The sequence below is a fragment of the Pseudoalteromonas aliena SW19 genome (assembly GCF_014905615.1).
Taxonomy (GTDB): domain Bacteria; phylum Pseudomonadota; class Gammaproteobacteria; order Enterobacterales; family Alteromonadaceae; genus Pseudoalteromonas; species Pseudoalteromonas aliena.
In genome coordinates this window covers 173,014-230,684 of the sequence record NZ_AQGU01000022.1, presented here as the reverse complement: position 1 = coordinate 230,684, position 57,671 = coordinate 173,014, and the positions used below count along the sequence as shown (strand labels likewise).

Here is a 57,671-nt window from a genome sequence, read left to right as displayed (position 1 = left end):
AATTTACTGCACGAGACCAAGGATAGAAGTCAACGATAAGCTCATGCCCTTCAGCCTCAAATGCAGCTTTTGCAACGGCTACAGATGCGCCTTGTTGTTCTAATGATTTATCAGAGTAAGGTGGCCAAGCCAGTGATGTTAAATGCACTGTTTCAGCAGCGACGAAATTAGAAAAAGTAATAAAAATAAATAGTAATGTAATTTTCATGTATAAACCCTTAGAAATTAAATGTTTTTGAAACGGTTATTAGTAAAGTTGTATCGCCATATGTTTCTAAATTTGTACCTTCATAGCCTGCAGTCAAATTCAAATCACTCCATGTATAATTTGCGGTTATACCCAATGCATCTAGTTATCGTCGAAGCTTAAATAATCGGCACTTAAGCTAATTGAGAATGCATTACTAATTGGAATATTGTGCGTCCACCCTCTGTAGTAAAATCATCCCATGTGTACCAAAAATTAAGGTTAGTAGTGCAAAAATTGAATTTAGCATAAGTTTTGATGTAATCATAATGGGAACTGAGTTTATCACCCGAGTATGTCTATTGTGCAATATCAATACCTAGATTAATTAAATCGGTTAAGCTTGTGTAATAGCCAATATAAGCATCTGCTTCTATATCTGTCCCTTCTTGAGTTTGACTAACATAATTGAATAAGTAATCAGACGCTAAGGTAACGGTTGCAGAGTAGGCTAAAAGTAACGAATAATAAAAAAGTTTTCCCATAGAGTTTTAACTATAAGTAAATAACTGCATGAGAATGAGCTTAGTTCAATAATTATATTTATGAGAAACGTACAAGAAAAAAAATTAGCGAATATTAGGCGTGTTGAGCTTTCTTGACTTTGCAGCTGTATGTTTGGTTTTTAGGTAATGCAGAGCCTATGTGGTGTGGTTATTCCCCATAAATAGGCGATAACGGAGCATAAATGCCAAACATGTGCTGCCCTTTGGGTTTTTTAGAGGGACGATTAAATATTAATAGCTTCAGTTCGTAGGACGAATTGTTCTACTAATACTCATTAAAAATAGCATTGAACAACTCTTTATTGTTGGCCCAGCTTTGGGCTTAGGAAATAATAGATTGATGATTTAGCCAAGGGCTTTAATTTTTACTTATGATATGCCTTGGCTTAAATGTAATAAAGGATCTAAAGCACTATTGTGCGTTAGGAAAGCCTAATTGACGCCACGATTCATAAACAAATACAGCGACTGCATTTGATAGGTTCATGCTGCGGCTATTGGCTTGCATAGGAATGCGTACACGTTGCTCATTTGGCAGTGCTTGGATCATATCATCTGGAAGGCCACGAGTTTCAGGGCCAAATACAAGGCAATCACCCGCTTCGTAACTTGCTTGATGATGAAATTGGCTACCTTTGGTGGTGCATGCATATACTTTTTTAGGTTTACATTTTTCAAGGTAATCTTCAAATGAGGCATGACGCTGAACATGGCTAAACTCGTGATAATCAAGGCCAGCACGTTTTACACGTTTATCGTCCCACTCAAAGCCCAGCGGTTCAATTAAGTGCAGCGAATAACCTGTATTTGCGCACAAGCGAATAATATTACCTGTATTAGGCGGTATTTCAGGTTGGTATAAAACGATATCCAGCATAGTGAGCCTTTTCAATAATCTAAAGTTTAACGATGTGCAGTATACACGAAACCCTCAAAAAAAATGATATACTCAAGTTATTGAATACATCTATTTAGCGGATAAAAACGTGCATAACCGTAGTTACGAATTTTGGGTTAAAACTTCCAGTATTGTTACCATGGTCATGGTTAGTTTGATGATTGCTGCAAAAACGTGGGCATGGCTAGCATCGGGGTCTGCGTCAATGCTTGGCTCGTTAACCGACTCACTAATGGATATTACGGCCACGGCGATGAGCTTTTTGGTTTTAGGCTACGCGCTGCGCCCAGCTGATGACGACCATCGATTTGGTCATGGCAAAGCCGAAGCTATAGCGGGGCTTGGGCAAGCTGCATTTATTGCTGGCTCCGCTTGTTTACTCGCATTTCATGGTGTTGAGCGCTTGTTTAATCCCGTTGTTCTTAGTCATTCTCTTCTCGGTGTTTGGGTAAGTATTTTTGCCATTGCGTGTACTTTAGTTATCGTATTTGTACAAAATAAAGTGATTAAATATACAGACTCAATCGCAATTAAGGCCGATTCTGTGCATTACAAAGGCGACTTGATCTTAAATGCTGCAGTGTTACTCGCTATTTTATTAGCTTATTACGGGGTGTTGTATGCCGATCCACTCTTTGCAATTGGTGTGGCCGGCTACTTAATTTATAACAGTTGGGATATTGCCCGTGATAGTGCCGACCACTTAATGGATAAAGAACTACCAGATGATGAAAAACAAAGCATATTTGACATAGCCAAGGCGCATACTGATGTGCATGGTGTACATGGTATTCGTACTCGCCAAGGTGGAAAAATTAAGTTTATTCAAATGCATTTAGAGCTTGATGATAATTTAAGCTTAATTCGCGCACATAATGTAGCTGATGAAGTTGAAGCATTGATAACCAAAGAATTTGAGTCTCAGGTCGATATTTTAATCCACCTCGATCCATTGTCGGTAATTGTTAAGCCGTCACCGACTCACAAAACTGATACAAGCTTGTAAGCAGAGGTTTGCGTATTTCATCACGTTCAAAGAACAGTTCGTGCTTAGCGCCAGTAAAGCTTTCTAATACAGCGTTGTCGTGCCTGTTCGCCAATTTATAGTGTGCATTGTTGTCGACTATCTCGTCGTTTTGCGCGCTGGCAATGTACAGCGGAATGGATACGTTTAACGTATCCATCGACGATATAAATGCAAACGTAGCATTTAACCAGCCATAAGTAACACCACCAAGCTGTAGTAATGGTTCTTCATGATAGGTTTTTCTAAATAACTCGTAACGTTCAAGGCTACTGGTTAGTGTATTTAACGCAAATTCATCGGCAGTGTAATCGGTTTGTCCTAGCGCATAAGTGTTTTTAAAGCCAAGTTGTGTTGCTGTACTTGCAACGAATTTAGCTAAAGGTTTTGGTATGCCTCTAGTGTAAATGTCGAGCATAGGAGCTGAGAAAAATGCGCCACTAAAATTGTGTTCAAAATGTGCAAGATACTCAAACGCGACGGCTCCACCCATAGAATGGCTCACCAACACCTTACTCCCTTGCCAATGAGCATCTACAACCCGCTTATTAAATAAATTTAGATCAGCACTGTAATCTTTAAATTGGTTAACATGGCCTTTATGTTTATTTTTTAGCTGTCGGTAAGAGCGACCTTGCCCTTGGTGATCGGCGATAAACACCGCAAAGTTATTGTTATAAAGCTCCCACAACAACTCTTTATATTTATCTAATCCTTCAAGACGTCCTGCGCTGATAACAATCGCAGTGTGTGCATTATCGGGCAAAGCATAGGCATAAAATAGTTGCCCGCTAGGAGTCTCTAAATAAGCTTTAATGAGTGTTTTTGTATAAAAGTTATTAATCGTTAATTGATTACTTTGCAGGTCGCGCTCACTACTATAAAACATGGTTTACTCTTTAATTATCGGCAGGGTGATATTAGCACACAAGCCACCTTGATCTTTATTCGATAATACTAAACTACCGCCGTGTGCGGTAATCGCATTTTTTGCAATTGCTAAGCCTAAACCAGTACCACCACTTACACGATCCCTGGCATCTGATTGCCTAAAAAACGGCTCACAAAGTTTATTAAGTTGCTCATCTGGCACACCAGAGCCATCGTCACATATTTCTATATAAATTGCATCACAGTGCTTTAGTGTAACGCTAATGGTGCTATTTGCGTATTTAATGGCGTTACGCAGCAAATTTTCAAGAGCGCTGGCAATAAGCGCTTCATCGCAGTCAATGCTCACTTGTGCATCGCCACTTACTTGTAATTTTTTATTATTTTGTTTGGCCTCAAATTGTGCATCATTTAGCACATGGTCAACAATAATTTGAAGTGACTGGGTTTGTAATGAAAGCGCTTGGCTTTTTGCTTCTAAGCGAGAGACTTGCAGCACATCAGCAATCATTTTATCTAACTGATTAGCTTCTTTTTCTATACGTAATAAATACGACTGACTAGCTTCGTTTGCTTGCATTTGAGCAAGGCCCGTTGCCATTTTTAAGCGCGTTAATGGCGAGCGCAACTCATGGGATATATCGGCAAGTAAGCGTTTTTGAGAGCTAATAAGTAGCTCCAATTGATTTGCCATGCTGTTGAAGTCACGACCAAGTATGCCAAGTTCGTCTTTTCTGTTTATTGAAATAGCAGCTCGCGCACTTAAATCGCCATTGGAGAGTTTAATCGCGGCTTTCTTTAAGCTGTTAATTGGCGCAATTAAATTGCGACTAAATAAGAAGCTTAAAATCAGAGAAGCAAAAATAGCAATAAACACTTTCATCCAAATAGGCATTAATTTTAAACGAATAAAAAACGGCTGTTGCTGATTAATATCTATTTCGTATAAATAAAAGTCACCTTCAGGCAGGGTTATTTTTATCGGTCCAAAAGCTTGGTATTTTTCGGTAAAAATAACTTGTGGAGCCATATTTTTAGTGAAATTAAGTAAGCTTAAATCTACATCACTCGGCACTTGTTTGCTCGTCAATGAATCCTCAAGTTGATCTGAGTTTAAATATAATAATTTGCGTTTGGATAGGCGAGGATGAGAGAGCGTTTCACTAAGCGAACGCCTGTGTTTAATAACCGAGCGCTCGAGGTTTTTGGCTGTGTAAAGCAGGTTTTTCTTCATAGGCCCATGCAAAGGCTCATTACTTACCGCATTGATTGCAGTAATGTTACTTAAAAAAATGAGTGCAGTAACCGTGCCTATTATTGTTAACCAAAACCATATAAATATTTTAAAAAATAAATAATGTCTAGGGTTTTTAACACAAGTCAATAAAGCAGACTTACTCGCCTTGAATGAATACATAGCCTGTGCCTCGCATTGTTTTAATTCGCTCTGTAGGGATGTACTCAGCTATTTTTTTACGTATATTACTAACGTGCATGTCTATAGAGCGATCGAATGACGCCAAGCGGCGACCCAACACTTCTTCGCTAATCAGCTCTTTACTCACCACGTCACCAGCATTTTTGCAGAGCAACGCTAATATTTCATATTCGGTGCCTGTAAGGCACAACACATGCTCGTTTATAGAGGCTTCTCTGGCAGCATAATTAACGATTACACCATTGATTAGTACTTTGTTACTGGCTGTCATATTTAAACTATTTATATGCTCAATACGGCGCGTAATTGCTTTAACACGGGCGAGTAATTCACGGTGGTTGAAAGGTTTTGGAATATAATCATCGGCGCCTAGCTCTAAGCCAAAAATGCGATCGAAGTCTTCGCCTTTTGCAGTGAGCATAATCACCGGCGTCAATTTGCTTTGTCTTAACTGTTTAAGTACTTCAAAGCCATCGAGAGTCGGTAGCATTACATCAAGCAATATGAGTGCGTAGTCGTTCGCCTGAGCTAGCTTTAAGCCTTGCTCGCCATCGTGTACGCTTTGTATTTCAAAGCCCTGCGCCTTTAAATACTCGCTTAACAGCTCACAAAGGCCCGTATCGTCATCAATCATTAATAGTTTCATTTGCAAACCCTTAGAGTTACTTATGGCGTAATTTTACGCGCAAAATTATCTGAAAGTGAATCTTTACACAACCTTTACACTGCTTTGCGTTACTTTGCATTGCAAGATGTATAGTTAACTCAGCTGATTAAGCAGTGACAACTAACCGAACTAAACCATAAGTTAAACCCATCGTTAAGGTATGATTATGACTAAATTAAATACACTTTCTAAATTAGTACTTGTTTGTGGTCTTGCAACTGCCACTCTAGGTGCAGGTAGCGTAATCGCTAAAAGTGACGGACACAAGCAAGGCCATTCTCAAGCGCATTTTTTACTTTCCGAACGTGGTGCTAATAAGCTTGATTTAACCGATGAACAACAAACCCAATTAAAAGCAATTTTTGAAGCTCAAAAAGCCCAAATGCAAACGCTAAGAGGCACTGATAAAGAAGCCCGAAAAGCGCAGCATGAGGCTAACAGAGCAAAAAAAGAAGCATTACTTGCTTCTGCTAGCTTTGACGAAAATGCAGCAAAAGAATTATTAGCGCAACGCCATCAAAAAGGCGAAGAGGTTGGACTCATTAAATTAAAAACTCAGCATCAGGTATGGCAAGTTTTAAATGCAGAGCAACGCGAGAAATTTGAAAAAATGCAAAAGCGTATGAGTAAAAAGCACCGTAAACAAAAAAGTTAATTTTACTTTTTTGTAAATACTAGGGCGTGTTGACCTTTGTAGATTGAAATTTGTTCAATCTAGGGGCGATTTAATCGCGGCGCGAGGTTTGTAACCTAGTGGGCTAAGTAAAAACCGAGCAACAAAGAGTTAATCGTCCCTAGAAAGAACCCAAAGGGCAGCGCATGTTTGGCATTTACACTACGTTATCGCCTATTTATGGGGAATAACCACACGACATAGGCTCTGTCTTGCCTAAATACCAAACATTCTGCTGCAAAATTAATCACGAAAGGTCAGCACGCCCCAAAAAACCAGCGTAATGCTGGTTTTTTTTTTAGGGCATTATGGAGATAAATTATTTAAAAAAATCATCTTCATTTTTAGCCATCATGGCTTCAATATCTTCAATCATGTCTTGGCTAAATTCATCTGCGGAGGTGATTGGCGCAGAAATTTTATTATTTTCAAACGACCACTCACCGAGATCAATAAGCTGGCAGCGCTTTGAGCAAAACGGGCGAAATGGACTTTGCTCTGACCATTCAACTTTAGTTTTACAGGTTGGGCAGTTTACAACAGTAGGCATAAATTACTCTCTACAAATTTTTGGTGCATATTACATTACTTAACCAGAGTTCAGGTTACTTAGATATGAGTCTCTAAGTATTCTAAATTATATCTTCAGAGCTTTATAATTATTACGGTGAGTCTTTAAAAATTAGTCACACGGTTAATTTCAGCAAGTGAGGTCATACCATCAGCGGCTTTACGAATACCAGATATACGCAAATTATTAAACCCAGCTTTAAGTGATACATCTGCTATTTCTAATGAGTTGCCGCCGCGCATAATAATTTGGGCAATTTCGGGAGTGATTTGCATAACTTCGTAAATACCCACACGACCTTTATAGCCATCAGTGCAGCTATCACACCCTTTTGGTGCATAAAGTGTCATTTCACTTATTTGTTGTGGGCTAAAGCCTTGGCGAGTGAGTTCTTCGCTTGGTAGTATTTCAGGCGTTTTACATTTAGGGCATAAACGACGTGCTAGGCGTTGGGCTATAATTAAGCTGATCGAGCTTGCTACGTTATAAGCTGGCACACCCATATTTAATAAACGGGTGATTGTTTCCGGTGCTGAATTAGTATGTAGGGTTGATAATACTAAGTGGCCGGTTTGTGCTGCTTTAATAGATATTTCGGCGGTTTCTAAATCACGTATTTCACCCACCATTACCACGTCTGGATCTTGACGTAAAAAGGCGCGTAATGCATTGGCAAAGGTCATATCCGCTTTAATATTAATTTGTACTTGGTTAATACCTTCAAGGTTAATTTCAACCGGATCTTCTGCGGTGCTAATGTTGCGCTCTGGTTTATTTAGTATGTTTAAACCAGTGTAAAGTGATACCGTTTTACCAGAACCGGTTGGCCCTGTTACTAAAATCATACCTTGAGGCTGAGCAAGTGCATCCATATATAATTTTTTTTGTTCTGGTTCGTAACCTAATACATCAATGCCTAGCATAGCGCTTGAAGAATCAAGGATACGCATTACTATTTTTTCGCCCCACAGCGTTGGCATCGAACTGACACGAAAGTCGATACTTTTCCGTTCAGTTATTTTTAGTTTTATACGGCCATCTTGTGGTTTACGTTTTTCAGCAATATCGAGGCGTGCCATTACTTTTATACGCGCAGAAAGTTTAGTTGCAAGAGTATTGGGCGGACTTGCTACTTCGTGCAAAATGCCATCAATACGAAAACGGATGCGGTATTTGTGTTCATAGGGTTCAAAGTGTAGATCAGACGCGCCTTTTTTAATTGCATCCATCAAAATTTTATTGATGTAAACAATGATCGGCGCATCTTCTTTTTCATCATCTTTTGGTGCGGAGTCTTTTACACCTTCGGTGTCTAAGTCTGCAAATTCTTTAAATTCATCATCACTTAAATTTAAACTTCCCGCTGCATCGAGTAATTGCTCAATTTTATTATTGAGCTGAATATAATCAACAACAACAATCTCACACGACAAACCAGTGCTAAATTCAAAATTTTCAAATGCGCCATAGTCGGTTGGATCAGAGGCTGCGATGTAAACTTTTCTATCTTTTTTTACCAGCGGTAAAATATGATGCTTGCGAATAAGTTTTTCTTTTACCAGCTCTGCAGGAATTTTAGCAGGATCAAAATCTTTTAGATCGAAGTAGGGTACGCGAAATAAATCGATGCATTGTGCAGCTAAATCTTTACTGTCGATTTTGCCACATTTAGAAATAAGCTCAGCTGTTGAGGTAAATTCTTGTTGTTTTTCTTTGACCATATCTGCATCGATACGACCAAGGGTAATAAACTTTCTCAATAACGGTGAGTTAATATTCATTGCGCACCTGTTTAAATCTTTCAATGTTAACAATTTATCAGAAAAAAGAAGGGGATTACATCACTCTTCACAATCTAGGCTAATTTTATAAGCTGAAACAGTAATATATGACCGTTTAAGTTGTGTTTTTTGACACTAATTTTAAGTAATGATCATGAAGTAACAAAAGATCTAACTTTACGAGTGCTAAATCGCGGTCGTTATTTAAAATGTCGTCCGCTTTTTGCTGTTTATTTTCACGAGACATTTGCGTGGCAATAATACTATTTACTTGATCAAGACTCACGCCGTCGCGTTTAACGGTTCGCTCTACTTGTATGTTTTTAGGTACATCTATGAGGAGAGTACGATTGCACTGTTTATCAAGGCCATTTTCAAATAACAATGGTGCAACTAAAACGACATAAGCACTACTGGCCGCATTTAAATCGGCGAGTATTTTATTACGGATCAGAGGGTGAAGTAAGTTATTTAGCCACTCTTTATCTGTATGGTTAGTAAAAATACGGGTGCGCAAGGCACTTCTGTTTAACGTACCATCGCTTAGTAATATCTCTTCACCAAAGTGAGCAATTATTGCATTTAAACCTGTGCTGTTGGGCTCTACCACTTGGCGAGCGACTATATCGGCATCAATAATTGTTATCCCAAGCTCCTCAAACATATTACTGATAGCTGTTTTACCGCAGCCAATACCACCGGTTAAACCTAATACCCAATTTGGGCTTTTGGTATTTTTTTCACCTGTTTGCTTATTCATTTTAGTAACCAACTAAATTTAAATACATAGTTTGCAGTTGGTTGCCCCAAAGCATAGTGATCCAACCTGCGATTGCCAAGTAAGGGCCAAAAGGAATAGGGGTGGCTTTGTCTTTTCCTTGAATACTTAATAATGTAATACCAATAATGGCACCGACTACGCTTGAGAGTAATATAATCGTGAGCAGTGATTGCCAACCAAGTAGGGCACCAAACACGGCAAGTAATTTAAAATCGCCGTAGCCCATACCTTCTTTGCCGGTAAGTAACTTAAATAACCAAAATACACTCCATAAGCTTAAATAACCGCAGGCCGCACCAATAATGGCATCGCTGGGTGATATGGTATAGCCCATTACAGATGCTATTAAGGCAAGCCACACAAGCGGTAATGTAAGCTGGTCGGGTAAGAGCATGTGATCAATATCAATGAATGTTAATGCAACTAATGCCCACGTAATTAAAATATAGAGTAATGCTTGTTCATTAGCACCCACAGTATATGCAACAATTAAGCTCAATAGCGCGGTAATGGCTTCAACAAGTGGGTAGCGTGCGGCTATCGTATTTTGACAACTTGCGCATTTTCCTTTTAATGCGAGCCAACTAATAATTGGGATGTTTTGCCAAGGTTTAATGGCGCTTTTACAATGCGGGCAGGTTGAGTTGGGTTTTACTAAATTAAATGGCGTGGTATTTAAAGGCACGCTATTTTTAAGGTCATCCTCTAATAAAATACGGCATTCACTTTGCCATTCTTTTTGCATCATTAACGGTAGCCGGTAAATGACCACATTTAAAAAGCTACCTACACATAAACTAACTAAGCCAATGGCGGTTAAGTAAAACCACAATTGGCTTTGCATTACTTCTATAATACTTTGCATATAAAAAAACCAAATAATTAAATAACAGAACCAAGTTGGAAAATAGGGAGGTACATAGCAACAATTAAACCACCGACCAGCACACCGAGTACAGCCATAATTAATGGTTCTAATAAGCTAGATAAGCCATCAACTGCATCATCTACTTCTTGCTCATAAATAGTGGCTACTTTGGCCAGCATATCATCAAGTGCGCCAGACTCTTCACCAATAGCAACCATTTGGATTACCATATCGGGGAATATTTTTGAATTGCGCATAGCCCAGTTCATCTGGTTACCAGAGGCAACCTCTGCTTTTATATCTAAAATAGCATAGCGATATACCGCATTACCTGAGGCACCCGCCGCAGAATCAAGAGCCTCAATTAACGGCACACCAGCTGCAAACGTGGTAGAAAGTGTACGCGCGTAACGCGCAACGGCTGCTTTATTTAAAATCATGCCTATTACTGGTAGCTTTAATATAACCCTATCGTTGGCATCACGCAGTTTTAAGCTTTTAAGTTTGGCTTCTTTAAAAATCCACCCAGCGGCAACCATTATTATTAGTATAATCCACCAGTATTCCTGCATAAATTCAGAAATAGCAATCACAAATAAAGTAAATGGAGGCAACTCAGCGCCAAAACCAGCAAAAATGTCCTGAAATTGCGGCACTACAAATATGAGCAAAATAGAAGTAACAATCCCTGCAATAGCTAATACAGACATAGGGTAAAACATGGCTTTTTTAATTTTTGATTTAAGCGCTTCAGATTTTTCTTTATAAATTGCAACACGATCAAATATTTTATCAAGGGCACCCGATTGCTCGCCCGACTCAACTAAATCACAGTATAAGTCATCAAAATAACGTGGGTATTTTCTAAGTGCAGTAGACAGAGGTTGGCCGGCTTTTACGTCACCTGCAATCGCTTCCATTAGCTTGCCAACGCTTTTATTAGTTGCGCCTGAACCAATCATTTCTATCGATTGTATAAGGGGGACGCCTGCCATGAGCATAGTAGCAATTTGTCGGGTCACTAATGCGATGTCTTTTGGCGTTATTTTTTGCGTGTGTACGCCGAATAAAGGTTTTGGTTTACGTTTAACTTTTGATGGGGTGACCCCTTGCTTGCGAAGCTGTGCTTTAACAAGTGCTATACTTGTACCTGTAAGCTCTCCTTCAAGGCGTTTACCTCGAGCGCTAACACCAACCCATTTAAAAGTATCGAGCCCCTTATTTTCTTGTTTTTTCGCCATAATCAGGCTTCCAAATGACAATTTAGGTTTGGGAAAAGTAATTGTATTAATAAAATGGTAAAAACGCTCAAAAATGAGCGTTTTTATGTTCTACCAAGCTATAACTTATGGCGTAGTTGTAGTAGCAGCTTGAGGGCAGCTTTTTGGTGCAAGAGATGCGTCACCAGTTATACCCGCAGTTGCACATTCCCACAGACCTGTAGCATCAGTTCGAGTCCAAGTAATAGTTGCGCCAATAACTTGTGAAGGTGCTTTAACAATAGTACAGACGATAGTTGTTCCAGTTGCTGTGATATTACAATTTTGAGTTGATGTGTCTTTAATGCTTTTAAGATCACTAATTCCTGTGATTGCTTCACCATTATTTCTTTTTATTTCAAATTCTGTTTTAGCACCTGTAATTTCAGCTAAACCAGCAGTTAATTTCGAAGTTGCTTGGTAGTCAGAGTATGCAGGCAGTGCAATAGCAGCCAAAATGCCGATGATTGCTACTACAATCATTAATTCTATTAGGGTGAAACCCTGTTGTTTTTGAGTCATTGTTTTCATGTTTCCTCTCCTAAAGGATAGATTTTTGTATGTTCAATCATGTAAGTGGCAAGCCGCTTAACTTAATTGATTTATTTACCGTTTTATTTAAAGTAAATTTTACTGCATTTTTAGCTTAGGTTTAAACACAAAAGCTAAATACGAATTCATTATATACAAGCTATTAAACGATTAACTAAACACTCATTCCTTTATATGCTAGTAATACCAAACTGCATAAATCTTTGATCAATTTAACGAATTAAATTGCACTATAACGTCGTTAAAAATCTTTTATTTAGAACAACTAGATACAAAATTTTTGCCTAGTTCTAGCGTAATTTTCTTAACGTTAAATAGACCCCATATATAAGCAGATTGGTATAACAACTAACAGCTCAGAGTATAGACATAAAATAAACAGTTTAGTGACTTTCGTTTTTACAACGTTAATAACAAGCTGTTTTACTTTGTGCACCTCTGTTACTTAGTATTGCTTTTAAAGTATAAGTAATACACAGGTGTAATTCTATCACTGTTTTTTACTATTTAGCATTGTTGTAAAGCTAAAAAAGGATACTTTATTTAACAAATTGTTACAAAGTAATCCTTTTGGGTTATTAAATGCTTTTTTTCATATTCTGTCAATGAATTAGCGAGGTTTAAGTTTTATTTTTGTATTATTTTCAGTCGAAACGCATAGACAAATCGATTGATTGTAAATTTTTTGTTAGTGCTCCGCTTGATATAAAATCAACACCCGCTTGTGAGTAGGTTTTAAGCGTTTGTAGAGTCATATTGCCTGAAACTTCAAGCTTTGCGCGTTTATTAGTTAAAACAACGGCTTGCTTAATTTGTTCAACACTAAAGTTATCCAGCATTATAATATCAGCGCCAGCATTAATGGCTTGATCTAGCTCATTAAGTGATTCAACTTCTACTTCAATTGGTTTATTTGGGTGATTTAATTTTGCTTGAGTAACGGCTTTGTCAATTGTGCCACAGGCTGCGATGTGGTTTTCTTTAATTAAGAATGCATCAAATAAGCCAATGCGATGATTTGCTCCGCCGCCACATTTTACTGCGTATTTTTGTAATGTACGCAGGCCCGGTATGGTTTTACGGGTATCGAGTAATTGTGTTGTGGTGCCACTTAACTCTTTTACGTAATGGGCCGTTGTTGTGGCTGTGCCAGATAATGTTTGTACAAAGTTAAGCGCGGTACGCTCGGCGGTTAATATTGAGCGGGCTGAACCGGAGGCCGTAAATAAAGTGCTATTAGCTTTCACGGTATCACCATCATTTATAAGCACAGTTACGTTAACTGTTGGATCTACTTGTTTAAATACTTCAAGGATAATGTCTTTACCGCAAAATATGCAGTCTTCACGTGTTATTACTTTAGCGCTTGCTTGCTCGTTTTGTGGGATCAGTTGCGCGGTAATATCACCCTCTTGCGCAGTTTGATAATTTAAATCTTCGTCGAGAGCCAAAGTGACTAGTTGAGTGATGAGAGTGTGCGAAATAGACATAGTAAAGCTCATAAGCGTTAATAAATTAAGCAAATTTTACTATGTTTGTCGATGAAAGAGAAGCGCTTAGCTTTTAATGCTCGACTACAAACAAGATCAGTTTAGAGATGGTTTTTCCTTATTTAACCTGAATTCTGGTTAAGAGATTTACTAACGTAGTTAGCGCTGAGAATAGCAGTTTGAGATAGATTTATTAGTTAGAGTTCAGGTTATTGAGCATTGATACCAAAAAACTTAGCATTGGACGTTACTCGCTATCATTTTTTTTATAAATCCTTTAGCATCAGTGCTATATATTTTTGGTATTAATACAATAAACGTGTCATGAAAATAGATTTAAATGGTGTGATGAGTAACACGCTCCAGCGTAGTTGTACGCATTTTGATGAGCGCCTAGATAATACCGATATTTCATTGTTGGTTATCCATAATATATCGCTACCCGCAGGGCAGTTTGGTACGCCTTTTGTGGATGATTTATTTATGGGATCACTTAACTGTAATGCTCATAACAGCTTTGCTGATTTAGAGGGAGTTAGGGTATCAGCACATTGTTTTATTAAGCGTACTGGCGAAATTTTACAATATGTACCTTTTTCTAAGCGAGCGTGGCATGCTGGTTTATCTGAATTTGCAGGGCAAACAGCGTGTAATAATTTTAGTATTGGCATTGAGCTAGAAGGCACGGATACCACGGCTTATACTTTAGCGCAGTACAAAGTGTTAACGAGTGTGGTGCAATCTATAATGCAACGTTATCCTAAAATAACACCTTCACGTATTGTGGGGCACTGCGATATAGCACCGGGCCGCAAAACCGACCCTGGCGATAGCTTTGATTGGCGATTGTTTTTTAATATGCTTGAGCAATCAAGCTAAGAGAGTAACTACAATGATTTTGGTTTCTATAATAATTGCATTAATACTTGAGCGTTTAGGGGCTCGCTCAAGTTATTGGCAGATAAGTTATTACGCGAATGGTTATTTAAAACGCTCGACTAAATTACTCGCAGCGAAAGGTTTATTTGCCTCAGGTATTGGATTTTTAATTTGGCTTGGGCTTCCTGTTATTGCGATGGCGTTTATTTATTGCTTATCTGACTTTGTGTTGTGGCACTTGGGTATTAATGTTGCCGTACTTTTAGTGTGTTTTGGTTGTGCAAAACAACGTGCGTTATATAAATCATACTTAAATGCTTTAACGCGAGATGATGGCACAGCAGCATCGTTATATGCGTTGCAAATTGGGCAAAAGCGTACTGAAGATCAAGATAACGGCGAAACCTTTGGACAAACATTAGCGTGGGTTAATTTTAGATTTTACTGCGCGGTTATTTTTTGGTTTGTTATTTTAGGTGCGCCAGGCGCTGTTTTGTATGCGTTAGTACGTACTTTTGCAGATCTTGTCAGAGAAGATCATAAGGTAATTTTTGCCAAACACTTTAAGTTAGTACATAAATTGTTATTTTGGCTTGATTGGTTACCAGCGCGTATAACGAGTTTTGGTTATTTGGTGATAGGAAACTTTAATAAGGGTACAAGTTGTTGGCTGCGTTATGCGCTTGATTTTTCCAGCCCTAATCGCAAGGTCGTCACTTGCACAGCATTAGCCGCTGAACAAGTAGAAAAACGCTATTACGGCTGTACCTACGAAGCCACTTGTATGATTAAGCTTGTTAAGCGCAATGTATTATTTTATTTAGTCCTTATAGCGTTGCTTACATTATTTGGTGGGCTGTCTTAAGTTAATACCTTCTTAATAAAGCACCTTATGCAATGTGAGGTGCTTTATCTTTTTATAATTTTCAAACACAATAAAATAGAGTGAAAACTCTAAATTCATCTGGTCAGACCAATTGCTTTTCATCTTGTTAACGTTCTCTTTTTGTATCAAATTGTGTATTGTTTGACCTTCGTTCAAAATGCGTTACGCTACTGCTATTACTCAAATGTTGTGTAAATTGACAGCTATTAGGCTTTTTGATACCTTATTGTCAAATTTTGGTATGACCAATTTACCTTCTGGGTAAGTCATACCTCTTAAAGCCTTATTTTATGGGCTCTTGGTATTAATACAACGCGGACGTTGATTCATGTCTTTAAAGATTAAAGCAGCAAAATTATCTGATGTTATTTTACAGCAACTAGAGAACATGATTCTTGAAGGCTCATTAGCACCAGGTGAAAAGTTGCCACCAGAGCGTGAACTAGCAAAGCAGTTTGAAGTGTCTCGCCCATCGCTGCGTGAGGCGATTCAAAAATTAGAAGCAAAAGGTTTAGTGACGCGTCGCCAAGGTGGTGGCACGTTTGTAAAAAATCAGCTAGAAGAAGGCCTTACTGATCCATTGTTTGATTTGATTAGTAAGCATCCTGAATCGCAGTTCGATTTACTTGAATTTCGTCATGCATTAGAAGGGATTGCAGCTTATTACGCAGCACTGCGCGGGACCAGCACCGATTTTAGCAAAGTAAAACAAAGCTTTGATGAAATTGCCCTAGTTAATGATGATTTACAGCAAAAAGCAAAAGCGATTAATGAATTTCACTTTAGCGTGGCAGAAGCTTCGCATAACGTGGTGTTATTGCATTTAGTTAGAGGTATGAAAGCGCTGCTTGAGCAAAACGTATTGCAAAATTTAACTGTTTTATTGAAAAAGTCAGATATTAGCAGTCAGTTAGCCCAGCACAGGCGTTTATTAATGGATGCCGTTATTGACGGTAATCCAGAACAAGCCCGTTTAGCAAGTAATGCGCACTTAGCATTTATTGAAGAAGCATTGCTTGAAGCAGGCAAAGAACATTCGCGAATTGAACGTAGTTTAAGACGCACCAAACAAAATTAAGTTAATACGCGACTACTTTGAACACACTAAATCAAGTAGTAGTGAGATTAAATTAACAATATTCGTATTTTACACATAAGGAAACCTCCATATGTCTGAAGTCAATAAAATTGACGTAGACGCGCTAGAAACACAAGAGTGGTTACAAGCTCTTGAATCAGTTGTGCGCGAAGAAGGTGTTGAACGAGCTCAGTTTTTACTTGAGCAAGTATTAGAGCAAGCCCGTTTAGACGGCGTTGATATGCCAACGGGTATTACCACGAACTACGTTAATACTATTCCTGTAGATCAAGAGCCTGCTTACCCAGGTGATGTAAATCTTGAACGTCGTATTCGTTCAATTATACGTTGGAACGCGATTATGATCGTTCTACGTGCATCTAAAAAAGATCTCGACTTAGGCGGCCATATGGCGTCTTACCAATCATCTGCTGCATTTTATGAAGTGTGTTTTAACCACTTCTTTAAAGCACCAAATGACGTAGACGGTGGTGACTTAGTTTATTATCAAGGTCATATTTCTCCAGGTATTTACGCGCGTGCATTTGTTGAAGGGCGTTTATCGGCGGCACAACTAGATAACTTCCGCCAAGAAGTAGATGGCGAAGGCTTATCATCGTACCCACACCCTAAGTTAATGCCTGAATTTTGGCAGTTTCCTACGGTATCAATGGGCTTAGGTCCTATTTCGTCTATTTACCAAGCACGCTTCTTAAAATACCTAGATGGTCGTGGCTTAAAAGACACTAAAAACCAACGTGTATACGCGTTTTTAGGTGATGGCGAAATGGATGAGCCAGAATCACGCGGTGCCATTTCTTTTGCTGCACGTGAAAAGCTAGATAACCTTTGTTACTTAATTAACTGTAACTTACAGCGTTTAGACGGCCCAGTTATGGGTAATGGTAAAATTATTCAAGAGCTAGAAGGCTTGTTTAAAGGCGCTGGCTGGAACGTAATTAAACTAGTGTGGGGCAGCGGTTGGGATATTCTTCTAGCTAAAGACACAACCGGTAAATTACTACAGTTAATGAACGAAACGGTGGATGGCGATTACCAAACTTATAAAGCTAAAAATGGCGCGTATGTACGTGAGCATTTCTTTGGTCGCTACCCAGAAACAGCTGCACTTGTGGCTGACATGACAGATGACGAAATTTTTGCGCTTAAGCGTGGTGGTCATGAACCGTCAAAATTATTTGCTGCATTTAAAAAAGCAGAAGACACGAAAGGTCGTCCCACTGTAATTCTTGCTAAAACTGTAAAAGGTTACGGCATGGGTGAAGCGGCTGAAGGTAAAAACATTGCGCACCAAGTGAAAAAAATGGACATGTCGCATGTTGCACATTTACGTTCACGCCTTGGTCTTGATGATTTAGTTTCTGAAGAGCAACTGGCAGAGCTGCCTTACTTAGAGCTTGAAGAAAGTTCGCCTGAGCATAAATACCTACATGCTCGTCGTGATGCACTTAAAGGTTATACGCCTAAACGTATTCCACGCTTTAGTGAAAAACTGACATTGCCAGAAGTAGACGCGTTTAAACCGCTACTTGAAGAGCAAAAACGTGATATCTCTACTACTATGGGCTTTGTTCGTGCACTTAATATCTTATTAAAAGATAAAGGCATTGGTAAAAACATCGTACCAATTATTGCCGATGAAGCGCGTACATTTGGTATGGAAGGTTTATTCCGTCAAATCGGTATTTACAACCCACATGGCCAAAACTACACGCCACAGGATCGCGATATTGTTTCTTACTATAAAGAAGCGACTTCTGGTCAAGTATTGCAAGAAGGTATTAATGAGTTAGGTGCAATGTCGTCATGGGTTGCTGCTGCAACGTCATACAGCACTAACGATTTACCAATGATCCCATTCTACATTTACTACTCTATGTTTGGTTTCCAACGTGTTGGCGACATGGCATGGATGGCGGGCGATCAACAAGCACGTGGTTTCTTATTAGGTGCTACTGCGGGTCGTACCACGTTAAATGGCGAAGGCTTGCAACACGAAGATGGTCACAGTCATATTCTTGCTAATACGGTTCCTAACTGTATTTCATACGATCCAACTTACGCGTTTGAAGTAGCGGTTATTGTACAAGACGGTATTCGTCGTATGTACGGTGATGACCAAGAAAATATTTACTACTACCTAACGCTTATGAACGAAAACTACCATCAGCCAGCTATGCCAGAAGGCGCTGAAGAAGGTATTCGTAAAGGTATTTACAAGCTTGAAAGTTACGCCGGTAAAAAAGCCAACGTACAGCTATTAAGCTCAGGTACTATTATGACTGAAGTACGTAAAGCCGCTACGATTCTAAGCGAAGAGTATGGCATTGCGTCTGACGTGTTCTCTGTAACGTCGTTCAACGAGTTAACACGTGATGGGCAAGATGTTGAACGTTTCAACATGCTTAATCCTGAAAGTGAGCAAAAAACAGCGTACATCACAAGCGTATTAAACGACTCTGTGACTGTTGCAGCAACGGATTATATGAAAAACTACGCAGAGCAAGCGCGTTCATTTATTCCAAGCAGCAACTACAAAGTGTTGGGTACTGATGGTTACGGCCGCTCTGATAGCCGTGAAAACCTACGTCGTCACTTTGAAGTTAACGCAAGCTACGTTGTTGTTGCTACGTTATCTGAACTTGCTAAACGCGGTGAAGTTGAGAAGTCAGTAGTTGTTGATGCGCTTAAAAAGTTCAACATCGACACTAACAAACTTAACCCACTGTACGCATAAGAGGTTTGCAATGAGTATTGAAATTAAAGTACCAGATATCGGTGGCGATGAAGTTGAAGTAACCGAAATTCTAGTAAGTATTGGCGATAAAGTAGATGTTGACCAATCATTACTAACTGTTGAAGGCGATAAAGCCTCAATGGAAGTGCCTGCTGCGCAAGCGGGGACTGTGAAAGAGATTAAAGTAAACGTTGGTGATACAGTAACAACTGGCTCTTTAGTCTTTTTGTTTGAAGGCGAGAGTGAAAGCACTGGTGAAGAAAAAGCATCAGCCGCTGCTCCAGCTAAATCTGAAGAGGCAGCACCTGCTGCTTCTATAGGTTCTTCAACTAAAGAAGTAACCGTACCAGATATTGGCGATGACGAAGTTGAAGTAACTGAAATCATGGTTGCTGTTGGCGACACCGTTGAAGAAGAGCAATCTATCTTAAACGTTGAAGGCGACAAAGCCGCAATGGAAGTGCCAGCGCCGTTTGCTGGAACAGTTAAAGAAATTAAAGTGGCCGCTGGCGACAAAGTAAAAACAGGCTCACTTGTGTTTGTTTTTGAAGTAGCAGGAAGTGAATCTGCGGCACCAGCTAAAGAGTCGGCTCCTGTAGAAGCGCCAGCAGCTAACTCAACAGAAAACGCAGCACCAAGTACTAAAGAAGTGAATGTACCTGATATTGGTGGCGATGAAGTTGAAGTAACTGAAATTATGGTTGCAGTTGGTGATACGGTTGAAGAAGATCAATCAATCTTGAACGTTGAAGGCGACAAAGCGGCAATGGAAGTACCAGCTCCATTTGCAGGTACAGTTAAAGAAATTAAAGTAGCCGCAGGCGATAAAGTATCGACTGGTTCATTGATTTTTGTATTTGAAGTTGCAGGCAGTGCGCCAGCAGCATCTGCACCCGCTGAAAAATCAGCACCTGCAGCTAAAACTGAGTCGGCACCGGCTCAAGCAGCACCTGCAAAAGCAGGTAATGAAAGCTTCACAGAAAACAGCGCGTATGCTCATGCATCGCCAGTTGTTCGCCGTTTAGCGCGTGAGTTTGGTATTAACCTAGCTAACGTTAAAGGCACTGGTCGTAAAAATCGAGTGGTTAAAGAAGACGTGCAAAACTATGTTAAAACATTAGTTAAGCAAGTTGAATCTGGTCAACTATCAGCAGGTAGTAATGCTGGTGGTAGTGAGCTTGGTTTAATTCCATGGCCTAAAGTCGATTTTGCTAAGTTTGGTGAAATTGAAGAGAAAAAACTATCTCGCATTCAAAAGCTATCAGGCAAAAACTTACACCGTAACTGGGTACAAATCCCACACGTTACACAGTTTGACGAAGCTGACATCACAAGTCTTGAAGTATTCCGCAAAGAGCAAAATGCACTTAGCGAGAAGAAAAAGCTGGGCGTTAAAATCACACCACTTGTGTTTGTGATGAAAGCAGCGGCTAAAGCACTTGCAGATTTCCCAACGTTTAACTCTTCACTGTCTAACGACGGCGAAAGCTTAATCCTTAAAAAGTACATTAACATTGGTGTTGCAGTTGATACGCCAAATGGTTTAGTTGTACCAGTGTTTAAAGATGTTGATAAAAAAGGCATTATTGAGCTATCGCGTGAATTAATGGAAGTATCTGTTAAAGCACGTGACGGTAAGCTTACATCGTCTGATATGCAAGGTGGCTGTTTTACTATTTCTAGCCTAGGCGGTATTGGCGGAACGGCATTTACGCCGATTGTTAATGCACCAGAAGTGGCTATTTTAGGTGTATCTAAATCTGAGATGAAACCTAAATGGAATGGTAAAGAGTTTGAACCTAAGCTAATGGTTCCGCTGTCTATGTCATACGATCATAGGGTTATTGACGGCGCATTAGCAGCACGCTTTACTGTAACGCTTGCAAGCTACATGAGTGATATTCGTCAGTTAGTGATGTAACCAATTTAATAAAATTGGTGTACGCAATTAAATAAAATCAAATCCCAGCCAGTTGTTTTTAGCTGGGATTTTTACTATATGCAATGATACAATCTTTGCACTATTTGTGAATTGCTCTGATTTTCTGCCTTGCAGAAACATGGCAGTTAAATTTTAGGGCAATGTCCCGTTCAAACGATTAAGGTAAAAGCATGAGCAACGAATTAAAAACTCAAGTTGTTGTACTAGGCGGTGGTCCTGGTGGTTATTCTGCGGCTTTCCGTGCTGCTGACTTGGGCTTGGAAGTTACATTAGTAGAATCTCGTGAAACATTAGGCGGCGTATGTCTTAATGTTGGTTGTATTCCTTCAAAAGCACTTTTACACGTAGCTAAAGTGATTGATGATGCGGCTGAAATGTCATCTCATGGTGTTACTTTTGGCGCACCAAAAATAGATTTAGACCAAGTTCGTACTTGGAAAGATTCTGTCGTTGGCCAGTTAACTGGTGGACTAGAGGGCATGGCTAAAATGCGTAAAGTGAAAGTCGTATCTGGTTACGGCAAATTCACTGGCAGCAATACTTTAGTTGTTGAAGGTACTGACGGTGCTACAACTATCACGTTTGATAACGCGATTATAGCGGCGGGCTCTAAACCGGTTAACTTACCTTTCATCCCACAAGATGACCGTGTAATTGATTCAACTGGTGCATTAGAACTTAAAGACGTACCAGAAAAACTACTTGTTTTAGGTGGTGGTATTATAGGTCTTGAAATGGGCACGGTTTATCGTGCACTAGGTTCTGCAATTGATGTTGTAGAATTTGCTGATCAATTAGTACCAGCGGCTGATAAAGACATTATCAAAATTTACCAAAAATACGTAAGCAAAAAATTCAACGTAATGCTTTCAACAAAAGTTGTTGGCGTTGAAGCTAAAAAAGACGGCTTATACGTAACATTTGAAGGTAAAAACGCACCAGCAGAACCGGTACGTTACGACAAAGTACTTGTTGCAGTTGGCCGTACTCCAAACGGTAACTTACTTGATGCTGAAAAAGCGGGCGTAAATGTTGATGAGCGTGGCTTTATTAATGTTGATAAGCAATTACGTACTAACGTAAGCCATATTTTTGCAATTGGTGACTTAGTTGGCCAACCTATGCTTGCGCATAAAGCGGTTCATGAAGGCCATGTTGCTGCAGAAGTTATTTCTGGTCAGAAGCATTTCTTCGACCCTAAATGTATTCCTTCAATTGCGTATACAGACCCAGAAATCGCTTGGGTAGGTGTTACTGAGAAAGAAGCAAAAGAGCAAGGCTTGAGCATTGAAACTGCGGTATTCCCATGGGCAGCTTCTGGTCGTGCTATTGCATCATCTCGTACTGAAGGTTCTACTAAACTTATTTTTGATAAAGAAAGTGGCCGTATAATCGGCGGTGCTATGATTGGTATTAACGCGGGCGAAATGCTTGGCGAAATCGGTCTAGGTATTGAAATGGGTGCAGATGGTGAAGACTTAGCGCTTACTATTCATGCTCACCCTACATTGAACGAATCAATCGGCCTTGCAGCTGAAATTTTTGAAGGTTCAATCACTGACTTACCAAACAAAAAAGCAGTTAAAAAGAAGAAGTAATTTAACTTTTTAGTATTTGCTTGAAAAACCCAACTTCGGTTGGGTTTTTTTATGTCTATTTTTAACCTAGATAAATATAAGATTAAATAACAAGAAGTCGTTACAATGCGCGCTTAATTAATTGAAGGTAAATACAGTGAAAAACTCAGTTTTAGCATTACGCGCTCAACAAATAAGTGAATCCCGTCGCGAGTTTAATGCTCGAGGCGGTAAATTAGATCGCTGTGAGCAATGCTTAATAGCGAAGCACTACTGTATTTGTAAAGGTGTTGAACATGCCGATTGTGAGGCTGCTGTGTGCTTATTAATGTATCACAATGAAAGCTTTAAACCTTCAAATACAGGGCGTTTAATTGCTGAGATAGTACCAAATAACCACGCTTTTAGATGGGATAGAACAGATCCTAATCCAGCGCTTTTGGCCTTAATAAACGATTCTCAGTATCATCCGATGGTGGTTTTTCCCGCTGAGGATGTAGAAGAAGGTAGAGCCATTACAGAGGTTAATATTGAATCAGGTAAAAAGCCGCTATTTATATTTTTAGATGGTACATGGCGTGAAGCTAAAAAAATGATTCGTAAAAGCCCGTACTTAGATAACCTACCTGTGCTTTCTGTTACTGCTGAGAAACTATCTGATTATCGTCTAAGAGTTGCGCCTCATGCGCATCAATTAGGCACTGCCGAAGTCGCTATTATGGTGCTAGCGCTTGCAGGCGAAATGGATGCATCAACAAAGTTAGAGCAGCATTTCATCAAATTTCGTGATGCGTATTTACTCGGTAAGCGTAACAAAGGCCGGCCGTTAGAAGGTTAATGTTAAACACAGCTGTAGCTTTAACCTCGAAAGATAAATAATCTGAATTATAGATATTAAATTTATTATAAATCGCTATTGTCGTGTAAATTCGCCTTATTTCCACAAAAGCCTCATAATCAGAAATTAACATGTGTACCCCTGCATATAACTGTACTGGCAATAAAAAGCTAATTGACTGTAGATGAACAGCACTCTACTTTGCTTGAAAACTAAACATATTGCCGGAAATTTAATTTCATAGGTTAATACTAACCTATGAAATATTTGAATAATTCGATTTTTACGTTCTGAAATACACTTTCCTTAATTCCTCTTCCACTTGAAATCAGTTCTTTTTCATTGTTATTTTTTGTTTTGTTAGTTCTTTTTTATGCCGCTTGTCCCAGAAAACTGTCCTTCCGTACCACTTTTAGATAAATCAAATCACGTCTACTAGATATATATTTTTAAATTCATTAATGTTTACGAATGGTAAACAGGTTGTTGCAAGTTAATTAATCCATATTTAATTACATCGTAGTTTATTGACGCTTAGAATTTAAAAAGTAGTCATTGCACGGATATATTTAACTTCGTAATAAGGAGGTAACTAAAGGGCTCGATTAGTATAAAAATGAAAAGATAACGATTAAATAATCATATAATTTAGGAAATAGAAAATGAAATTAATAAAATTAAAAAAAACCGCAATTGCTACCGTTATATCGTTACAGCTTTTTGGTTTTAGCCAAGTTGCAACAGCTGATAGCAAGGTCCCGGAAATTTCACCAATCATGTACGACACACTGGGTGGCGGCTTAGAAGGAGCTCCGCTATTTATTGATGTTGGTTCGGATAGTTTTTTACTTGAGAAAGATAAGTGGCAGAGTATTCAAATGTTTGCGGAGTCGGCTGTTGGTCTACCAAATAGTGAGGCTGCATTTAGAAGCGCAACTCGCTATCCTAATAGCACACCATTGAATAATCATTATATTGCTCTAATGGGGACGTTTGGGTCTATCTATTCACTAGGAGAAAGCTGGAACCGTAAAATTTATCCAGATGCCATTAATCTTGCTACAAAATTAGCAAATTATTCGGATATCCATTTGGCGCTAATTCAACCTTTTATCAATGGATTAACTAGCTTACAGAACGCATCTTTAAGTGGAGATTTAACAGCAGCTGAACAAAACCGCCAAACTACCATTGCATTCCTTAACACCTTTATTAATTTTGTTGATGGCAACCTTACTTCAACAGAATTACTAGTGGACCAAATAATTGCTTTTCAGTCTGGTTTAACAACACAATCTGGTCAGCTTAATCAATCCGAGATGACTCTTGGCGATATTCTAAATAAAGAAGAGCCCGCTAATATTCGTTCCCGTATTGTTAAGTTAAAAGAAAAAATAGCAAAATTAAATGAGGATATTAGTGATAAGGAACGCGACATAGCTTTAACGGCTATTGGCGGTCCATTAGCCTTACTTATAGGCGGCAGCATTCAAGGTGCTCAGCTAGAAAGTTTGAAAGACGATGTTAAAGATATTGAATCTCAAATCTCAACTCAAAATAAAGAGCTGGCACATGCTAGCAAATTAGCAACCTCATATGAAGTCGCAAAATATCAAGTAGAAGGTATGAATACAAAAATAAAAGATGCACTTAGAAACGTACGTTCAATACAAGTGCACTGGCAAGCATTGCACAGCGATATGAGCTCGCTAAGGGACGTACTTAAAGAGTTAGACGGCGAGAATGGATTGCGTAACGCCAATGTTGTGGTTGCCGGTATTGTTTCATCACCACTTGCTAGTAATGCTAGCAACTCTTGGATAAACATCTCCAATAAAGCGAAAGCGTTCTTACAAAACGCATACCTTCCAATCTCAAAACAATAAACTAACCACTATTCAAACAGTTGCATTTTCAATCAACATAAGGAGTAATCTAGACTGGGTCTAGGTTATTTCCTTATGTTGTTATTTTTCTGCAACAGGGAGTTATTATGAAATATTCTTTACTCAGCTTATTAATAGGCTGTACTTTTGCGAGCCAAGCGGCCACATGGTCAGATTTATATCAGCTTAAATCTAGCGATAATTTACCTACTGTCACGATGAAAAGCCAGCAACGGGTTGATGATCAAAATTATTTGGTGTCAGCCCTTCACTTAAACCTTAATGACGTGCTAAATAACGCAAAGGATCACAGTACTATAGTGATTGCTGCCGACACGGTTGAAATTAATCGAAACATGCTATTTGATGCGCCAAACAAACGGATATTTATTGTTGCACGAAAAATCATAGGAAATGGCACTCTCAGTATTAATTTAGACACTCAAAAGGCGCAAGCATCGACGCTAGTGTTGGTAGCGGATTCTGTAGAAGCTAAAATTAATATTGTAACAGCGCACTCACCAAGTGACGGAGAGCTTGAGCGCTTTAGTGTTGAACCAAAGTCATTTGGTACACTTTATCAAGTTTTTCAAGGGAATAAGTTTACTAGGCCGATTTCGTCTGATCTGATTTCTTTGATTTCAGTCCATAAAGAATACATTTTAGATGTATTTGAAAAATCTTTTGATATGGCTGTCTCTATTTATGATCAAAACCCTGCATTGAGCCTCGAAATGTTAACTTGGGCTGAGTCTATTTTAAACTCAGCACACAGTGTCAGAGAGTCAACATCTCAGTCAAAGAACTTTTACTTGCAGCTTGCTAATTTTAAACAATTTTTATCTTACGCAACCATCAATGAAAATTATGTGCCTAGCTTATCTCTTGATTTTTACAAACTAACGCTTAAAACCTACATAGAGGCGATGGAAGCATATCAAGGCAGCTACAATAACTTTAAACAGCAAGGCCGTAGTTTAGAAAGTAAACGCCAAGATCTTACCCTGATGCAGAATAATTTATCTGACGTTGCTGCCGCTGAACAGCGTATTATTTCTCGTTCTGTGGAGCAACTTAACAGCTTAGTAAAAACGCTAGGTGAGCAAAAGAATTCGTTTCAAGCGCAAGATAACAATGTATTTGATTCAGCTTTAGTTTTTGAAACGGGGATCTCGGATTACAAACAAGACAAAATAAGCGAAATAGGCCTCAAGGTTATAGGGACTGTGGTCAATGCGGGAAAAGCACTTGCTGGCGCTGCAGGCGGTGACGTTAGCGGTTTGACAGAGCTGATTGCTAGCCTTCCGGAAACTATCAAAGAAATTAATGAGTTGAAAACCAAGATCGATGATATCGCCTCGTTAATGCAGCGAGTACAAACGGTTGGTGGTCAGCTAGATTCTTTATCGAAAAAGACAGCAAATCCTTTTTCTAGCAGCGAGTTAGCCTTTGAGTTTAACCGTCTTAATGCGCTTATTCCTACAAAAGAAGAGTCTAACCGTATCTGGGATGAGTTTTTAATTACGGCAAAAGCACAGATGAAAAAGGCTATTGATGAAGATATTGATGGGTCAAGCGATTACCTAGTTGCAATTGAAAAGCTAATTAATCATGGTAAAGCAATTGTGGCTGTTGAAATAGACGTAGCGCAAGAGCAATCTCGCCAGATTGACTTACGTATTACTGCCGATGCAAAGCTTAAGCAGATCAGCCGAATTGATGAGTTTCTACAAAACAATCTAAATAGTTTAGATGAAGTACAGCAAATGGAAGAGCAGTTATTCCGCACGCTAAACAATCTAAAACGACCTATTTTTGTAGCGTTGACTAACTATCAAGCCGCTTTTAATTATTGGTCGTTAGGCGAAGCTATTGTGACGCCAAGTCTTAATCAAACTTATCAGGAGTACCGCCGCGACCTTGCATTACTTCGTGAGCAAGAAGCTGCTTCATTGGAGAGGTTTAATCCACGACCACAAGACTTTATGCTCACGATTGATAACTTAAATGCGCCACAGCAGCTTGTAGATTTTGCGAAAGATGGTGAGATGAGTTTTACTTTATCATTAGATAATGCCAATTTTTCACAGTTTGATCGTGTGCGCTTAGATGAAGTAAATGTTGTAATTGAAGGTAATGAGTTAAGTGAAAATCAACGATATGACATAGAAGTGAGATCGAGTGGTCACTACCTAGATAGATTTAAAGGGCAGCCTTACCAATTTAGTGCTGAGTCACTTTATCGCTTAGTTAGCTACGAGTTGTTAGATAGCCAATTATCGCGTATTGCACTAATTACCAGTGGTGCAATTGCTGGTGATTACGCTATTAATTACTTTGAACCAACCCCTTTTACAACTTGGTCTATTAAGCTCAAACAACCAGAGTTATATGATTTAAGTAAAGTAGAAAATATTAAGGTATCGTTTAAGGGAAATGCCATCCCTAAACAATAAATAGAAGGCGTGTTTCTTTTTTGAGATTAAATTTGCAGTTGTGTGTTTGGTTTTTAAGTTAGGTTGAATCTCTGAGGTGTGGTTATTGCCAATAAATAGATGATGCGAGGCATAAATCCCAAACATACGCTGCAGCTAATTAACCTGAACTCTGATTAAGAGATTCACTAACGTATTGAATCATGGTGATATTTAAATTTACTTTCTCTAACCAGAGATTTTCAGTGAAAACAAGGCGAATTTACGCGTCAATAGCTGGCCTATTGCAAGTAAATTCAACGCAGTTAGCGCTGAAAATAGCTGCTCGAGATAGATTTATTATCCAGAATTTAGGTTAATTAGTTTGTTGAAATTTATTTGGGCTTCTAATCGGTTTGAATTTTAAGCAAAGAAAAGCGCGCTCTATCTCTAGGCGCGCTTGCGGAATCTTCTAATTTTGCATCCTGCAATTGAACTTAATCAACTCCAATTTTTACTAATCCATGTCTATTACTATATTACTTTTTAGTTCTATGTAATGTAGATCAATCCCGATCTATATCCTTTATTCCTAAACATCCTGTAGGGGTAAATACTATTACCAAATCCTCAATTGCACTTCCTAGTGCATCCATGTTTTAAGCAATCCCTTGTGTACCTAAAAAGGCCTGTCCATTTATTCTTTGAACGTCCTGTTAAACAACTAATCTGTGTTGTTATCCTTTTCGCGTCTTCCTGACGCTGTCCATATTGCAACATTCCATTGTGATACTCGTCCTGAGCCTGTCCTAAAATCCGTATTATCCTGAGTAACCTAATCATTGGTTGGTCGAGTAAGCAATCCATTTCCATTTACTCGTAAGCATCACTGCTTGGTTGATGAGTAAATTATAGGTGAATAAGGTAGTTAAACTAGGATAAAGCGGCATCAAATTGCAGCTAGTGCAACTGTGATTTTTTATTTGTTATTAAAATACAATGGGTTATTTTTTTTATGCTGCTTTTTTGTGTTACATTTTACTCATTTGCTGTCATATCCGTGAGAGATCTCCCACATGGTATTTCCATTTCAGGCGTTTCTGTCTATTTACAGCCATTTAAAGTGTGCACTTTATAGCGGTTCAAGATAGAATTATTTGATAATAGTTATTGTTTAGGTGAAATAATGAAGAAAGCACTTACTATCGTTTTGGGACTTGTTGTATCAGTACCTGCATTTGCAAATGACGTTGTTAATATTTACTCTTTTCGTCAACCGTACCTTATTCAACCCATTTTAGATGATTTTACAAAACAAACCGGTATAAAAACTAATGTTGTGTTTGCAAAAAAGGGCTTAATTGAACGCGTTAAACGAGAGGGGAAGCACAGTAAAGCCGATCTAGTTTTAACCTCTAATTTTAGTGCGCTTATTCAATTAGAAGACTTAAATTTAACGCAAAGAATAAAAAGCGACAGTGTCAATAAAAATGTGCCTGCAGCTTTTCGCGACACAGATGGTCAGTGGGTTGCATTAACAAAGCGCGTGCGAAATGTTTATTCGTCAAAAGAGCGTGTAGGCGCGTTACCAAACCTAACTTATGAAGATTTAGCAGACCCTAAATATAAAGGGCAAATTTGTACTCGTTCGGGGAAACATCCGTATAACTTAGGGCTTGTTGCATCTATGATTGCTCATCATGGTGAGGCAGAGACTAAAGTGTGGCTGGAAGGCGTTAAAAATAACCTAGCGCGTAAACCGCAAGGCAATGACCGTGCTCAAGTAAAGGCGGTTAAAGAGGGGTTGTGTAACTTAGCGTTAGGCAATAGCTACTATCTTGGTAAAATGTTACAAGATAAAGAACAAAAAGCATGGGCTGAGGCGGTGAATATTAATTTTCCGAATCAAAATAACCGTGGTTCGCACATAAATGTATCGGGTGCTGTTATTACAAAGTTCGCTAAAAACCCTGAAAATGCCTTGAAACTTATAGAGTATATGACCGACAATAAAGCACAAAACGTGTATGCCTCGCTTAATATGGAGTATCCGGTTAAGGCAGGTGTTGAATTATCAAGTTTGGTTGCGTCTTGGGGTAGCTTTAAGGAAGACAGTTTACCACTTGATGAGATCAGTAAATATCGTCCGTTAGCACTTAAGCTGATTGATGAGGTGAAGTTCGATCTTTAATGAATTATAATTTTAAGCTGTCTAAATGGCAGCTCTTTGCGTGGTCGACAGGCTTAATATTGTCGGCCCCGCTGCTCTTCCTCTTATTTGAATCCGTACAGGGCGACTCAGAGGTATTTACTCATCTCTGGAATACCGTACTTTGGGATTACATAACTAACACTGTGTTGCTGATTTTCGGCGTTTGTGTGCTCAGTTGTGTGATCGCATTGCCGCTTGGATGGCTAACTGCTTACTGTCGCTTTCCCGGTAAAAAACAGTTTGAATGGGCACTTATGCTGCCCCTTGCCATGCCTACCTATATTATTGCTTACGTATATACAGATTTATTAGATTACGCAGGCCCTGTGCAAATAACGTTGCGCAAGTGGTTTGGCTGGCAATCACCTAATGATTACTGGTTTTTTGATATACGCACATTACCAGGTGCCATAGTGATGATTGCTTTGGTTCTTTATCCGTATTTATTTTTGATTTTTAAAACAGCGCTTCGCGAACAATCGTTTAAATTAGTCCAAGCTAGCCAGTTAATGGGACTATCTCCTTGGAAAAGTTTTTTTAAAGTAAGTTTAGTACTCTCCAGAGGTGCAATTGTTGCGGCCCTTGCGCTCATTAGCATGGAAACGATGGCTGATTTTGCAACGGTCAGTTACTTTGCTGTAAGCACCTTAACGACCGCTGTTTACGATACATGGTTTGGTTATTACTCACTGACAGCGGCTGCAAAAATATCGGGTGTTATGCTATTACTTTTATTTTTAGCATTAATGGCTGAGCGCTTTAGTCGCCGTGATCAGGCCGTGTTTGAGCGCCAGTCGAGCGTTAACAGTGAATCGCTTTATATTTTAAAGGGTAAGTCAGGGTGGTTAGCCACTGCATTTTGTAGTTTTATTTTACTGATCTCTTTTGTGATCCCCATAGCGGTACTTATTAATTATGCCGTTACTTATTTTGGTAAAGCATGGAGCAGCGAGTTTTTTAGTTACGCTTGGCAAAGTTTAAAAGTAGCAGGAGTGGTGAGTTTAGTAACCATTACTTTGAGCATATTAGTGGTTTTTTATCAGCGCGTGGCAAAACAAACATACCCGCTTATTCCTGGACGCTTAGCAAGCACAGGCTATGCATTGCCTGGCACCGTACTTGCCATTGCGGTTTTATTACCGCTTACATTGTTAGAAAATACCATAAATACAGTACTCGAACCGTATAATTTAGACATAGGTTTGCTGCTTAGCGGCAGTGTTTTTACCATTATTATTGCTTATATTGTTAGGTTTTACGCTATTGCACACGGAGCGATAGAGTCGAGTTTTTTACGCATTAGTCCATCACTTGATATGGCAAGTCAGTCAATGGGTAAAAGCCAAGGGCAAACATTAAGGTTAATACACTTGCCTCTATTACGACGAGGTTTGCTTACTGCGGCGTTACTGGTATTTATTGAATGTATGAAGGAGCTGCCAGCGGCATTACTACTTAGACCCTTTGGTTTTGAAAGTTTGGCGACTCACGTATTTCAGTATGTAAGTGATGAGCAACTAGAGCTGGCCTCCATATCTGCTTTATTTATTGTGATTGTGGGCTTTATTCCTTTGTATTTTATTAACCGTTCTATGGAGCAACGTAGTTAAATGAGTAGTTTAATTTTACAAGGCGTAAGTTATCACTATAACGACACCCAAGTGCTTCATGATCTAGATTTAACGGTTGGTAAAGATGAAATAGTGTGTTTACTTGGGGCCAGTGGTTGTGGAAAAACAACGACACTTAAAGCGATCGCAGGATTAATTGAAACGAGCCAAGGCCGTATTTTTATAGATGGTAAATTGGTGAGTGATGAAAGCTCATTTATTTCACCAGAGCATCGTAACATTGGCATGATGTTTCAAGATTATGCGTTATTTCCACATTTAACAGTCGCTAATAATATCGCATTTGGGCTAAGTTCAATGGATAAAGCCCAGAAGCAGCAACGTGTTGATGAAATGCTTAAACTTGTGCATTTAATTGGCTGTGCCGACAGGTTCCCGCATCAGTTATCGGGTGGTCAACAGCAACGTGTTGCTATAGCTAGAGCACTTGCTTATAGGCCGAGTTTATTACTCCTTGATGAGCCTTTTTCTAATATAGATACTCAAGTACGTTTTGAGTTAATCGCTGATATCCGGCGAATTATTAAAACATCTCAAGTGTCTGCTGTATTTGTGACACATTCAAAAGAGGAGGCATTTGCCTTTTCAGATACACTTGCCATTATGCATCGCGGAAAAATTGCTCAACAAGGCTCGCCAGAGCAGCTTTTTTCAATGCCAAGTTCAAAGGAGGTTGCGCAGTTTCTGGGTCAAGGCATATACTTAAGCGCAGAAGTATTAACGGCAACTGAATACAGTACTCCGTTTGGCTTAGTTAAATCGTATATTGCGCATGAACATACTGCAAAAGCAGGGGAAATATATGTTCGTCCTCACCAAATAGAGTTAGTGAGCGACAATATACATAATGAACAAAGCGAGCGAGCAACAATATTAAGCAGTCGCTTTATTGGCTCTGCGTATGTTTATACGGTTGTTATTGCTGAACAGGAAATTGAAGTTGCTGCACAATATGGCCAATCATTTGATAAAAATGAGCAGGTTATAATAAAAATAAAACCTCACACGGTGAATTTTTTCGAATCATAACTAATTTGTTATTCGCTGTGTTAATCCGTTTATAAGCTAAGGAATGACAATGGCGCAAGCGCAGTCGGGGATTTGTGCTGAGGCAAACTTACACGGTTTGCATTTATTTTTTAATGTGTTTGATGGCCAAGATGAGTCTCTGCGCGCAAAACTAAAGCAAGTTAGTGCAATAGAAGAAGAGTTTAGCGACCAATTTTCTGAATCAATGCTGTCATGCATGCTTGCTATCGGCGCACAGTACTGGCCGCATATCTTGCCTGAATATATCCCAAGTGAATTACAGAGCTTTCCTAATATAAATCACAGCGATCATCATATGAGCGTGCAGCCGTGTGATTTATTTGTACAAATACGCTCAGACCGAGAAGACGTTAATCATTTATTTGCACTGCAAATTTTAAAATTATTTGCCCCCGATGTTGAGCTGGTGGAGCAAATTCGTAATTTTCGGTTTTTGGATGGCCGAGATTTTAACGGCTTCATTTATGGAGGCGACACAGCCCTTGGAAGAAAGAAACGTGCTACGGCCCTTGTAAATAAACAGGGGAGCTTTGAAGATCAAGGCAGCTATATTCATGTGCAGCGTTATAAGCACGATTTAACAATGTGGCAGCACTTATCATTGAGTGAGCAAGAGCAAATAATGGGGCGTACGCGTCTTGATAATACGCTTATTACACCTACTGTAGAAACCTCTCATGCTGTGCGTAGCGAGCTAAAAGACGAAAGCGGGCAACCGCTATTATTAAATCAGAGCATGCCTTACGGTGATGTTTACGAGCAAGGGATGTTATCTATTTCCTGCGCCTCGACAGGAACAGCATTTGAAAAAGTACTGAAAAGCCGTTTAGGTGAGAAAGAGTGTTATGATCAGTGGCTTGATTTCACTCAAGCCGACATGGGATCTGCTTTTTTTGCACCCTCTATAGGATTTTTAAAGCAGCTTTAATTTTTTAGCTTGTTATACCAACCGGTATAAATATCTGAACAAGTTAACGAATTAAATCACTCTATAACGTTGTTAAAAATTTTTTATTTAGAACAACTAGATATAAAAATCCTTGCCTAGTTATAGCGCAATTTCCTTATCGTTAAATAGACCCCATATATAAGCCGGTTGGTATTAAACGTTATCGAATAATAGTCTTACGCGCTCTAGTGTGACGTCTATTTCAGATATTTTTGCAGGTGCAATGAATATTGTATCGTCGCCTGCAATGGTCCCTAGCACGCCATCTGCTTTACCTAACGAATCGAGTAAACGCGCAATAAGTTGAGCAGCCCCTGGGCTTGTGCGAATAATGATCATCATTTCGTTGTGCATAATGTCGATTACTAATTGGCGTAATGGGCTCTTTGCCGTAGGAACGCCCATTTCTGCAGGTAAACAGTAGACCATTTCTTGTTTAGCGTTACGTGTACGTACCGCACCAAACTTACTTAGCATCCGAGATACTTTGCTTTGGCTGATATTATCAAAACCTTGCTCTTTTAACGCGTCAACTATTTCGCCTTGAGAGCCAAAGTTCTCTTCTTTTAAAAGTGATTTAAATGCTTTTACCAGTGCTTCTTGTTTATCTTGCGGTTGCATAGTCTTTATTCATTTTTGTTATTTATGTCGTAAATTCTACACAATAATGAATAATTATGCAGTAGTTGTTTAGTTAACTTGCCAGTTTGATGCGATAAACCAATAAAGTTTACAACTATGGTCGAAAATATACCTGAAATACACAGGATAAATTTGTTTTTAGTCGCTAATTTCATTATCTTAAGAGCCACAAATATTTCCTACCTCAAATGACGGAGAATTCCAATGAAAGTTGCTGTATTAGGTGCTGCAGGCGGTATCGGCCAAGCGTTGTCTTTATTATTAAAAACAGGCTTACCAGCTGGCTCTGAATTATCACTTTATGATGTTGCACCAGTAGTACCAGGTGTTGCGGTTGACCTTTCTCACATCCCAACAGATGTTAAAGTAGCAGGTTTTGGCGCAGATGAACTAAACAAAGCGCTTGAAGGCTCTGACATCGTTCTTATTCCAGCGGGTATGCCACGTAAACCAGGCATGGACCGTGCTGATTTATTTAATGTGAATGCTGGTATCATCAAAACGTTAGCAGAAGGCATTGTTGCTAGCTGTCCTAAAGCGTTAGTTGGTATTATTACTAACCCAGTAAACGGCACCGTTCCAATTGTTGCTGAAGTATTCAAAAAAGCGGGTACTTACGACGCTAAACGCGTATTCGGTATTACTACGCTTGACGTTATTCGTTCAGAAGCATTTGTTGCTGAGCTAAAAGGCGTAGACGTAGCAACAGTGAAAGTACCAGTAATTGGTGGTCACTCTGGCACAACTATCCTGCCTCTACTTTCTCAAGTTGAAGGTGTTTCTTTCACTGATGAAGAGGTTGCTGCACTTACTCCACGTATCCAAAATGCAGGTACTGAAGTTGTAAATGCTAAAGCAGGCGGTGGTTCAGCTACGTTATCTATGGGCGCTGCTGCTGCTCGTTTTTGTATGTCTTTAGTTAAAGGCCTACAGGGTGAAGACGTTGTAGATTACGCGTACGTTGCTGTTGAAAATGGCGATGCAGAGTACTTTGCACACCCAGTACGTTTAGGTAAAAACGGCGTAGAAGAAATCCTTTCTTACGGCGAACTAAGCGCATTTGAAACAAAAGCAAAAAATGACATGCTTGAAACACTGAAAAAAGACATCAAAGAAGGTGTTGATTTCATGGCGTAATAGCCGGTTTGAGCAACAAAAAAGCCTGCATTTGCAGGCTTTTTTTTGCTCAGAATTAAGTTCACACTGTGTAACTAGTGGTCGCGATTAACCGCAATTCGAGCAAGGCTTATAAGAGCTTGCTTATAGTCAGACTCAGCTAAAAAGTCTAAACAGGCAATGGCTTTGTCTGCTTCAAGCTCTGCTTTTTGCATTGTAAATTCTAGCGCGTTGGTTTGTTTAAGTGTAGATAAAATTTCTTCTAAATGATCCATGCCATTACTGTGCTCTATTGCATCACGAATGAGTTGTGTTTGTTGCTCATTACCGTGCTGCATAGCATAAATAAGCGGAAGCGTTGGCTTACCTTCAGCTAAATCATCGCCAATGTTTTTACCTAATTGGTCGGCATCTGCGTTGTAATCGAGTACATCATCTACTAACTGAAACGCGGTGCCTAAATGCATGCCGTAAAGGTTCAGTGCATCAAGCGTAGCTTGATCTTGCTCTGTAATGATCGCAGCAAGGCCGGTGGCTGCTTCAAACAACTTAGCTGTTTTAGAGTAAATAACCTGCATATAGCTAGCTTCAGTTGTATCTGGGTCATTACAGTTCATTAATTGCAGTACTTCACCCTCAGCAATTATATTGGTTGCATCGGCAAGTATTTGCATAATTTGCATTTTGCCTAGGCCAACCATTAGCTGAAATGAGCGAGTGTAAATAAAATCACCTACAAGTACGCTAGCAGCATTGCCAAATTCAGCATTTGCAGTAGGCGTGCCACGACGCAAGTTTGATTCATCTACAACATCATCATGTAATAGCGTTGCTGTATGAATAAACTCAACAATTGTCGCAAGCGTTATATGATCTTTACCCTGATAACCGAGTGCTTTGGCTGCTAAAATAGCTAACATTGGACGAACACGCTTGCCGCCACTATTAACTATATACAAACCAAGCTGGTTAACTAACGCCACATCTGAACGCATTTGCGCATGTATAAGTTGATTGACGTCATTCATATCGCTTTTGATTAACGCCTGGATAGCTTGTATATCCATTGATCTCCGAGCCAATTTTTATGTGTGAACGGCGCAGATTGTACAACAAAAAATGCACTAGCTCGATATTTTGTGACGATTGATTGAAAAAACACTATTAAAGTACTGAATAGAGGCTTAATTTGGCAAAGTAACTGATTAATTGATAATCAAAATGCACTGTCAGTTAAGTTTAATTATTATCCTGTAACGCTCCTAGTTAGCTGCGATAGTTTATTTTAGCTAATGGTTAAAAAGCACTTGGCAAAAGGGCTAATTAATATAAAATGAAGGAAATAATGAATTGTCCTCAATGCAGCTACTTTTTATTCGTTTTAATTACAAAATAGGGTTGCTAGTTTTTTTGCATTAGCGTAAACTTCGCGCCCTATCGAAGAATATTTTAGTTGCGCCGATTTGAGGGCGCACAGACGGAGTTAATTATGTACGCGGTTTTCCAAAGTGGTGGTAAACAGCATCGTGTGACTGAAGGTCAAACGATTCGTCTTGAAAAATTAGACGTTGAAACTGGTGCGGCAGTTGAATTTGATTCAGTGCTTTTAGTTGCTGATGGTGAAAAGATTGAGATCGGTGTACCGTTCGTAAACGGTGGCAAGATAACAGCTGAGGTTGTTTCACATGGTCGCGGTGAAAAAATTAAGATTGTTAAATTTAGACGCCGTAAGAACTCTCGTAATCAAATGGGCCATCGTCAATGGTTCACTGAAGTTAAAATCACTGGCATTAGCGCTTAATTAGAGGTACTTAGAAATGGCACATAAAAAAGCAGCTGGTAGTACTCGTAACGGTCGCGATTCAGAAAGCAAACGCCTAGGTGTTAAGCGTTTTGGTGGCGAATCAGTTCTAGCGGGTAGCATCATTGTACGTCAGCGTGGAACTCGTTTTCACCCGGGCACTAACGTAGGTATCGGTAAAGACCACACTATCTTCGCAAAAGCAGATGGTAAAGTTCAATTTGAACAGAAAGGTCCTTTAAACCGTAAATACGTAACTATCGTAACTGAGTAATCAGTAAGGTAGTTAAAAAACCCCGCCTTTGCGGGGTTTTTTGTTTTCAGTTCTTTTATAATATATACCCAAGTGTTTTTTCGTTGTGTGCTCTAAAGGCTACTTCGGTATATAATAGTTAAATTAACAAGCCAATCCCTAAAGTGAGTAATCATGAAGTTTGTAGATGAAGTAGAAATTCGCGCAGAAGCTGGTGACGGTGGCAGCGGCATCGTGTCTTTCCGTCGTGAAAAATATGTTCCTGATGGTGGACCTGATGGCGGTGACGGTGGAGACGGTGGTAGTGTTTATCTACAAGCTGATGAAAACTTAAATACCCTTATCGATTATCAATTTGAGCGCTTTCACAGAGCTGAACGCGGTACAAATGGTCGTAGCCGTAATTGTACTGGCAGAAAAGCAGATGATCTGTTTGTTATGGTGCCGGTTGGTACGCGTATCATGGATGTTGAAACGCAAGAAGGGCTTGGCGATTTAACTCAACATGGTCAAAAAATTCTAGTTGCAAAAGGCGGTTTCCACGGCTTGGGGAATGCGCGTTTTAAATCAAGTACTAACCGAGCGCCTCGTCAAAAAACATTAGGTACACCAGGCGAAGTACGTAACCTGAAGCTAGAGCTACTGCTATTAGCTGATGTAGGCTTACTAGGCTTGCCAAATGCAGGTAAGTCGACATTCATACGTAGTGTATCTGCAGCTAGACCGAAAGTGGCTGACTATCCATTCACCACGCTTATACCTAACTTAGGTGTTGTACGCCCTGAGGCAAATAAATCATTCGTTATTGCCGATATACCAGGCTTAATCGAGGGGGCTTCTGATGGTGCTGGTCTAGGAATACAATTCTTAAAGCATTTAGAGCGTTGTCGTGTGCTATTACATATCATTGATTTACTGCCAGCAGATGGTTCAAATCCTATTGATAATGCTTTTGCAATAATTAATGAACTGCATCAGTACAGTCCAAAATTAGCTGAAAAGCCACGTTGGTTGGTATTCAACAAAATAGATTTGTTACCTGAGGATGAAGCAAAAGCTTTATGCGAAAAAATAGCTGAAGAGCTTGGAGAGACTGAAAATATTTATAACATTTCAGCGATTAATAAACTCAATACTCAGCCTTTAATTCACAACATCATGACGTTATTAGATAGCATGCCGAAAGAAAAGTTTGCTGAAATAAAAGATGAAGAAATTGAGTTTAAGTGGGACACTTATCATAAAAAAGCCACTAAAGGCGACGATGATGATTGGGATGACTGGAATGAAGATGATTACGACGTGGAAGTTGTCTACGAGCGTTAATTACAGTTAATTATATAAAAGGAGCAATCGCTCCTTTTTCTTTGTTTAATTATAAAGTTTTAGGTATTTAGAATGGTAATTTCAATGATTGCTGCAATGGCAAATAATCGTGTAATTGGTTTAGAGAATAAAATGCCTTGGCATTTACCCGCCGACTTACAGCACTTTAAAAGAATAACAACGGGTAAGCCGATAATAATGGGTCGTAAGACGTTTGAGTCAATAGGGCGTCCTTTACCGGGTCGTCGTAATATTATTATCACTCGAAATAGCAGATACTGTGCGGCAGGCATTGAGATTGTTACAACACCAGAGGCTGCTTTAGAGCTAGTTGCTGATGTGGAAGAAGTGATGATTATTGGTGGTGGGAATATTTACCAGCAATTTTTAGAGCATGCTGATCGCCTATATTTAACGTTTATAGATTTAGATATTAAGGGTGATACACAGTTTCCTGATTACCAAAAAGTTGCTAATTGGGAAATAAAAGAAGAAGAAAGTAAACAAGCTGATGAAAAAAACAAATCTAGTTATAAATTCGTAACTTTATACAAAATTAAATAACATTATTGCGGTATCTTTAGTTAGTTGATACAATATTGACCAATCAACATAGGAATAAAGTACCATAAAGGTGTATCATGTCTAAATTATCAAAGTTAGTTGTTATTGCTGCAGTTGCAGTTGCAGTTGGTTCATTTTCTTATACAGCGCCTGTAAATGCTGACGATCAATTAGCGGTATCCATTTGTGAGTATATTGCTGCTGATGATAAAAATCGTCTACGTAGCAAACTTAAGAGTTCTCGTGTAAAAATTCGCAATATTTATGATGCAGTCCAATGTAATGGTAATAACTTGTTACGCCATGCTGTCGCAAGCAATGCGGTTGACACAGGTGAGTACATAGTTAAAAATCTATCGAAGAGCTCGCTTGCAGATGGCGCAGACATCGCTTGGGCTGAAAGCAGCGGTAATGGCGGTTCACCTCTTATTGCTGTTATTAAAGAGCGTGCGGGCCTTTAATTAAGAAAAGAAAAACTCCATATATCCATTAGTTAATGAGTTATGGTTCTATATAAAAAACGCTCCTTTATTTGGAGCGTTCTTGTTTTAAGATAGTATTTTTTCACCTCGCTAAAATTGCACCTGCAATGAACATAATAATCACCATCAGGCAGTTCGTAAACTTCGCTATTTTACTTGACCGCCCCCCTAGTTTTTATAACAACCACTAGTCACCTTCTGAATTTAACAAATCACATTACTTTTAATCGTCGTTGTAGCCCTGACCTTTCGTGATTAATTTTTCAGTAGTGTGTTTGGCATTTAGGAAAGGCAGAGCCTATGTGGTGTGGTTATTCCCCATAAATAGGCGATAACGTAGCATAAACACCAAGCATGCGCTGTCCTTTGGATTTCTTCTAGGGACAGTTAACTGTTTGTTGCTCGGTTTTTACTTAACCTGAACTCTGGTTAAGATATTTACTAGGACGTGTTGATGACATAAAGGGTAGGGGAGTCTATTAAAATATAGTGTTCTAAATAAAAAGCCGTATTTAAGTGATTAAATACGGCTTTTTTATTAAGTTATAAGTTCGAATTTACACTTTGAAAGCATCTACAGATAAGCGTAATTCTTCAGCCAGTTTCGCAACTTCAGAGCTCGAAATGTTAGTTTGACTTGCACCTTCAGCTGTTTGTTCTGCAATCGCTACAATTGACTCAAGGCGTTCACTAATTTCTTGGGCTACTTGCTGCTGCTCAAGCGCGGCAGTGGATATTTCTTCACTAACATCGTGTGCTTGTGATACAGCAAACGTGATTGAGTCAAGAGCAGTGCTTGCAAGATCAGATTGTTCAACACACGATACGGCACGCTGCTTACCTTTGCCCATTGCCGTTACGGCCGCTTCTGCGCCAGTCTGCAGTGATTCAATCATTGATTGTATCTCTTGGGTAGATTCTTGCGTTTTACTTGCTAAAGAGCGCACTTCATCAGCTACAACGGCAAAGCCCCTGCCATACTCACCAGCACGAGCAGCTTCAATCGCAGCATTTAATGCAAGCAAGTTGGTTTGATCTGCAATACCACGTATTACGTCTAGTATACTGCCAATTGATGCACTGTCTTGATGTAGTTTATTAATAACCATAGAGGCGTCATCAACTTCACGAGCTAATTGCTCAATAGTTGCTTTATTATTATTAGAAATCCCTTTAACGCGCTCAGCTTCTTTATCGGCATTCTTAATTTCACTTAAGGCTTGCTGCGCACTATTGCTAACTGTTTGCGATGTACTACTCATTTCTGTTGTTGCTGTTGCAGCTTGCTCAACCTGGGCTTGTTGGTTACGAATTGCTTGGCTTGACTCCGCTGTTATTGCAGATGTTTGCTCAGATGCAGCAGCAAGCTGAGTAGAGCGAGAAATAATACCTTTAATTAAGCTGCGTAAGCTATCTATTAGTGTATTACAGCTTTTCGATAATTCGCCAAATTCATCTTTAGCACTGTCATCTAATCGCTGTGTCATGTCGCCACTGGCAACTATATCTAAAATTCGATTAACTTCTGCAAGCGGTTTAGTAATTCGGCTTACGGTAATAACTGCAATGAAAACGGCAAGAATAGTGGCAATGATCATACCAACCCACGTCCATAAATTGGCTGAATCTACATCATTACGAACCCCTTCTTGAAGTTTAAATGCTTCGTCACTAGCTCGGTTAACTAATTCATCAATTTGATTTAGCGCCATTTTTGTTGCTTGTTCAGATTGCGCAAGTTCTTTTTCTGTAAGTGTAATAGCATCAATTAACCGCTTTTTATTTGCAGCCAAACTATTACTGCCTTTGATGTTGTTTTCTAGAGTATCAACAAACCCTTTAAGGCTATCAAATAAATCACTATGGCTTTGCTCTATAGCTGGTTTGATTAAAGCGACGGTGCGTATCACTTCATCTAAGTAATAGGTTTGCTCATTTTTAACAATATCGAGAGTGTTAAGTGTTTTAACGGTCAGCATATCTGTACTGTTACTTACAACCGACATAAAGTTATTTTCTAAATTATTAGCGGCTTGAAATGCGCGAGGGTGATTTTCTTCTAATCCATCAATATCAATGATATCAAGAACCAAAGAGTTTGCGTCTTCAGCATTAAGCTCTATTTTTTCAAGCTGCGCTTTTAATGTTTTGTTTAGCGCGAGCTGCTTTCCTTTGTCTGCGATTAAGTTCTCAACAGTGCCTAAAAAGCTTAAATATGTTTTTTCTACATTTTGGCTGTTTTGACTTAGCACGGGATCTTCTTTAACAACAGCCTGTAGTTCGCTATGAAGCGTATCGAATAGCTTTTTTTGTTCTAGTACACGTTTTTTTATTGGCTCCAGCTCACTTGTTGACGAGGTATAAAAGCTAGCTTGGGCAGCTTTACTCATTAAAATAAATTCGGCTTGTAGCTCAGAACTCTTGTTCAATGCAGGAAGCGATAAGAGGTTCACTTTTTGAGTAGAACGGTCAATATTGGCTATTTTTATTAGAGAATTGCCACCAATTATTAAAAGTAAAAGTGTGATGAATATAAAACCACCCCAGATACGTTGCCTTACAGTTAGATTCATATGGATTTCCACTCAAAAGTACTTCATTTAAAACTTATCGGCATTTATGCTGATAAGTTAAGTAATTAACAACAATATATTTAATTATATTTTAACTCTTAGTCTACAAACCTAACAGATGTACAGTTTTTTTTCAGTTTATTTAGACAAAAGATGAGATTTTTCGGTAATTCTTTTTTTATTCGCGAGTTCGATTAAGGTCATGCTGTTACCCCATACACAGCCTGTATCCAAAGCATGTACGTGTTTGTAACCAGTTTCACCTTTAAGAGCAGCCCAATGACCAAAAACAATGTCTTGTTTTACATTGTAAATATTTGGATGACAAAACCAAGGGATTAAAGTGTTACTTTGAGTTATTGCGCCTTTTGCATTAAGTTCTAATTTATTATCTTGTGTTAAAAAGCGCATCCGAGTGAAATAGTTAACTATGTATCGAAACTTTTCAAACTCATCGAGAGCGCTTGACCAAGCTATAGGATGAGGTTGATACATCAGTTTGAAAAACATTTTAGCGTTATTTGATTGATAACAGGTCTGTGCAAATTGCGCATGCTTTAAAGCTTGCTTAACTGACCAATCAGGATTGAGTCCAGCATGAGATATAAAGCTATTGTGTTTTTCTAAATATAATGCAAGTGGTTGAGTTTGCAAATAACTAATATAGCGCTGTAGTTTATTGCTATCAAATATTGGAGCGAGTTTATCTTTTGGGTTGGCGGGTTTATTAAGATAATGGCAGGCAATCATGTGCAGATCATGATTGCCAAGAGTGATGGTTACGCTATTTTGGTGTTTATAAATATAATCTAAGCAAGCTAGGGAGTCCGGCCCTCGTGCTATTATATCGCCCACCAAATAAAGATGATCTTTACTGGGATTAAAGTCAACTCGTTGCAGTAAGGCGTTAAACTCACTAAAGCAGCCTTGTAAATCGCCTATCGCATAATCAGCCATCAGATATAGCCATTACTTAATGTAAAATATTAGGACATGCCAAACGAAACACGTTAATAGGGGCTTGGAACTCAGAACCAAATTCGTTACGCAGAGTATAATGCCCTTGCATTGTACCTACTGGCGTATCGAGTATAGCACCGCTCGTGTATTTGTAACTTTCCCCAGGCCCGATTGTGGGCATTTCACCCACAACTCCTTCACCCTCAACTTCAATTTCTTTACCATTTGCATCTGTTATCAACCAGTATCGACTGAGTAATTTAGCACTACAAAGGCTGTGATTTCTAATTGTTACCGAATAAGCAAATACGTATTTTTCAATTTCAGGTTGTGATTGGCCTTCTACGTAAAATGTTTCTACCGATACTTTTACAGGTGATCCAATATTACTGCTTGTTGTCATAAATCCAGTTAGCTATATCAATAAATTGTTGTAAAGATAAGCGTTCAGCACGTAATGTTACATCTATTCCAATGCTGGTAAGCTCTTCAGCGGTTAGCAGGTTACCTAAACTGTTTCGTAATGTTTTACGACGTTGGTTAAAGGCTTCTAGACAAACCGTATTTAAAATCTTAACGCTTTTTGCAGTGCGTTGTTCTGGTTTCTTAGGGATTAGGCGAATTACAGCCGAATCTACCTTAGGTGCAGGTTTGAAACACTCAGGTGGAACTTCTATTACTGGCATTGCGTTACAGTAATATTGAGTCATTACGCTTAGACGACCAAACGTTTTGCTGCCAGGACCTGCCACCATACGTTTTACTACTTCTTTTTGTAGCATAAAATGCATGTGTTCAATATTGTCAGCAAACTCAAAAAGGTGGAACAATAATGGTGTTGAAATATTATAAGGTAAGTTACCAAACACTTTTAATTTTTTGTCATCTCTAACTAAGCTTGCAAAGTCAAACGTCATTGCATCGCCTTGGTTTACTGTTAGCTTAGGACCTAAAAAAGGATGCTCAATTAAACGTTGTGCTAAATCTTTATCTAATTCAACAACCGTTAGATGGCCACTTAGCTCAGCAACAGGTTCTGTAATTGCGCCAAGGCCTGGGCCAATCTCTACTAAGTTGTCTTCTGGTTTAGGATCGATAGCAGAGACTATTTTATCGATAATCATTTCGTCGAATAAAAAGTTTTGCCCAAAACGTTTACGGGCGCGGTGTCCTAAATGTACTTTATCGGTCATTGATTTGTGCTTTTTCTTGGGCGAGCTTAATTGCTTCGCGGATCGCTAATTCAAAACTGCCAACATCAGCTGTACCTGCACCGGCTAAATCTAGCGCAGTACCATGATCAACTGAGGTGCGAATAAATGGTAAGCCGAGCGTTATATTCACCGATTTACCAAATCCTTTGTATTTTAGCACAGGTAAACCCTGATCGTGATACATAGCAAGTACAGCATCTGCTTGCGATAAATATTTATCTTGAAACAGAGTGTCGGCAGGTAAAGGGCCAATTAGGTTCATTCCTTGGCTTCTCAGTATTTCGAGTGTTGGAGTAATCGTTTCTATTTCTTCACGTCCAAGGTGGCCATCCTCTCCTGCATGCGGGTTTAATCCACACACTAATATTCGAGGTTTGTCGATACCAAACTTAGTTTGTAAGTCGTGATTTAAAATCCCAGCAACTTTGATTAACCTATCTTCGGTAATGGCACGTGATACGTAAGCAAGTGGTATATGGGTTGTTACGAGTGCAACCCTTAGCCCTTCAGTTGCTAACATCATCACCACATCAGCGGTATTTGATTGCTGTGCAAAGTACTCTGTATGACCGCTAAACGAGATGCCAGCTTTGTTAATAATGCCTTTATGCACGGGCCCAGTAACAATCGCATCATATGTGCCATTCATATTTTTTTCACTTGCTATGCGCAAAGTATCTAACACATATTGACCATTGGCATCGTTCAGCACACCAAGCTCTACCTTAGCAGCTAAATCAACTTGATCTATGTATACACTACCTGCTGGAGCGGGTAATGCTGGCTTATTCTCATCAAATTTAATTAAATTAATAGATAAACCAAGGTGTTTTGCGCGCTCTTTGAGTAGTGAGCTATCGGCAATAACAACAAGCTGTGCATCCCACGCTTGCTGAGCAAGCGTGAGTAGCAAGTCTGGGCCGATGCCCGCAGGCTCACCTGGAGTAATGGCAATTCGTAAAGTCATATTTACTCGTCTGTAGGAAGAATGTTTACGTAAGCTTGCTCGCGCATTTCTTGCTGCCAATTAAAGCTTTCTTCCTTAAATTTACGGTTAAATAGCATGCTGTGTGCACGATTACGTTTGGCTAAGTCTGTTTTATCAGCCACACGCTTACCTAATAGTTGAACTATATGCCAACCGTATTGTGTTCTAAACGGTTCGCTAATTTCATCTTGATTAAGTGAAAGTAGGGCATCTTTAAATGCTGGAACGTATGTTGTTGGGTCGGTCCAGTCGTATTCACCGCCTTTAAGTGCTGAACCAGGATCTTCAGAATGTTCTTTAGCTAACTCGGCAAAATCTGCAGTGCCTGCGCGCAACTCTTTGGCAAAACCAATAAGCATATTACGTGCTTTTTCTTCACTTAAAATAATTGATGGTTTAATCAGTATATGTCGAGATTTAACTTCAGTTGTTTCAACAGCTTGACGTCCACGGATTTCTTGAACTTTAATAATATGAAAGCCAGCACCAGAACGAAGTGGACCGATAATAGCATCGCTTTTTTTGCCTTTTACCGCTTCCGCAAATAATGACGGCATCTCATTGATGCCCATCCAACCAAGTTGTCCGCCTTCAAGTGCTTTTGAACCACTAGATGAAGAAATTGCAATACGTTTAAATTCTTGGCCGTCTTGCAAAAACTCAATGACTTTATCTGCACGAACCTTAGCATCAGCGATTTCATCAGCGCTTGCATTGTTAGGGATATCAATAAGGATATGACCAATGTCATACTCTTCAGTATTTTGACCTTGGCTCTCCATGATTTTTAAGAGATTATCAACTTCTTGCTCGCTAATGTAAATGCGACGATCTACGTTTGCACGTGTTACTTGTTGCGTCGTAATTTCTTTGCGGATTTCTTCACGGTATGCTTGAAAGCTCTCGCCTGAGCTTTCAATGGTACCACGTAAATCAGCAATGTTACCGCCTTGATCTTTCGCAATGCTTGCTAATGTTTGATCAAGTTGGCTATCAGATATTTCTAGGCCCATACGGCTAGCCATTTGCAACATTAGTGTTTGGTTTATTAAACGTTCAATTGCTTGCACACGAAGTGTTTTGTCTTTAGGCAGTTGTTGACCTTGCTCTTTGGCTTGCTTTTTAACACGGTTTATAATGGTGTCAACTTCGCTTTTTAAAATCACGCCTTCGTTTACAACGCCTACAACCTTATCAATCTCTACCGGAACTGCTACTGCACTTTGGCAAAGGCTGACACTTAAAACTGCTGATGTTAATAATTTTTTTAAATTCATATTCTTTTTACTACTCTTGCTAATAGTACTATTGTGATATTAGTTATTAAGAAAATACGGTCTACGATAACCAAAAATACCTTGCTGTAATAATTTTTGTGCATCGTAACTGTTTTTACTACCAAGCCCTTTTAATACAAAATTCAAACGAATGCTTGAATCAAAAGTTGCCTGCTCTTGTCCTATTGACTGGTTCAAATCTGTTTCAATTTGACGATGGCCAGTAATTTGGAATGCCCAACAGCATGATTCATACTGCAGGCCACTCAATACTTCAACACTTCTATTATTATCAAGGTCACGATGATAGCTTGCAATAAACTTCCATTCGTCACTAATTGGAATGCTTGTAAAAACGCCTGCTTGTTCAATTGTATTTCCTGAGACATCATTTGCATAGCGATGGTTCAATTGTACTAGTTGATTATTGTCACCTTTATAATCTAAGGTCGCATTTGATTGGATCATCTGTTTACTATCGGTATCATATTGAATACCGCCAGAGAAGTACCAACGTTGATGCCAATGTAACATGGTTTGTGCCGCAAATAATGCATTGTAATTAGTACCAGAAGCTAGCCCTTGCTCTGTAGGCTTAGCTGAATCACTTAAATAGAATATTTGTCCGGCACTAAAGTTAAATACCTCTTCTTGTTTTTTATCGAACAAGCGTGTTGTTGCACCAAGAGTGAATTGGTTGGCAGCAGCAATACGGTCAACCCCCGAAAAGCGAACGTCTCTAAATAAACCGTAATAATCGTCTTGTAGTTTAGTGGTATCAAATAAGCCAATATCAGATTGATCTTTATTGGTTGTATACAAATATTGAATTTGTGGCTCCAGGGTTTGAATACCATCTTCAATAAAATAGGATGTATCACGCTCAAAATTGAGTTGAGAATATAAGCGAACTTTTGGAATCGTTCGAGATATGCTTTCGCGGTATTGTGTTCCTTCTAAATCACCATGTTGTTTATAGTTTGTTTGCAATAAACTTATTTCAGACAAAAAAGACCATGCATGCTCTTTATAATCAAAGCGTGCTTTAGGTTCAATATGAACACGTGTTGCTTGATCAATAACCGCTGAATCATTCGTAAAATGGCTTATTTCACCAGCGATGCTTAAATCAAAATTATCAAGGCGCCACGGTGCTGTTTGCGTAAAGTTAATTTGTGGTATTGCGGTATATGACTTTAAATGATTACCTAGTACTTCAAAGTTTTGTATTTTAATATCTGTACGCCACGTCTCGCCGAGATGAGTTAATGAACCTGTGCGATATAATTGGGTGTCAGTTTTACTGGCGTAGTTAGATTTTAAATCAGTAATATAGTTATCATCGCTTACGTTACTGATATCAACGTTGGCGCGCCAGTTCTCACCTACATAGCTTCTTTGTTGCCAATGAAGCATGTAACGTTCACCAAGATCGGGTTCAGAGTCATCTTTGTTTAAGTACTCTATACCGACTAAGCCTTCGTGTTGCTCTGTTAAATATCTAAACTCTGTTTGTAGTTGCAGGCCTTTGCGCGACATATAGCGTGGCGTAATGGTGGCATCTAAATTAGGTGCAATATTCCAGTAATATGGCGTTATTGTCTCAAGTCCATATTTATCCGAGCTTGAGATATTTGGTGTCAGTAAGCCAGATTTTCGGCGCTCATCAAGGGGAAAAGTGAAATATGGCAAATATAAAACGGGTGTATCAAGAATACGTAGTATAGCGTTATGTGTTTCGCCCCAGCCTTCCTCGCGCAATAAATTAATTTCGTCAGCTTCAATTTCCCATGCAGGGGTTTCGCCAGGGCAAGCAGTAAAGCTTGCATTCATGAGCATTAAGCCAGACTCATTAATTGATAGCTTTTCAGCACCGCCTTTGCCTTGTTGTTCAGTTAAGCTGTAGTTTGCACCGAGCAAACTAACTTCTGAATTATTTAGGTCAGCGTTTAAGCCCGCACTGCTTATTTGGCTAATAGTATCTCGGTAAGTAATTGGGCCTGTTGCATTTAATAAACCGCGTTGCTTGTCTATCAGGGCGGTTTGTGCGGACAAACTCATCTTAACGGTGTTAATATCAACATTGCCGGTAAATTCAGCGCTTTGGGTACCCAAGAGTTCTACATCATCAGCTTTAATGTCAACGGTACCAAGTTTGAGACCTGGAAGCGGTTGCCAAGCTCTGGTTTGCATTGAAGTGCCACAAAATTTGTGCGCAAATTCAGTTTCGGCAAGCGATGGTGCGCTAAGAACGCTTAGCATCAATATGCCCCAGGTTTTGCTCATTTATAGACCTTAATGTTTTTTATTTTATTTAGGTTAGACATAATAAAGGAAAATAATGGCAAATACAGTAATTGACCTAATTAACTTAGTGAAAAGTAGATATCTTATAAAATGACACGCTTTAAAAATTTACAACAATTTATAAACACACACTTGAATACTCAGGTAGCTACCTTAACGGCTATTACGGCAGATGCGAGCTTTAGGCGTTATTATCGTTTAAATTACGCTAATGAGCGTTTTATAGTGATGGACTCAGATCCACAAAAAGTGAATAACACTCCTTATATACTGCTCAATACTGTATTCACTGAACAGGGGTTTTTATTACCTCATATTATAGCCAGTGATGAAACACAGGGCTTTTTTATATTGACTGATTTAGGGTGTACACATTTGGCTGATATGCTCGATGATGTAAATAGGGTCACGTACTATCAACAGTTAATTACTTTAAGTGCGCAGTGGGCAAAAACACCGGCATCGCCATATATGCAAGCTTATAACAAAGATTTTATTACGCTTGAATTAGATATATTTAAACAATGGTTAGTTAATGATTTTATAGATCTTGAATCAACCTTAGAGTCAAATACCCAACTGCAAACAATGTGGCAAGCAAGCTGCAAGCTTTTAATTGAGGTCATGTTAGCTCAACCTACGGTAACAATGCATCGCGATTACCATAGCCGCAATATAATGAATAGCGATGGTCAATGGGCAATTATAGATTATCAAGATACAGTTCGCGGTCCGCTTTGCTATGATCTTGTATCGCTACTACGCGATTGTTACTTTAAATTACCAAAATATGAGCTAACAACTTTACTTGAATTTGGTTACGGTGAGTTTACTCGTCAAAACTTAGTGGCTAACACTTCCTTTAATGAGTTTAAATATTGGTTTGATTTAACGGGCCTGCAACGCCATCTAAAAGCGGCAGGTATTTTTTGTCGATTATATTTACGCGATGGTAAGGCCGGCTATTTAGACAATATTTTACCTACTCTTGATTACATCATTGAGGTAGCGGCTAATTATCCCGAGCTTAAAGCGTTGAGTGATTGGACTAAAAATAGCATAGTGCCAAAAGTGATTGAAAAGTTAGCAAAGGAGCGCAAATGAAAGCGATGATTCTAGCCGCAGGGCGTGGACAACGCATGATGCCGCTTACCCAAAACATGCCAAAGCCTATGCTAAAAGTGGCTGGAAAACCGCTGATTGAGCACCACATTAATAGTTTAAAAGCCGCCGGTATTAAGGGTATTGTAATAAATCTCGCGTGGCAAGGTGATAAAATTAAAGATTACTTTAAAGATGGTAGCCAGTTTGGTGTAAGCATAGAGTACAGCCAAGAAATTAAGGGAGGGCTTGAAACTGCTGGTGGCATTATTCAAGCGCTACCATTACTGGGGGATTCATTTATTGTTATTAATGGCGATGTATTTACCGATTACGATGTCAGCTCGCTTGCTCAGTTGCACCTACAACCAGGTGAGGCGCATATAGTATTAATAGAAAATCCACCACATAACTCTGAGGGAGATTTTACGTTAAGCCATTTATCGCCCGAAAGTCCAAAATATACATTCTCAGGTATTAGTCGTTACCAAGCGGACTTTTTTAAAGGTATTGAACTGGGTAGCTGTCCACTTGGGCCAATATTGCGTAAAAAATTAAGTGAACGTTTAATCTCAACCGAACTCTATATTGGTCAGTGGGATGATATAGGTACGCCCGAGCGTTTAGTGGCACTTAATGAGCGCTTAGCGCTAGCCAATACATAAAATTTACTAAAAGGTAGTTATTTAGATGTGGGGAAAAATACTCGGTTTTTGTTTTGGCTTTATGTTTGGCCGATTTTTTGGAGCCATTCTTGGCCTTTACTTAGGCCATTTATTTGATAAAAGCCTAAAAAGTGACTTTGATAAAGCGGGTGGATTTTCAAGCTTATTTAAAGGTGACGATGTACACGAGCGTCAAGCGTTATTCTTTTCGAGCTGTTTTGCTGTTATGGGTCACATCGCAAAATCGAATGGCCGAATTAGTGAGGTACATATAAAAGCAGCCAATTTATTTATGGATGAAATGGGCTTGAAAGGGGAGGATCGTCGTGAGGCTCAATATGCTTTTTCATCGGGTAAAGGTGTAGATTTTTCACTCAAAGAAACCGTAAGTGATTTTAAAGAACGTTTTGCTAAACGTCATGATTTGATGCAATTGTTTTTAGAAATTCAAATTCAAATGGCATTTTCCGATGGGGTATTAGCTGAGCAAGAAAAACAACTTCTTCATGAAGTTAGTAAGCAGCTAGGTATTTCTAAAACACATTTTGCGTTCGTACTAAAACGCTACCAAGCTGAGTTCAACTTTAGGCAGCATCAACAACGCTTCAAGCAGCAACAAAGCCAAGGGCAAAGCAGTAGCTATCGTGAAGGTTCTGGCCATCATGTACCACCAAATAATAATATGGATCGTGCACAAGCACTTGCGCTACTAGGGCTTAATGATGGTGTTACTGAACGTGAGATAAAAGTAGCGTATCGTAAGTTAATGGCGCAGCACCATCCCGATAAACTGGTATCGCAAGGGTTACCAAAGCACATGATGGAGCTGGCTGTTAAAAAAAGCCAAGATATTCAGGCTGCTTACGAGTATTTAAAAAAGGCGGCGTAGAAAACCGTCAATTTCTTTAGTCAAACGTGCGTGTTGCTCTGGTTGATCTCGCAAGCCAAACAGTGCTCGTTGTCGATAATCAAATTTAGCATTACGGTTAACCCAGCGTTGGCGATTTTTAAGATTCATTAAAATTTCATTGTTGTCATCAGCGTAGTAAATATCGAGTAAGGCTGGCGTAACAAGTGATGTTGTTTGGCTTAAATCTTTATTACGCTTTGTGTTAGGTAAATAGCTGCTTAAACTAATAAATGCATTAAGTTGTGAATCTGTAAATTCAGCATAGTGTTCTAGCAACACTCCTGCACTGGTGCCTTGCGCAATAACCACTATGTTACTAGGCTCATCCATTGCAGTTTGGTATAGCGCATTAAAACGAGCAATTAAATTTATTTTATAGTTATCAAGTACTTCGTTCGTTACTTTCTCTATTGCATCGACATGATGAGGCTCAGGCTGTTTTTTTATGTCGGCAGGTTTGTCTGCATTTTCGGTCGTGTCGGGTATTGAGGTGGCTGTTTCAGGTGTGATTGGAGGTGCTATCTTGCTGGCTTGCCAATCTATATCGGGTACGGTCATCGCGTAAGTTGTGTAGCCTAAGTTATTTAACTCTTTACGTAAAAAACTCATCCCCGCATTGTTAGTAGGAGCTGTTTGCCAATCAGGTATAAGTAACACAATACCTCTAAAGTCGGCGCTCATGTATTCACTGTATAAACTTAAAAATTCGGTGTCGCCTGCAAGTATCGATTTTATTTCATCATTAGGCAGTAGACGTTCAATATCGCCGTTTTCAATGCTTGATAGACTCGGTGGAGCAATGTGCTCAGCAGCAGATACTTGCATGCCTAAAAATAACGTACTGCTTAGCAATACGTTAAACAGCGTATTTTTTAAAAATGGTGCAAATACCATAATAAACCTAAATAATTAATACTAATTAGATATCGGCGCTGCACGCTAAAAGTTTAGCGTTATGATTTAATAATCACTATTAGTAGGTCTTATTAAAACTCAGGCTCAGTTTCAAATGTAAGTACTTGCTCTGTTACTGGGTGCTTTAGTTGCAGCATTTGTGCATGCAGTTGTAAGCGGGGCGCTGCGGCAAGTGCGTCTTTATGAGCATAGAGCCTATCACCTAAAATAGGGTGGCCAAGGCTTAGCATATGCACACGTAACTGATGTGAGCGCCCTGTTATTGGCGTTAGCTCTACACGGGTAGCATCGGCTTCGCGCTCAAGTATTTTAAAATGTGTAAGTGATGGCTTACCATTTTCGTGATCAACCATTTGTTTAGGGCGATTAGGCCAATCACAAATAAGCGGCAAATCCACTGAGCCGGTATTAGCCTCAAGCTGCCCAAATACACGTGCAATATAACGCTTAGCGGTTTCGCGCTCTTGAAACTGCATGCTTAAATGCCTGTGAGCAGCTTTATTCATAGCAAGGCAAAGTATTCCTGATGTTGCCATATCTAAACGGTGGACTATTTTAGCAGTTGGAAAAACACGATTAACACGGCTTATTAAACAATCGGCGTGTTTAGGATCTTTACCCGGGACGGTTAATAACTCACTGGGTTTATTAACGATGAGCAAATCGTCGTCTTGGAAAAGTATTGTTAAATACGGGCTCATTGGGGGATTATAGTTAACTAACACAGCCTGCCTTAATGATTTTTAAGGGCGCTATTTTAGTGGAGCGAGGCTGAAGGCTCAAGGGAAAAATTTATTGCGTGTTTTTTGTTCTGGTGTAAAATTACACCAACTATTGCAAGCAAGGTTTAATGTTATGGCTAGACAAAGTATTTCGCTTACTGAGCAAAATGATTTATGGCTGCGTAATCACGTTGAAAACGTGGGTGATTACGCAAATAAAAGTGAACTGGTAAACGACCTGATCAGGCGTGCTCGAAGAGCTGAGGTAATAAATAGTAAGCTTGCAAAGTCTGAGCAAAGTGGCTTTAGCACTCAATCTGCAGATGAAATGCTAGCAGAATTCAAATCAAGCACGAAGTAATGCGTACATACAAGCTTTCAAACGATGCTAAAGAAGATTTACGTCGCATTTACCAGTACGGCTGTGATGAATATTCACAACAGCAAGCAGATAATTATTTTTATGCTTTTTTTACTATGTTTGAAAAACTAGCAGCAAACCCTTATTTCTACCAATCAGTTGAGCATATACGTAAGGGTTATCGGCGAGCAGTCTGTGGTTCAGACAGTATTTATTACAGGGTTACCGAAGAAAATGTAGAAATTATGGCTATTTTGGGTGGACAAAATACACAAGAGTGGTTGTGAAAATTTAATCTGGATACCAAGCAAAGGATGTTTCATGTATGGAAATATAGAGTTTTATTGCAGTCGATGTGGTGAATTAAATAGTCATGAGCCCGATTCTAATAATGACTTACCTCTTGCTATTGACGGGGAGGTTGAGCACCAATTAGAAATTCTTAATTGCACTAACTGTGACAATCCTTTTCAGGTGCATGTAAGTAAAGATCCTAACTCTTTAAATTTTGATTATCACCTAAATGATGGTTATAAGCTAGGAGAAGGAGAAAGTGAGTATCAAGCTGTATTTAAAAGTGCCGTATTTAACTTAGAGCAATTAATCTATCATCTTTTATCAGAAAACTATGTCAATAATACTTATTTTAATAGACTGTTTTATACTCAATGTATCATTACGTTGGAGACTTACTTTGGTGATGCATTAAGGTGCCATGTACTCAGTTCAGATGAGTATATAAAAAAGTTCATCCTTACTTCGGAAAAGCTTAAAAATGAGACGTACTCTCTTAAGCTTATTATTCAAAAACCTAATTTATTAGAAGATATAGTTACCAGTAGATTATCAGAAATTCTTTATCATAATCTCGGGGTAGTTAGTAAAATATATATGAATGTATTAGATATTGATCTTCAAAGGCTGATAGTAAATGAAAGGCGATATTTTGAGACTGCAATACTTATCAGGCATGATTGTGTTCATCGAAGTGGAAAGACAAAAGATGGAGGAGCTCATTATATTTCAAGGGATGATATCCAAAAACTTGCAAAATCAGTCAAGCAATTGATTTTAAATTTACATGATGCAATGCAATATCTCGACGTGAACATAAGCGAAAATATTGGAGGTATTAGCTTCTAATTAATATAGATTGTGAGTCTAGTGACGGAATAGTTACTATGTTTTAGATATATTTTTATGTAAAAAAGCGCTGTATCAATACCGCGCTTTTCTTTAGTTTATACTCACTAGTAATGTATTACTAACGACGGGTAGCTTTATATTGAAAGCTTAAACCTTAATGCGAAACCACGATTAGTCGAATGGCATCAAGTTGTAACTGCGTTTTTTCAATATACGTAGTTAGGTCGTTGCGCTGCTTATCGTAAAACGTTATTTCTTCTTGGCGAATATTTGGGTTAATTTGCTTAAGGGCAACCAGTCGCTCTTGCTCTTCACTTAGTGACGTTTGCATTTTAACAAGCGACGCTGCACGAATAACTTCAAGTTTTTCTTGTGCCATATCTTTAGCGGTAGTGATCATAGGGTGAACAGCGCTTTGCAGTGCTCCCGCAAGTTTACTGGCTGTTTGGCGGCCAACGGCTGATAACTGCTGATTAAAGCCTTCAAAAGCCACGTTTTCACCTAGATTATTACCTGCTTTATCGAGCAATATACGAATTGGTGTAGGCGGTAAAAAGCGACCAACTTGCAATACTTTTGGTGCCATTGCTTCTGCAACAAAAATAAGCTCAACAAAAAATGTGCCAGGCGGTAATTTTTTGTTTTTAAGTAAAGCCACCGATGCGCTACCAAAGTCGTCGTCACAAATCATATCCATAGTGCCTTGCACCATAGGGTGATCCCAGCTGATAAAGTGTACGTCTTCTTGCGAAAGTGCCGTGTCGCGATCAAAGGTAACCGTCATGCCATCGTCTTTAAGCGATGGGAATGAGGCACTTAACATATGCTCAGTTGGCTTTAAGATAATGGTGTTTTCGCCTTTATCTTCTTGGCTTACGCCGAATGTATCAAACACGTTGATCATGTAGCTTGGTAACTCAAACTGGTTATCGAGTTTTTCAATATCAGCTACAAGCGAGTCGGCAGCACCTTGACCCGATGAATGTAGTTCGAGTAAACGATCTCGTCCGCTTTCCATTTTTTTACGCAGTACCGCATTTTGTTGTGCTACTTGCTCAAGTAATGGATCGAGTTCGTCTTCATCGCAGTTATGCGCAGAAATATATTCAAGTAAGTCATCGCGAAACTCTTTATAAAGCATTTGCCCCGTTGTTGATGTAGATTCGAACGCGTCTAGGCCTTCGTTATACCATCGTAGTAATACTTCTTGAGCGGTGTTTTCAAAATATGGCACGTGAATGTTCACATCTTGCGTTTGACCTATACGGTCTAATCGACCAATACGCTGCTCTAGTAAGTCCGGGTTTAGTGGTAAATCAAACAATACTAAGTGATGCGAGAACTGGAAATTACGACCTTCTGAGCCAATTTCTGAACACAGTAATATTTGTGCATTATCGTACTCATCTGCAAAAAATGCAGCAGCGCGGTCACGCTCAATAATAGACATGCCTTCGTGAAATACTGACGCTTTAATTGCTTCGCGTTCACGCAGTATTTGCTCAAGGCTGATAGCTGTTTCAGCTTTAGCACAGATAAGCAGTACTTTTTCGCGCTTAAGCGTTTTAAGGGTGTCGATTAACCAATCAACACGTGGGTCGAATAAACCCCAGCTTGCGCTTTCACCTTCAAATTCTTGAAATATTTTTTCAGGAAAAAGAGCGCGGTGTGCACTTAGTTCAGGATTTTGAATGCCGCCCATGTTACCGAGAACCGACATTGCGGTTTTATACTGCTTTGGCAATGCCATTGGGTAGGCGTGTAATTTACGACTTGGGTAGCCATCAATGCCGCTGCGACTGTTTCTAAATAATATACGACCTGTGCCGTGGCGATCGAGCAGCATGTTAAGTATTTCTTTACGTGCTGGTAAATCACCTTGCTGTGCTTTTGCAAGAATATCAGTAATATCGGTTTCTTTTAATAGCTCAATTAGCGTGGCTTTGGCTGTATCGTCCAGAGCTTGCTCTTGCAGTAATTGATTTGCAGCTTCGGCTACGTCTTTATAATTTGCTTCTTCTTCTTTAAACACGTCGTAATCGTAAAAGCGGTCTGGATCGAGTAACTGTAAACGTGCAAAGTGACTACTGTGACCAAGTTGATCAGGTGTTGCTGTAAGTAAAATAAGGCCCGGAATATCTTGGCTAAGCTCTGCCATACGTTGGTACTCTGAGCTTGGCTTACCGTTGTTAATACTTAGGTGATGGGCTTCATCTATTACTAAAAGATCCCAATCAGCAAGCGTTGCTTGTTCAAACCAGCGTTTTTTCTTGGTTAAAAACTCAAGACTGGTAAGTACTAGCTGCTCTGTATCAAATACGTTTGGAGAGTCAGCAAATGCTTCGTCGCAGCGCTCTTCATCAAAAATAGAAAAACGTAAGTTAAAGCGGCGTAGCATTTCTACTAACCATTGGTGCTGTAGATTTTCTGGTACAACAATGAGTACGCGGCTCGCACGACCACTAATAATTTGTTGATGTAAAATCATGCCCGCTTCAATTGTTTTACCAAGGCCTACTTCATCTGATAAAAGTACGCGAGGTGCAAAACGTTTACCCACTTCTTGGGCAATATAAAGCTGGTGCGGAATAAGATTAGCACG

General features: G+C 39.2%; 53 protein-coding genes (2 of these 53 only partly in view). 27 read left to right on the top strand and 26 right to left on the bottom strand.

Features of this window, described 5'->3' with window-relative positions:
- The 3 genes from PALI_RS03255 to trmL all read right to left on the bottom strand — a co-directional run.
- A protein-coding gene (locus PALI_RS03255) for a substrate-binding periplasmic protein (protein ID WP_193154905.1) crosses the window boundary here: on the bottom strand, window positions 1-208 show its 5' end (the start). It extends 518 nt beyond the left edge of the window; only the first 208 of its 726 coding nucleotides appear in the window; its start codon is at window positions 206-208; its stop codon lies off the left edge, out of view.
- A gap of 338 nt (window positions 209-546) precedes the next feature.
- The gene (locus PALI_RS20015; RefSeq protein WP_226894482.1) at window positions 547-732 is read right to left on the bottom strand and encodes a hypothetical protein; all 186 of its coding nucleotides are present in this window, start codon (window positions 730-732) and stop codon (window positions 547-549) included.
- A gap of 433 nt (window positions 733-1,165) precedes the next feature.
- Window positions 1,166-1,630: a tRNA (uridine(34)/cytosine(34)/5-carboxymethylaminomethyluridine(34)-2'-O)-methyltransferase TrmL gene (gene trmL, locus PALI_RS03245; protein WP_077536891.1), complete on the bottom strand. Its 465-nt coding sequence runs from the start codon at window positions 1,628-1,630 to the stop codon at window positions 1,166-1,168.
- A 160-nt stretch (window positions 1,631-1,790) separates the two neighbouring features.
- Here trmL and PALI_RS03240 point away from each other — a divergent pair, with 160 nt between their 5' ends.
- A complete protein-coding gene (locus PALI_RS03240) occupies window positions 1,791-2,657 on the top strand; it encodes a cation diffusion facilitator family transporter (protein WP_182701015.1) in 867 nt (288 codons plus the stop codon).
- On the opposite strand, the gene PALI_RS03235 is transcribed toward PALI_RS03240, so the two are convergent.
- The 3 genes from PALI_RS03235 to PALI_RS03225 are packed head-to-tail and all read right to left on the bottom strand — an operon-like array spanning window position 2,617 to window position 5,650.
- Complete coding sequence (locus PALI_RS03235) at window positions 2,617-3,564, bottom strand: alpha/beta fold hydrolase (RefSeq protein ID WP_193154904.1); 948 nt, start codon at window positions 3,562-3,564, stop codon at window positions 2,617-2,619. The two genes, PALI_RS03240 and PALI_RS03235, sit on opposite strands and share 41 nt — an antisense overlap.
- A gap of 3 nt (window positions 3,565-3,567) precedes the next feature.
- Complete coding sequence (locus PALI_RS03230; protein ID WP_193154903.1) at window positions 3,568-4,983, bottom strand: ATP-binding protein; 1,416 nt, start codon at window positions 4,981-4,983, stop codon at window positions 3,568-3,570.
- On the bottom strand, window positions 4,961-5,650 hold the full coding sequence (locus PALI_RS03225) for a response regulator (RefSeq protein ID WP_193154902.1): 690 nt from the start codon (window positions 5,648-5,650) through the stop codon (window positions 4,961-4,963). Before PALI_RS03225 ends, PALI_RS03230 begins: the two co-directional genes overlap by 23 nt.
- Before the next feature lie 187 nt (window positions 5,651-5,837).
- Here PALI_RS03225 and PALI_RS03220 point away from each other — a divergent pair, with 187 nt between their 5' ends.
- Window positions 5,838-6,326 (top strand): Spy/CpxP family protein refolding chaperone, encoded by a 489-nt coding sequence (locus tag PALI_RS03220; protein WP_077536895.1) that lies wholly within the window; start codon window positions 5,838-5,840, stop codon window positions 6,324-6,326.
- A 337-nt stretch (window positions 6,327-6,663) separates the two neighbouring features.
- Here the strand turns inward: PALI_RS03220 and yacG are convergent, their stop codons facing one another.
- The 7 genes from yacG to nadC form a co-directional block, all read right to left on the bottom strand.
- Window positions 6,664-6,894, bottom strand: coding sequence for a DNA gyrase inhibitor YacG (yacG, locus tag PALI_RS03215; protein ID WP_077536896.1), 231 nt, complete (start codon window positions 6,892-6,894; stop codon window positions 6,664-6,666).
- Between the two features lie 125 nt (window positions 6,895-7,019).
- Window positions 7,020-8,696: a type IV-A pilus assembly ATPase PilB gene (gene pilB, locus PALI_RS03210; RefSeq protein ID WP_077536897.1), complete on the bottom strand. Its 1,677-nt coding sequence runs from the start codon at window positions 8,694-8,696 to the stop codon at window positions 7,020-7,022.
- Between the two features lie 115 nt (window positions 8,697-8,811).
- On the bottom strand, window positions 8,812-9,456 hold the full coding sequence (gene coaE, locus PALI_RS03205) for a dephospho-CoA kinase (protein ID WP_138584918.1): 645 nt from the start codon (window positions 9,454-9,456) through the stop codon (window positions 8,812-8,814).
- A 1-nt stretch (window position 9,457) separates the two neighbouring features.
- Window positions 9,458-10,342 (bottom strand): prepilin peptidase, encoded by an 885-nt coding sequence (locus tag PALI_RS03200; protein ID WP_193154901.1) that lies wholly within the window; start codon window positions 10,340-10,342, stop codon window positions 9,458-9,460.
- Window positions 10,343-10,359: 17 nt separating this feature from the next.
- Window positions 10,360-11,586, bottom strand: coding sequence for a type II secretion system F family protein (locus PALI_RS03195; protein ID WP_077536900.1), 1,227 nt, complete (start codon window positions 11,584-11,586; stop codon window positions 10,360-10,362).
- A 105-nt stretch (window positions 11,587-11,691) separates the two neighbouring features.
- Window positions 11,692-12,135 (bottom strand): pilin, encoded by a 444-nt coding sequence (locus tag PALI_RS03190; protein ID WP_193154900.1) that lies wholly within the window; start codon window positions 12,133-12,135, stop codon window positions 11,692-11,694.
- 665 nt (window positions 12,136-12,800) lie between these two features.
- Complete coding sequence (gene nadC, locus PALI_RS03185) at window positions 12,801-13,646, bottom strand: carboxylating nicotinate-nucleotide diphosphorylase (RefSeq protein WP_193154899.1); 846 nt, start codon at window positions 13,644-13,646, stop codon at window positions 12,801-12,803.
- A gap of 324 nt (window positions 13,647-13,970) precedes the next feature.
- Here nadC and ampD point away from each other — a divergent pair, with 324 nt between their 5' ends.
- From ampD to PALI_RS03120, 13 genes are all read left to right on the top strand, one after another.
- Window positions 13,971-14,525: a 1,6-anhydro-N-acetylmuramyl-L-alanine amidase AmpD gene (gene ampD, locus PALI_RS03180; protein WP_193154898.1), complete on the top strand. Its 555-nt coding sequence runs from the start codon at window positions 13,971-13,973 to the stop codon at window positions 14,523-14,525.
- A 13-nt stretch (window positions 14,526-14,538) separates the two neighbouring features.
- Window positions 14,539-15,390 carry a beta-lactamase regulator AmpE gene (ampE, locus tag PALI_RS03175; RefSeq protein WP_138586618.1) on the top strand — a complete coding sequence of 284 codons (852 nt, stop codon included), beginning with the start codon at window positions 14,539-14,541 and terminating at the stop codon, window positions 15,388-15,390.
- A gap of 349 nt (window positions 15,391-15,739) precedes the next feature.
- Window positions 15,740-16,489 carry a pyruvate dehydrogenase complex transcriptional repressor PdhR gene (gene pdhR / locus PALI_RS03170; RefSeq protein WP_077536905.1) on the top strand — a complete coding sequence of 250 codons (750 nt, stop codon included), beginning with the start codon at window positions 15,740-15,742 and terminating at the stop codon, window positions 16,487-16,489.
- A gap of 91 nt (window positions 16,490-16,580) precedes the next feature.
- Entirely contained in the window at window positions 16,581-19,247 is a 2,667-nt protein-coding gene (gene aceE / locus PALI_RS03165; protein ID WP_193154897.1) for a pyruvate dehydrogenase (acetyl-transferring), homodimeric type, read from the top strand.
- Window positions 19,248-19,257: 10 nt separating this feature from the next.
- The gene (gene aceF, locus PALI_RS03160) at window positions 19,258-21,168 is read left to right on the top strand and encodes a pyruvate dehydrogenase complex dihydrolipoyllysine-residue acetyltransferase (protein ID WP_193154896.1); all 1,911 of its coding nucleotides are present in this window, start codon (window positions 19,258-19,260) and stop codon (window positions 21,166-21,168) included.
- Between the two features lie 191 nt (window positions 21,169-21,359).
- Window positions 21,360-22,787 carry a dihydrolipoyl dehydrogenase gene (lpdA, locus tag PALI_RS03155; RefSeq protein WP_193154895.1) on the top strand — a complete coding sequence of 476 codons (1,428 nt, stop codon included), beginning with the start codon at window positions 21,360-21,362 and terminating at the stop codon, window positions 22,785-22,787.
- A 136-nt stretch (window positions 22,788-22,923) separates the two neighbouring features.
- Window positions 22,924-23,604 (top strand): tRNA-uridine aminocarboxypropyltransferase, encoded by a 681-nt coding sequence (locus PALI_RS03150; RefSeq protein WP_193154894.1) that lies wholly within the window; start codon window positions 22,924-22,926, stop codon window positions 23,602-23,604.
- 662 nt (window positions 23,605-24,266) lie between these two features.
- Window positions 24,267-25,490, top strand: a complete 1,224-nt coding sequence (locus PALI_RS03145; RefSeq protein ID WP_193154893.1) for an alpha-xenorhabdolysin family binary toxin subunit A — start codon at window positions 24,267-24,269, stop codon at window positions 25,488-25,490.
- Window positions 25,491-25,597: 107 nt separating this feature from the next.
- Complete coding sequence (locus tag PALI_RS03140; RefSeq protein ID WP_193154892.1) at window positions 25,598-27,946, top strand: hypothetical protein; 2,349 nt, start codon at window positions 25,598-25,600, stop codon at window positions 27,944-27,946.
- A 1,144-nt stretch (window positions 27,947-29,090) separates the two neighbouring features.
- On the top strand, window positions 29,091-30,095 hold the full coding sequence (locus PALI_RS03135) for a Fe(3+) ABC transporter substrate-binding protein (protein WP_077536912.1): 1,005 nt from the start codon (window positions 29,091-29,093) through the stop codon (window positions 30,093-30,095).
- Window positions 30,095-31,726, top strand: coding sequence for an ABC transporter permease (locus tag PALI_RS03130; protein ID WP_193154891.1), 1,632 nt, complete (start codon window positions 30,095-30,097; stop codon window positions 31,724-31,726). Before PALI_RS03135 ends, PALI_RS03130 begins: the two co-directional genes overlap by 1 nt.
- Window positions 31,727-32,776 carry an ABC transporter ATP-binding protein gene (locus PALI_RS03125; protein WP_193154890.1) on the top strand — a complete coding sequence of 350 codons (1,050 nt, stop codon included), beginning with the start codon at window positions 31,727-31,729 and terminating at the stop codon, window positions 32,774-32,776. It begins immediately after the preceding gene.
- A gap of 49 nt (window positions 32,777-32,825) precedes the next feature.
- On the top strand, window positions 32,826-33,725 hold the full coding sequence (locus PALI_RS03120; RefSeq protein ID WP_077536915.1) for a Dyp-type peroxidase: 900 nt from the start codon (window positions 32,826-32,828) through the stop codon (window positions 33,723-33,725).
- 174 nt (window positions 33,726-33,899) lie between these two features.
- Here PALI_RS03120 and argR read toward each other — a convergent pair whose 3' ends face one another.
- Window positions 33,900-34,367, bottom strand: coding sequence for a transcriptional regulator ArgR (argR, locus tag PALI_RS03115; protein WP_024611653.1), 468 nt, complete (start codon window positions 34,365-34,367; stop codon window positions 33,900-33,902).
- 5 nt (window positions 34,368-34,372) lie between these two features.
- Window positions 34,373-34,558 carry a hypothetical protein gene (locus tag PALI_RS03110; protein ID WP_125825543.1) on the bottom strand — a complete coding sequence of 62 codons (186 nt, stop codon included), beginning with the start codon at window positions 34,556-34,558 and terminating at the stop codon, window positions 34,373-34,375.
- Window positions 34,559-34,592: 34 nt separating this feature from the next.
- On the opposite strand from PALI_RS03110, the gene mdh reads away from it, so the two are divergent.
- The gene (gene mdh, locus PALI_RS03105) at window positions 34,593-35,525 is read left to right on the top strand and encodes a malate dehydrogenase (protein WP_193154889.1); all 933 of its coding nucleotides are present in this window, start codon (window positions 34,593-34,595) and stop codon (window positions 35,523-35,525) included.
- Window positions 35,526-35,599: 74 nt separating this feature from the next.
- On the opposite strand, the gene ispB is transcribed toward mdh, so the two are convergent.
- Complete coding sequence (ispB, locus tag PALI_RS03100) at window positions 35,600-36,571, bottom strand: octaprenyl diphosphate synthase (protein ID WP_193154888.1); 972 nt, start codon at window positions 36,569-36,571, stop codon at window positions 35,600-35,602.
- A gap of 422 nt (window positions 36,572-36,993) precedes the next feature.
- On the opposite strand from ispB, the gene rplU reads away from it, so the two are divergent.
- From rplU to PALI_RS03075, 5 genes are all read left to right on the top strand, one after another.
- Window positions 36,994-37,305, top strand: a complete 312-nt coding sequence (gene rplU, locus PALI_RS03095; protein WP_024611650.1) for a 50S ribosomal protein L21 — start codon at window positions 36,994-36,996, stop codon at window positions 37,303-37,305.
- Window positions 37,306-37,321: 16 nt separating this feature from the next.
- Window positions 37,322-37,579: a 50S ribosomal protein L27 gene (gene rpmA, locus PALI_RS03090; RefSeq protein WP_002957747.1), complete on the top strand. Its 258-nt coding sequence runs from the start codon at window positions 37,322-37,324 to the stop codon at window positions 37,577-37,579.
- Window positions 37,580-37,732: 153 nt separating this feature from the next.
- Entirely contained in the window at window positions 37,733-38,884 is a 1,152-nt protein-coding gene (cgtA, locus tag PALI_RS03085) for an Obg family GTPase CgtA (RefSeq protein WP_077536917.1), read from the top strand.
- A gap of 72 nt (window positions 38,885-38,956) precedes the next feature.
- Window positions 38,957-39,448, top strand: a complete 492-nt coding sequence (gene folA, locus PALI_RS03080; RefSeq protein ID WP_193154887.1) for a type 3 dihydrofolate reductase — start codon at window positions 38,957-38,959, stop codon at window positions 39,446-39,448.
- 77 nt (window positions 39,449-39,525) lie between these two features.
- Window positions 39,526-39,909, top strand: a complete 384-nt coding sequence (locus tag PALI_RS03075) for a DUF3718 domain-containing protein (RefSeq protein WP_193154886.1) — start codon at window positions 39,526-39,528, stop codon at window positions 39,907-39,909.
- A 578-nt stretch (window positions 39,910-40,487) separates the two neighbouring features.
- On the opposite strand, the gene PALI_RS03070 is transcribed toward PALI_RS03075, so the two are convergent.
- The 7 genes from PALI_RS03070 to lptD form a co-directional block, all read right to left on the bottom strand.
- Window positions 40,488-42,503 carry a methyl-accepting chemotaxis protein gene (locus PALI_RS03070; RefSeq protein WP_193154885.1) on the bottom strand — a complete coding sequence of 672 codons (2,016 nt, stop codon included), beginning with the start codon at window positions 42,501-42,503 and terminating at the stop codon, window positions 40,488-40,490.
- A gap of 138 nt (window positions 42,504-42,641) precedes the next feature.
- On the bottom strand, window positions 42,642-43,460 hold the full coding sequence (locus PALI_RS03065) for a symmetrical bis(5'-nucleosyl)-tetraphosphatase (RefSeq protein ID WP_193154884.1): 819 nt from the start codon (window positions 43,458-43,460) through the stop codon (window positions 42,642-42,644).
- Between the two features lie 16 nt (window positions 43,461-43,476).
- Window positions 43,477-43,866, bottom strand: a complete 390-nt coding sequence (gene apaG, locus PALI_RS03060) for a Co2+/Mg2+ efflux protein ApaG (protein ID WP_138583877.1) — start codon at window positions 43,864-43,866, stop codon at window positions 43,477-43,479.
- Window positions 43,850-44,656 (bottom strand): 16S rRNA (adenine(1518)-N(6)/adenine(1519)-N(6))-dimethyltransferase RsmA, encoded by an 807-nt coding sequence (rsmA, locus tag PALI_RS03055; protein ID WP_077536923.1) that lies wholly within the window; start codon window positions 44,654-44,656, stop codon window positions 43,850-43,852. Before rsmA ends, apaG begins: the two co-directional genes overlap by 17 nt.
- Entirely contained in the window at window positions 44,646-45,644 is a 999-nt protein-coding gene (gene pdxA / locus PALI_RS03050; protein ID WP_193154883.1) for a 4-hydroxythreonine-4-phosphate dehydrogenase PdxA, read from the bottom strand. The genes rsmA and pdxA overlap by 11 nt, the downstream gene beginning before the upstream one ends.
- Before the next feature lie 2 nt (window positions 45,645-45,646).
- Window positions 45,647-46,942, bottom strand: a complete 1,296-nt coding sequence (gene surA / locus PALI_RS03045; RefSeq protein WP_193154882.1) for a peptidylprolyl isomerase SurA — start codon at window positions 46,940-46,942, stop codon at window positions 45,647-45,649.
- Between the two features lie 39 nt (window positions 46,943-46,981).
- The gene (lptD, locus tag PALI_RS03040) at window positions 46,982-49,228 is read right to left on the bottom strand and encodes an LPS assembly protein LptD (protein ID WP_193154881.1); all 2,247 of its coding nucleotides are present in this window, start codon (window positions 49,226-49,228) and stop codon (window positions 46,982-46,984) included.
- A gap of 111 nt (window positions 49,229-49,339) precedes the next feature.
- Here lptD and PALI_RS03035 point away from each other — a divergent pair, with 111 nt between their 5' ends.
- Genes PALI_RS03035 through djlA form a run of 3 tightly spaced genes read left to right on the top strand, consistent with a single transcriptional unit; the run spans window position 49,340 to window position 51,904 of the window.
- On the top strand, window positions 49,340-50,353 hold the full coding sequence (locus tag PALI_RS03035) for an aminoglycoside phosphotransferase family protein (protein ID WP_193154880.1): 1,014 nt from the start codon (window positions 49,340-49,342) through the stop codon (window positions 50,351-50,353).
- Complete coding sequence (gene murU / locus PALI_RS03030; RefSeq protein ID WP_193154879.1) at window positions 50,350-51,015, top strand: N-acetylmuramate alpha-1-phosphate uridylyltransferase MurU; 666 nt, start codon at window positions 50,350-50,352, stop codon at window positions 51,013-51,015. The genes PALI_RS03035 and murU overlap by 4 nt, the downstream gene beginning before the upstream one ends.
- Window positions 51,016-51,040: 25 nt before the next feature.
- Window positions 51,041-51,904 (top strand): co-chaperone DjlA, encoded by an 864-nt coding sequence (gene djlA, locus PALI_RS03025; protein ID WP_182702937.1) that lies wholly within the window; start codon window positions 51,041-51,043, stop codon window positions 51,902-51,904.
- Here the strand turns inward: djlA and PALI_RS03020 are convergent.
- On the bottom strand, window positions 51,887-52,819 hold the full coding sequence (locus tag PALI_RS03020) for a DUF3530 family protein (RefSeq protein ID WP_193154878.1): 933 nt from the start codon (window positions 52,817-52,819) through the stop codon (window positions 51,887-51,889). The genes djlA and PALI_RS03020 overlap by 18 nt on opposite strands.
- Window positions 52,820-52,911: 92 nt before the next feature.
- Window positions 52,912-53,565, bottom strand: a complete 654-nt coding sequence (rluA, locus tag PALI_RS03015) for a bifunctional tRNA pseudouridine(32) synthase/23S rRNA pseudouridine(746) synthase RluA (protein WP_193154877.1) — start codon at window positions 53,563-53,565, stop codon at window positions 52,912-52,914.
- Window positions 53,566-53,695: 130 nt separating this feature from the next.
- Between rluA and PALI_RS03010 the strand changes: the two genes are divergently transcribed.
- Genes PALI_RS03010 through PALI_RS03000 form a run of 3 tightly spaced genes read left to right on the top strand, consistent with a single transcriptional unit; the run spans window position 53,696 to window position 55,066 of the window.
- The gene (locus tag PALI_RS03010) at window positions 53,696-53,923 is read left to right on the top strand and encodes a ribbon-helix-helix domain-containing protein (protein ID WP_033038999.1); all 228 of its coding nucleotides are present in this window, start codon (window positions 53,696-53,698) and stop codon (window positions 53,921-53,923) included.
- On the top strand, window positions 53,923-54,210 hold the full coding sequence (locus tag PALI_RS03005) for a type II toxin-antitoxin system RelE/ParE family toxin (RefSeq protein WP_008136603.1): 288 nt from the start codon (window positions 53,923-53,925) through the stop codon (window positions 54,208-54,210). The genes PALI_RS03010 and PALI_RS03005 overlap by 1 nt, the downstream gene beginning before the upstream one ends.
- Window positions 54,211-54,244: 34 nt before the next feature.
- A complete protein-coding gene (locus PALI_RS03000) occupies window positions 54,245-55,066 on the top strand; it encodes a hypothetical protein (RefSeq protein ID WP_193154876.1) in 822 nt (273 codons plus the stop codon).
- 157 nt (window positions 55,067-55,223) lie between these two features.
- Here the strand turns inward: PALI_RS03000 and rapA are convergent, their stop codons facing one another.
- A protein-coding gene (gene rapA, locus PALI_RS02995) for an RNA polymerase-associated protein RapA (protein ID WP_193154875.1) crosses the window boundary here: on the bottom strand, window positions 55,224-57,671 show its 3' portion. The gene runs 447 nt beyond the window's last position; 2,448 of the gene's 2,895 nt are visible here — the last part of the coding sequence; its start codon lies beyond the right edge, outside the window; it ends in the stop codon at window positions 55,224-55,226.

Excerpts from the sequence above, each read along its gene's own strand:
- PALI_RS20015 (WP_226894482.1), bottom strand. The coding sequence starts at position 732 with ATGGGAAAACTTTTTTATTATTCGTTACTTTTAGCCTACTCTGCAACC.
- trmL (WP_077536891.1), bottom strand. The coding sequence starts at position 1,630 with ATGCTGGATATCGTTTTATACCAACCTGAAATACCGCCTAATACAGGT.
- PALI_RS03240 (WP_182701015.1), top strand. The coding sequence starts at position 1,791 with ATGGTCATGGTTAGTTTGATGATTGCTGCAAAAACGTGGGCATGGCTA.
- PALI_RS03235 (WP_193154904.1), bottom strand. The coding sequence starts at position 3,564 with ATGTTTTATAGTAGTGAGCGCGACCTGCAAAGTAATCAATTAACGATT.
- PALI_RS03230 (WP_193154903.1), bottom strand. The coding sequence starts at position 4,983 with ATGTATTCATTCAAGGCGAGTAAGTCTGCTTTATTGACTTGTGTTAAA.
- PALI_RS03225 (WP_193154902.1), bottom strand. The coding sequence starts at position 5,650 with ATGAAACTATTAATGATTGATGACGATACGGGCCTTTGTGAGCTGTTA.
- PALI_RS03220 (WP_077536895.1), top strand. The coding sequence starts at position 5,838 with ATGACTAAATTAAATACACTTTCTAAATTAGTACTTGTTTGTGGTCTT.
- yacG (WP_077536896.1), bottom strand. The coding sequence starts at position 6,894 with ATGCCTACTGTTGTAAACTGCCCAACCTGTAAAACTAAAGTTGAATGG.
- pilB (WP_077536897.1), bottom strand. The coding sequence starts at position 8,696 with ATGAATATTAACTCACCGTTATTGAGAAAGTTTATTACCCTTGGTCGT.
- coaE (WP_138584918.1), bottom strand. The coding sequence starts at position 9,456 with ATGAATAAGCAAACAGGTGAAAAAAATACCAAAAGCCCAAATTGGGTA.
- PALI_RS03200 (WP_193154901.1), bottom strand. The coding sequence starts at position 10,342 with ATGCAAAGTATTATAGAAGTAATGCAAAGCCAATTGTGGTTTTACTTA.
- PALI_RS03195 (WP_077536900.1), bottom strand. The coding sequence starts at position 11,586 with ATGGCGAAAAAACAAGAAAATAAGGGGCTCGATACTTTTAAATGGGTT.
- PALI_RS03190 (WP_193154900.1), bottom strand. The coding sequence starts at position 12,135 with ATGAAAACAATGACTCAAAAACAACAGGGTTTCACCCTAATAGAATTA.
- nadC (WP_193154899.1), bottom strand. The coding sequence starts at position 13,646 with ATGTCTATTTCGCACACTCTCATCACTCAACTAGTCACTTTGGCTCTC.
- ampD (WP_193154898.1), top strand. The coding sequence starts at position 13,971 with ATGAAAATAGATTTAAATGGTGTGATGAGTAACACGCTCCAGCGTAGT.
- ampE (WP_138586618.1), top strand. The coding sequence starts at position 14,539 with ATGATTTTGGTTTCTATAATAATTGCATTAATACTTGAGCGTTTAGGG.
- pdhR (WP_077536905.1), top strand. The coding sequence starts at position 15,740 with ATGTCTTTAAAGATTAAAGCAGCAAAATTATCTGATGTTATTTTACAG.
- aceE (WP_193154897.1), top strand. The coding sequence starts at position 16,581 with ATGTCTGAAGTCAATAAAATTGACGTAGACGCGCTAGAAACACAAGAG.
- aceF (WP_193154896.1), top strand. The coding sequence starts at position 19,258 with ATGAGTATTGAAATTAAAGTACCAGATATCGGTGGCGATGAAGTTGAA.
- lpdA (WP_193154895.1), top strand. The coding sequence starts at position 21,360 with ATGAGCAACGAATTAAAAACTCAAGTTGTTGTACTAGGCGGTGGTCCT.
- PALI_RS03145 (WP_193154893.1), top strand. The coding sequence starts at position 24,267 with ATGAAATTAATAAAATTAAAAAAAACCGCAATTGCTACCGTTATATCG.
- PALI_RS03140 (WP_193154892.1), top strand. The coding sequence starts at position 25,598 with ATGAAATATTCTTTACTCAGCTTATTAATAGGCTGTACTTTTGCGAGC.
- PALI_RS03135 (WP_077536912.1), top strand. The coding sequence starts at position 29,091 with ATGAAGAAAGCACTTACTATCGTTTTGGGACTTGTTGTATCAGTACCT.
- PALI_RS03130 (WP_193154891.1), top strand. The coding sequence starts at position 30,095 with ATGAATTATAATTTTAAGCTGTCTAAATGGCAGCTCTTTGCGTGGTCG.
- PALI_RS03125 (WP_193154890.1), top strand. The coding sequence starts at position 31,727 with ATGAGTAGTTTAATTTTACAAGGCGTAAGTTATCACTATAACGACACC.
- PALI_RS03120 (WP_077536915.1), top strand. The coding sequence starts at position 32,826 with ATGGCGCAAGCGCAGTCGGGGATTTGTGCTGAGGCAAACTTACACGGT.
- argR (WP_024611653.1), bottom strand. The coding sequence starts at position 34,367 with ATGCAACCGCAAGATAAACAAGAAGCACTGGTAAAAGCATTTAAATCA.
- mdh (WP_193154889.1), top strand. The coding sequence starts at position 34,593 with ATGAAAGTTGCTGTATTAGGTGCTGCAGGCGGTATCGGCCAAGCGTTG.
- ispB (WP_193154888.1), bottom strand. The coding sequence starts at position 36,571 with ATGGATATACAAGCTATCCAGGCGTTAATCAAAAGCGATATGAATGAC.
- rplU (WP_024611650.1), top strand. The coding sequence starts at position 36,994 with ATGTACGCGGTTTTCCAAAGTGGTGGTAAACAGCATCGTGTGACTGAA.
- rpmA (WP_002957747.1), top strand. The coding sequence starts at position 37,322 with ATGGCACATAAAAAAGCAGCTGGTAGTACTCGTAACGGTCGCGATTCA.
- cgtA (WP_077536917.1), top strand. The coding sequence starts at position 37,733 with ATGAAGTTTGTAGATGAAGTAGAAATTCGCGCAGAAGCTGGTGACGGT.
- folA (WP_193154887.1), top strand. The coding sequence starts at position 38,957 with ATGGTAATTTCAATGATTGCTGCAATGGCAAATAATCGTGTAATTGGT.
- PALI_RS03075 (WP_193154886.1), top strand. The coding sequence starts at position 39,526 with ATGTCTAAATTATCAAAGTTAGTTGTTATTGCTGCAGTTGCAGTTGCA.
- PALI_RS03070 (WP_193154885.1), bottom strand. The coding sequence starts at position 42,503 with ATGAATCTAACTGTAAGGCAACGTATCTGGGGTGGTTTTATATTCATC.
- PALI_RS03065 (WP_193154884.1), bottom strand. The coding sequence starts at position 43,460 with ATGGCTGATTATGCGATAGGCGATTTACAAGGCTGCTTTAGTGAGTTT.
- apaG (WP_138583877.1), bottom strand. The coding sequence starts at position 43,866 with ATGACAACAAGCAGTAATATTGGATCACCTGTAAAAGTATCGGTAGAA.
- rsmA (WP_077536923.1), bottom strand. The coding sequence starts at position 44,656 with ATGACCGATAAAGTACATTTAGGACACCGCGCCCGTAAACGTTTTGGG.
- pdxA (WP_193154883.1), bottom strand. The coding sequence starts at position 45,644 with ATGACTTTACGAATTGCCATTACTCCAGGTGAGCCTGCGGGCATCGGC.
- surA (WP_193154882.1), bottom strand. The coding sequence starts at position 46,942 with ATGAATTTAAAAAAATTATTAACATCAGCAGTTTTAAGTGTCAGCCTT.
- lptD (WP_193154881.1), bottom strand. The coding sequence starts at position 49,228 with ATGAGCAAAACCTGGGGCATATTGATGCTAAGCGTTCTTAGCGCACCA.
- PALI_RS03035 (WP_193154880.1), top strand. The coding sequence starts at position 49,340 with ATGACACGCTTTAAAAATTTACAACAATTTATAAACACACACTTGAAT.
- murU (WP_193154879.1), top strand. The coding sequence starts at position 50,350 with ATGAAAGCGATGATTCTAGCCGCAGGGCGTGGACAACGCATGATGCCG.
- djlA (WP_182702937.1), top strand. The coding sequence starts at position 51,041 with ATGTGGGGAAAAATACTCGGTTTTTGTTTTGGCTTTATGTTTGGCCGA.
- PALI_RS03020 (WP_193154878.1), bottom strand. The coding sequence starts at position 52,819 with ATGGTATTTGCACCATTTTTAAAAAATACGCTGTTTAACGTATTGCTA.
- PALI_RS03010 (WP_033038999.1), top strand. The coding sequence starts at position 53,696 with ATGGCTAGACAAAGTATTTCGCTTACTGAGCAAAATGATTTATGGCTG.
- PALI_RS03005 (WP_008136603.1), top strand. The coding sequence starts at position 53,923 with ATGCGTACATACAAGCTTTCAAACGATGCTAAAGAAGATTTACGTCGC.
- PALI_RS03000 (WP_193154876.1), top strand. The coding sequence starts at position 54,245 with ATGTATGGAAATATAGAGTTTTATTGCAGTCGATGTGGTGAATTAAAT.